This window comes from Halomonas sp. 25-S5 (assembly GCF_029889845.1).
Classification (GTDB): domain Bacteria; phylum Pseudomonadota; class Gammaproteobacteria; order Pseudomonadales; family Halomonadaceae; genus Halomonas.
Map to the genome: position 1 here is coordinate 1 of NZ_JARANV010000021.1, position 55,664 is coordinate 55,664.

The 55,664-nt window shown below is 67.9% G+C and carries 50 protein-coding genes (1 of these 50 running past the window's edge); 20 read left to right on the plus strand and 30 right to left on the minus strand.

Going from position 1 to position 55,664, the window contains the following annotated elements:
* Positions 1–1,486 precede the first annotated feature (1,486 nt).
* Positions 1,487–1,906, minus strand: coding sequence for an STAS/SEC14 domain-containing protein (locus OP498_RS14050; protein ID WP_280553968.1), 420 nt, complete (start codon positions 1,904–1,906; stop codon positions 1,487–1,489).
* Positions 1,907–2,129: 223 nt separating this feature from the next.
* A complete protein-coding gene (gene aceK, locus OP498_RS14055; RefSeq protein WP_280553969.1) occupies positions 2,130–3,875 on the minus strand; it encodes a bifunctional isocitrate dehydrogenase kinase/phosphatase in 1,746 nt (581 codons plus the stop codon).
* A 275-nt stretch (positions 3,876–4,150) separates the two neighbouring features.
* Between aceK and OP498_RS14060 the strand changes: the two genes are divergently transcribed.
* The 3 genes from OP498_RS14060 to OP498_RS14070 all read left to right on the plus strand — a co-directional run bounded on the left by OP498_RS14060 (position 4,151) and on the right by OP498_RS14070 (position 6,052).
* Entirely contained in the window at positions 4,151–4,912 is a 762-nt protein-coding gene (locus OP498_RS14060) for a pseudouridine synthase (protein WP_280548675.1), read from the plus strand.
* Positions 4,909–5,739 (plus strand): tRNA cyclic N6-threonylcarbamoyladenosine(37) synthase TcdA, encoded by an 831-nt coding sequence (gene tcdA / locus OP498_RS14065; RefSeq protein ID WP_280553971.1) that lies wholly within the window; start codon positions 4,909–4,911, stop codon positions 5,737–5,739. The genes OP498_RS14060 and tcdA overlap by 4 nt, the downstream gene beginning before the upstream one ends.
* Before the next feature lie 85 nt (positions 5,740–5,824).
* Entirely contained in the window at positions 5,825–6,052 is a 228-nt protein-coding gene (locus OP498_RS14070) for a DUF1653 domain-containing protein (protein ID WP_280548680.1), read from the plus strand.
* A gap of 71 nt (positions 6,053–6,123) precedes the next feature.
* Here OP498_RS14070 and bfr read toward each other — a convergent pair whose 3' ends face one another.
* The 5 genes from bfr to lptF all read right to left on the minus strand — a co-directional run bounded on the left by bfr (position 6,124) and on the right by lptF (position 9,712).
* Positions 6,124–6,606, minus strand: coding sequence for a bacterioferritin (gene bfr, locus OP498_RS14075; RefSeq protein ID WP_280548682.1), 483 nt, complete (start codon positions 6,604–6,606; stop codon positions 6,124–6,126).
* 158 nt (positions 6,607–6,764) lie between these two features.
* Positions 6,765–6,971 (minus strand): (2Fe-2S)-binding protein, encoded by a 207-nt coding sequence (locus tag OP498_RS14080; protein WP_280548684.1) that lies wholly within the window; start codon positions 6,969–6,971, stop codon positions 6,765–6,767.
* A gap of 111 nt (positions 6,972–7,082) precedes the next feature.
* Positions 7,083–7,556 carry an RDD family protein gene (locus tag OP498_RS14085; RefSeq protein WP_280548687.1) on the minus strand — a complete coding sequence of 158 codons (474 nt, stop codon included), beginning with the start codon at positions 7,554–7,556 and terminating at the stop codon, positions 7,083–7,085.
* A gap of 12 nt (positions 7,557–7,568) precedes the next feature.
* Entirely contained in the window at positions 7,569–8,633 is a 1,065-nt protein-coding gene (lptG, locus tag OP498_RS14090; protein WP_280548689.1) for an LPS export ABC transporter permease LptG, read from the minus strand.
* Positions 8,630–9,712, minus strand: a complete 1,083-nt coding sequence (gene lptF, locus OP498_RS14095) for an LPS export ABC transporter permease LptF (protein ID WP_280548691.1) — start codon at positions 9,710–9,712, stop codon at positions 8,630–8,632. The genes lptG and lptF overlap by 4 nt, the downstream gene beginning before the upstream one ends.
* Positions 9,713–9,864: 152 nt before the next feature.
* Here lptF and OP498_RS14100 point away from each other — a divergent pair, with 152 nt between their 5' ends.
* The 3 genes from OP498_RS14100 (at position 9,865) to OP498_RS14110 (ending at position 14,816) form a co-directional block, all read left to right on the plus strand.
* Positions 9,865–11,391, plus strand: coding sequence for a leucyl aminopeptidase (locus tag OP498_RS14100; RefSeq protein WP_280553973.1), 1,527 nt, complete (start codon positions 9,865–9,867; stop codon positions 11,389–11,391).
* Positions 11,392–11,838 (plus strand): DNA polymerase III subunit chi, encoded by a 447-nt coding sequence (locus OP498_RS14105; RefSeq protein ID WP_280548695.1) that lies wholly within the window; start codon positions 11,392–11,394, stop codon positions 11,836–11,838.
* Positions 11,839–11,954: 116 nt separating this feature from the next.
* On the plus strand, positions 11,955–14,816 hold the full coding sequence (locus OP498_RS14110) for a valine--tRNA ligase (protein ID WP_280553975.1): 2,862 nt from the start codon (positions 11,955–11,957) through the stop codon (positions 14,814–14,816).
* A gap of 70 nt (positions 14,817–14,886) precedes the next feature.
* Here OP498_RS14110 and OP498_RS14115 read toward each other — a convergent pair whose 3' ends face one another.
* Entirely contained in the window at positions 14,887–15,339 is a 453-nt protein-coding gene (locus OP498_RS14115; protein WP_280553976.1) for an META domain-containing protein, read from the minus strand.
* Positions 15,340–15,449: 110 nt separating this feature from the next.
* Here OP498_RS14115 and OP498_RS14120 point away from each other — a divergent pair, with 110 nt between their 5' ends.
* A complete protein-coding gene (locus tag OP498_RS14120; protein WP_280553978.1) occupies positions 15,450–15,854 on the plus strand; it encodes a DoxX family protein in 405 nt (134 codons plus the stop codon).
* Positions 15,855–15,880: 26 nt separating this feature from the next.
* On the opposite strand, the gene OP498_RS14125 is transcribed toward OP498_RS14120, so the two are convergent.
* Positions 15,881–16,321: a VOC family protein gene (locus OP498_RS14125; RefSeq protein WP_280548703.1), complete on the minus strand. Its 441-nt coding sequence runs from the start codon at positions 16,319–16,321 to the stop codon at positions 15,881–15,883.
* Between the two features lie 91 nt (positions 16,322–16,412).
* On the opposite strand from OP498_RS14125, the gene OP498_RS14130 reads away from it, so the two are divergent.
* Positions 16,413–16,958 carry a DNA-3-methyladenine glycosylase I gene (locus OP498_RS14130; protein WP_280553979.1) on the plus strand — a complete coding sequence of 182 codons (546 nt, stop codon included), beginning with the start codon at positions 16,413–16,415 and terminating at the stop codon, positions 16,956–16,958.
* 55 nt (positions 16,959–17,013) lie between these two features.
* On the opposite strand, the gene OP498_RS14135 is transcribed toward OP498_RS14130, so the two are convergent.
* Positions 17,014–17,778, minus strand: a complete 765-nt coding sequence (locus OP498_RS14135; protein ID WP_280553980.1) for an MliC family protein — start codon at positions 17,776–17,778, stop codon at positions 17,014–17,016.
* An 87-nt stretch (positions 17,779–17,865) separates the two neighbouring features.
* A complete protein-coding gene (gene metE / locus OP498_RS14140; RefSeq protein ID WP_280553981.1) occupies positions 17,866–20,172 on the minus strand; it encodes a 5-methyltetrahydropteroyltriglutamate--homocysteine S-methyltransferase in 2,307 nt (768 codons plus the stop codon).
* 103 nt (positions 20,173–20,275) lie between these two features.
* Between metE and OP498_RS14145 the strand changes: the two genes are divergently transcribed.
* The gene (locus tag OP498_RS14145; RefSeq protein WP_280553982.1) at positions 20,276–21,190 is read left to right on the plus strand and encodes a LysR family transcriptional regulator; all 915 of its coding nucleotides are present in this window, start codon (positions 20,276–20,278) and stop codon (positions 21,188–21,190) included.
* Here OP498_RS14145 and OP498_RS14150 read toward each other — a convergent pair.
* The gene (locus OP498_RS14150; RefSeq protein WP_280553983.1) at positions 21,177–22,793 is read right to left on the minus strand and encodes an ATP-binding protein; all 1,617 of its coding nucleotides are present in this window, start codon (positions 22,791–22,793) and stop codon (positions 21,177–21,179) included. The genes OP498_RS14145 and OP498_RS14150 overlap by 14 nt on opposite strands.
* A 3-nt stretch (positions 22,794–22,796) precedes the next feature.
* Positions 22,797–23,510: a winged helix-turn-helix domain-containing protein gene (locus tag OP498_RS14155; RefSeq protein WP_280553984.1), complete on the minus strand. Its 714-nt coding sequence runs from the start codon at positions 23,508–23,510 to the stop codon at positions 22,797–22,799.
* Positions 23,511–23,870: 360 nt separating this feature from the next.
* Between OP498_RS14155 and OP498_RS14160 the strand changes: the two genes are divergently transcribed.
* The 6 genes from OP498_RS14160 to OP498_RS14185 all read left to right on the plus strand — a co-directional run bounded on the left by OP498_RS14160 (position 23,871) and on the right by OP498_RS14185 (position 30,775).
* The gene (locus OP498_RS14160) at positions 23,871–27,905 is read left to right on the plus strand and encodes a ribonucleoside-diphosphate reductase subunit alpha (RefSeq protein ID WP_280553986.1); all 4,035 of its coding nucleotides are present in this window, start codon (positions 23,871–23,873) and stop codon (positions 27,903–27,905) included.
* A gap of 192 nt (positions 27,906–28,097) precedes the next feature.
* Positions 28,098–29,339, plus strand: coding sequence for a ribonucleotide-diphosphate reductase subunit beta (locus tag OP498_RS14165; protein WP_280553988.1), 1,242 nt, complete (start codon positions 28,098–28,100; stop codon positions 29,337–29,339).
* Between the two features lie 86 nt (positions 29,340–29,425).
* Positions 29,426–29,734, plus strand: a complete 309-nt coding sequence (locus tag OP498_RS14170; RefSeq protein ID WP_280548720.1) for a hypothetical protein — start codon at positions 29,426–29,428, stop codon at positions 29,732–29,734.
* 64 nt (positions 29,735–29,798) lie between these two features.
* Positions 29,799–29,924 (plus strand): hypothetical protein, encoded by a 126-nt coding sequence (locus OP498_RS14175; RefSeq protein WP_280548722.1) that lies wholly within the window; start codon positions 29,799–29,801, stop codon positions 29,922–29,924.
* Positions 29,925–29,937: 13 nt separating this feature from the next.
* Positions 29,938–30,153, plus strand: coding sequence for a DUF3565 domain-containing protein (locus OP498_RS14180; protein ID WP_280553989.1), 216 nt, complete (start codon positions 29,938–29,940; stop codon positions 30,151–30,153).
* Between the two features lie 31 nt (positions 30,154–30,184).
* Positions 30,185–30,775, plus strand: a complete 591-nt coding sequence (locus tag OP498_RS14185) for a DNA polymerase ligase N-terminal domain-containing protein (RefSeq protein WP_280553990.1) — start codon at positions 30,185–30,187, stop codon at positions 30,773–30,775.
* A gap of 7 nt (positions 30,776–30,782) precedes the next feature.
* On the opposite strand, the gene OP498_RS14190 is transcribed toward OP498_RS14185, so the two are convergent.
* Together OP498_RS14190 and OP498_RS14195 are read right to left on the minus strand one after the other, a co-directional pair.
* Entirely contained in the window at positions 30,783–33,104 is a 2,322-nt protein-coding gene (locus OP498_RS14190; protein WP_280553991.1) for an ATP-dependent DNA helicase, read from the minus strand.
* The gene (locus OP498_RS14195) at positions 33,101–34,813 is read right to left on the minus strand and encodes a VRR-NUC domain-containing protein (protein WP_280553992.1); all 1,713 of its coding nucleotides are present in this window, start codon (positions 34,811–34,813) and stop codon (positions 33,101–33,103) included. Before OP498_RS14195 ends, OP498_RS14190 begins: the two co-directional genes overlap by 4 nt.
* 130 nt (positions 34,814–34,943) lie before the next feature.
* Here OP498_RS14195 and OP498_RS14200 point away from each other — a divergent pair, with 130 nt between their 5' ends.
* Positions 34,944–36,578 (plus strand): FMN-binding glutamate synthase family protein, encoded by a 1,635-nt coding sequence (locus tag OP498_RS14200; RefSeq protein ID WP_280553994.1) that lies wholly within the window; start codon positions 34,944–34,946, stop codon positions 36,576–36,578.
* Between the two features lie 88 nt (positions 36,579–36,666).
* Here the strand turns inward: OP498_RS14200 and OP498_RS14205 are convergent, their stop codons facing one another.
* From OP498_RS14205 to OP498_RS14240, 8 genes are all read right to left on the minus strand, one after another.
* Positions 36,667–37,191, minus strand: coding sequence for a TIGR02281 family clan AA aspartic protease (locus OP498_RS14205; protein ID WP_280553996.1), 525 nt, complete (start codon positions 37,189–37,191; stop codon positions 36,667–36,669).
* 34 nt (positions 37,192–37,225) lie between these two features.
* Positions 37,226–38,620, minus strand: a complete 1,395-nt coding sequence (locus OP498_RS14210; RefSeq protein ID WP_280553998.1) for an MFS transporter — start codon at positions 38,618–38,620, stop codon at positions 37,226–37,228.
* Between the two features lie 8 nt (positions 38,621–38,628).
* A complete protein-coding gene (locus OP498_RS14215) occupies positions 38,629–40,659 on the minus strand; it encodes a CocE/NonD family hydrolase (protein WP_280548738.1) in 2,031 nt (676 codons plus the stop codon).
* Positions 40,660–40,717: 58 nt separating this feature from the next.
* On the minus strand, positions 40,718–42,022 hold the full coding sequence (locus OP498_RS14220) for an ATP-grasp domain-containing protein (RefSeq protein ID WP_280553999.1): 1,305 nt from the start codon (positions 42,020–42,022) through the stop codon (positions 40,718–40,720).
* 89 nt (positions 42,023–42,111) lie between these two features.
* A complete protein-coding gene (locus OP498_RS14225) occupies positions 42,112–43,296 on the minus strand; it encodes a toxic anion resistance protein (protein ID WP_280554000.1) in 1,185 nt (394 codons plus the stop codon).
* Positions 43,297–43,342: 46 nt separating this feature from the next.
* On the minus strand, positions 43,343–44,287 hold the full coding sequence (locus tag OP498_RS14230; RefSeq protein ID WP_280554002.1) for a cobyrinic acid a,c-diamide synthase: 945 nt from the start codon (positions 44,285–44,287) through the stop codon (positions 43,343–43,345).
* Between the two features lie 60 nt (positions 44,288–44,347).
* Complete coding sequence (locus tag OP498_RS14235) at positions 44,348–44,524, minus strand: hypothetical protein (protein ID WP_280554005.1); 177 nt, start codon at positions 44,522–44,524, stop codon at positions 44,348–44,350.
* Between the two features lie 94 nt (positions 44,525–44,618).
* Positions 44,619–46,244: a BCCT family transporter gene (locus OP498_RS14240; RefSeq protein WP_280548748.1), complete on the minus strand. Its 1,626-nt coding sequence runs from the start codon at positions 46,242–46,244 to the stop codon at positions 44,619–44,621.
* A 154-nt stretch (positions 46,245–46,398) separates the two neighbouring features.
* On the opposite strand from OP498_RS14240, the gene OP498_RS14245 reads away from it, so the two are divergent.
* The 4 genes from OP498_RS14245 (at position 46,399) to OP498_RS14260 (ending at position 48,941) form a co-directional block, all read left to right on the plus strand.
* Positions 46,399–47,394, plus strand: coding sequence for an LLM class flavin-dependent oxidoreductase (locus OP498_RS14245; protein WP_280554006.1), 996 nt, complete (start codon positions 46,399–46,401; stop codon positions 47,392–47,394).
* On the plus strand, positions 47,391–48,104 hold the full coding sequence (locus tag OP498_RS14250; RefSeq protein ID WP_280548752.1) for an AzlC family ABC transporter permease: 714 nt from the start codon (positions 47,391–47,393) through the stop codon (positions 48,102–48,104). Before OP498_RS14245 ends, OP498_RS14250 begins: the two co-directional genes overlap by 4 nt.
* Positions 48,101–48,415 carry an AzlD domain-containing protein gene (locus OP498_RS14255; RefSeq protein ID WP_280554009.1) on the plus strand — a complete coding sequence of 105 codons (315 nt, stop codon included), beginning with the start codon at positions 48,101–48,103 and terminating at the stop codon, positions 48,413–48,415. Before OP498_RS14250 ends, OP498_RS14255 begins: the two co-directional genes overlap by 4 nt.
* A 100-nt stretch (positions 48,416–48,515) precedes the next feature.
* Positions 48,516–48,941, plus strand: a complete 426-nt coding sequence (locus tag OP498_RS14260) for a hypothetical protein (protein ID WP_280554010.1) — start codon at positions 48,516–48,518, stop codon at positions 48,939–48,941.
* An 83-nt stretch (positions 48,942–49,024) separates the two neighbouring features.
* Here OP498_RS14260 and OP498_RS14265 read toward each other — a convergent pair whose 3' ends face one another.
* The 7 genes from OP498_RS14265 to OP498_RS14295 all read right to left on the minus strand — a co-directional run.
* The gene (locus OP498_RS14265) at positions 49,025–49,843 is read right to left on the minus strand and encodes a universal stress protein (protein ID WP_280554011.1); all 819 of its coding nucleotides are present in this window, start codon (positions 49,841–49,843) and stop codon (positions 49,025–49,027) included.
* Positions 49,844–49,892: 49 nt separating this feature from the next.
* Complete coding sequence (locus tag OP498_RS14270; RefSeq protein WP_280554013.1) at positions 49,893–51,104, minus strand: benzoate/H(+) symporter BenE family transporter; 1,212 nt, start codon at positions 51,102–51,104, stop codon at positions 49,893–49,895.
* A gap of 21 nt (positions 51,105–51,125) precedes the next feature.
* Complete coding sequence (locus tag OP498_RS14275; RefSeq protein ID WP_280548764.1) at positions 51,126–51,857, minus strand: ABC transporter ATP-binding protein; 732 nt, start codon at positions 51,855–51,857, stop codon at positions 51,126–51,128.
* Entirely contained in the window at positions 51,854–52,621 is a 768-nt protein-coding gene (locus tag OP498_RS14280) for an ABC transporter ATP-binding protein (protein WP_280554014.1), read from the minus strand. The genes OP498_RS14275 and OP498_RS14280 overlap by 4 nt, the downstream gene beginning before the upstream one ends.
* Entirely contained in the window at positions 52,614–53,642 is a 1,029-nt protein-coding gene (locus tag OP498_RS14285) for a branched-chain amino acid ABC transporter permease (protein ID WP_280554015.1), read from the minus strand. Before OP498_RS14285 ends, OP498_RS14280 begins: the two co-directional genes overlap by 8 nt.
* Before the next feature lie 12 nt (positions 53,643–53,654).
* Positions 53,655–54,515, minus strand: a complete 861-nt coding sequence (locus OP498_RS14290; RefSeq protein WP_280554017.1) for a branched-chain amino acid ABC transporter permease — start codon at positions 54,513–54,515, stop codon at positions 53,655–53,657.
* Between the two features lie 65 nt (positions 54,516–54,580).
* Positions 54,581–55,664: the 3' portion of an ABC transporter substrate-binding protein gene (locus OP498_RS14295; RefSeq protein ID WP_280554019.1), read on the minus strand. Its footprint extends 89 nt past the window's final position; the window shows 1,084 of its 1,173 coding nt (coding positions 90–1,173); its start codon lies beyond the right edge, outside the window — the gene reads right to left on this strand; its stop codon occupies positions 54,581–54,583.

Genomic DNA, 55,664 nt, shown 5'->3' on the forward strand with positions numbered 1-55,664 from the left:
GGATCAATTGCGCTCGCTCCTCTTTAGGGAGGTGGAGCGCCTCGTCTTCAATTTTCTGGAGATTCATGGAGAAAACCTCTCGTTCACGTATTGCTCAATTTTGACACGGATAGGTATCACGTGCCACAACTCGGATTTCCCGCTTTAACGCCAGCGCACAACGGCGCCCTTGTAGTGGAGGCGCAGCCGCAACGAAAAGGGCGTCCGGCGGCCGCAGGCCGCGAATTGATGCGCCTTGTTAGATGCCGGTTACCCCGGCAATTTATTACGGCACCCAATGCCGAATGCCCACTCCCGATGCTTTGCACCAGCGCGACCCATGGCGCTAGGAACCAGAGCACCGAATGAGCCAAACAGACCGATGTTTACGCCGAATTGCCCCGCGACCTGAACACCCGATTAGCCACTAAAACTGTTGCCGGACTGAGGGCTGTTTTCTGCCCGATGACAACTGCAAAACCTGACCCAAACACCGAACCAAAGAGCGCCGGAGCCAGGCATTTAACGCCAGCAATAAACGGCGGCCCGACAGGGACGTCCGGTGGAGGCCGCAGGCCGGAACGAATTTAATTGCCTTGTTAAGGGCCGGTTACCCGTTGTTTTGTATGGGCACCCGATTTCGAATGCCGACTCCCGATACCTTGTACCAACTTGACCCATGGCGCCAGGAACCAGAACACCGAATACGCGGAAAGTACCCCACGAATGCGCCGGATTGCCCCGCGACCCGTACACCAAATTTGCCTACAACACTGTTGCCAGACTACGGGGTGTTTTGCCTGCGGGCCATTGCTGAGGCTGATGCCAAACACCCAACCAATGAGCACCGAAGTAAGGCCTTTAACAGGTATTAGGCGGCACGTTCTATGATTGGATGAACATGCCGGCACGTTTTATTGAAAAATGCTGCTTGCAAAAACGCTTGCAAGCTCTTGATTCTCCACACCTTTAACTAAAATTAGGCTACATATCCAAAATTCGCGCTCCTGCTGCATTTTCCGGAATGGCCGCTTTGGGTCGAAAACGGCCATTCCTTCGCGCTGCAAGCAGCGCTCCCACAAGGGGCCCTTTCCGGTGCGGGGGTGTGTTTCGATGCTTCGGGTCGACATCCGCCGCTGGCACACTCTTCTCTATACACCGTCATACACCGTCACACCCCCATTCACCCTGCTCTTTCGTCCCTGTTTGCCGGCGGCAATCCTCCCCACCCTAGGAGCCTGTCGGACTTAACGCTGATCTACTGCGAGATCCGGTCTTCCGGCCAATTTTATTCGATCTGATTCGTTAAATAGCGAGCTATTCGCCTCATCAGATCGATAAACTTGTCTCGAAATCCAAATCTCTCGTTACGATCGGTCAAATCCGACAGGCTCCTAGCTCAATAGACGTTGGCTCTCCATCGGATGGGGTGTGGATAACGTTGGTGGAAAGCCGGTGTCACCTCAGCGGTAAGACGCAGCCGCGGTTGGCGAGCTGGCAGGCCCGGTCAGGCCCCGTGATAGCCATCCTCTTCGGGGCTCTCGTGGTCCCCCTTGGGTAATTGACTGGCCCAGGCCATGGCCGCGGCGTGATCGTGCTTGGGAAAGGTGCGGATCTCCAGGGCCTTGAACAGCCGCTCTTCCAGGTGGGCGAGATGCTTGACCCACGCCTGGTCGGTGACCACGGCGGCCCGGTGGTAGTGCTCGAGATCGCCGAGCTGGGTCAGACCATAGCCGATATCCTTCAGCAAGGCAGTCAGGGTCAGCCAGCGAAGGGCGTCGATCTCGACCACCAGGCTGACCCTGGGATGGGCTCGCTTGGCGACCTCGATGGCATCGATGGCGTGCTGCAGCTCCTGGGCCGTCACGACACCACCCGCCTTCATCGCCACGACATGCTCCACCGGATGGGAGATGAGGTCCAACATGGGCGTTCTCCTTGGGGTTGAGAGAGAAGCTAAGCGCCTCGGTCGCTTTCAGCATAGCGCGCTGTGCCGGCAGCGCCGGGCCGAGCGGGGTGCCAGGCGACACGGAGGCATGATGCACTGCCGCGAGGTGATGGCCCTGACGCCGCAGCTCGGCGCCCTGGTGGCGCCCTTCCGGGACAGGCGCCGAGGATTCAGCCGGTCATGGTCAGGGGGGCGCGCCTGGCTAGTGGACCAGGCCGTTGTCGTCGTCACCGGCGAAGCGCTGCTTGTTGCGATAGGGATAGACGTCGATCACCCGGCCGTCGAGGATCGCCTGCTGCAGCCCCTTCCAGTAGTCGGCATCGAACAGCTCCGGATGGAGTTGATAGAAGAGCTTGCGCAGTCTGACGTTGGCGAACAGGAAGGGGCCGAACTCCTCGGGGAAGATGTCGTTGGGCCCCACCGAGTACCAGGGCTCGTCGGCGAGCTCCTGCTCGGGATAGAGCGGCTCCGGGATATGCCGGAAGTTGCACTCGGTGAGGTAGCACACCTCGTCGTAGTCATAGAAGACCACCCGGCCGTGGCGGGTCACCCCGAAGTTCTTGAGCAGCATGTCGCCGGGGAAGATGTTGGCGGCGGCCATCTGCTTTATCGCATTGCCGTAGTCCTTGAGCACCGCCCTTGTCTCAGCCTCGTCGCACTGCTCCAGGTAGAGGTTGAGCGGGGTCATCATGCGCTCGGTGTAGCAGTGCTTGATGATCACCTTGTCGCCGCGCAGGTAGACGGTGGAGGGGGCCACCTCCAGCAGGTGCGCCAGGCACTCGGGGTCGAAATGGTCCTGACGGGCAATGAAGTTCGAGAACTCCTGGGTATCGGCCATGCGCCCCACGCGGTCATGGCGCTTGACCAGGCGATACTTCTCGCGCACGTTCTCGCGGCTCATCGCCTTGGTGGGATCGAAGCGGTCCTTGATGATCTTGAACACGGTGCGGGATGAGGGCAGCACGAACACCGCCATGACCATCCCGCGCACGCCGGGCGCGATGATGAACGTGTCCTCGCGCCGCGCCACCTGGTAGTTGAGGGCACGGAAGAATTCGGTCTTGCCGTGCTTGAAGAAGCCGATGGCGGCATACAGCTCGCCCTGGGGCTTGTCGGGCATCAGCTCCTGGAGGTAGTGCACGAACTCGCTGGGCACCACCACCTTCACCTGGAAGTAGGCCCGGGTGAAGGAGAAGATGATCGACACCTCATCGGGCTCGATCAGCACGGTGTCCAGGTGCAGCCCTTCGCCCTCCGCATACAGCACCGGCAGCACCAGCGGCACCTGCTGGCCACCGCCCAGCACCCGACCGACCAGGTAGGCGCCCTTGTTGCGGTAGAAGACGCTCTTGATCAGTTCGATCTCGGCCTCCGGGTCCTCGCGGATGGCCTCGGGCAGCAGCCGCTGGAGCGCCTCGCCCCCCAGGGCCGCATCCCGCTCCAGGTCGACGAAGGGCGCCTCGAAGCGTGCCTCGCCCAAGGCCCAGCGCAGTCCCGCCACCCAATCGCCTCTCACCCTGTGGCGCCGACACAGCGTCAGGCCGGAGTGGTGTGCCGCCCGCTCCCGGGAGCTGTAGACGAACATCCAATCGTTGTGGATGTGCCGGTGGTGGAAGAGCGAGCAGAACATCGAGTTGAAGAAGGTCTCGGCCAGCTCGTAGTCCAGCCGCTGGTCGATCAACTCGGCGTAGTGCCGCCGGGCCTCCCCCCAGCACTCGCAGTGAGTCAGCAGATCATCGTCGAAGGTGCGCCTCAGCCGAGCCAGCGTCTCCTGGACCTTCTCGTCATAGAGGTCGATGCGCTCCGCCGAGGCCTGCTGGGCCTCGCGCCAGGCGGCATCCCGGAAGCGGCGGCTGGCGTCCGCGGTGATCTGCTTGAAGCGCGAGCGGTACTCGTCGAAGCCATACAGCACGGTGGCGGCGAGGTGATAGGCGGGCGAATGCTTCATGTTCGGGCTCCGGGCAGCGGTCTCTCCCAGCATGACGAATTGTGCACTGCAAGGCGAGCCGGCCATGGTGGCGCCCGCCATTTCGGCCAGCGCCCTCATTTGCCCTCGCCCAGCATCAGCAGGGTCCCCAGACGTAGACGAGTTCTCATGTCGACCAGACTAGCGGCCATGCCGATCTCCCACCGGATTTTCCCGGTCGCGACGGGGCGAGGATAGGATGACAGCACGACGCCGGCCGGCGACAATGGCGCCCCCTTGACCCCGAAGGTGCCCCGATGACGCCAGCGCTGAGCCTTCTCCATCAGGATGACCACCTGGTCGCCGTGCACAAGCCGGCCGGCTTGCTGGTGCATCGCAGCGCGCTGGCCCGCGGCGAGCGCGAGTTCCTGCTGCAACGGCTGCGCGACCAGCTCGGCCGTCGGGTCTACCCGGTCCACCGCCTGGACCGCCCGACCTCCGGGGTGATCGTCTTCGCGCTCGACCCCGAGACTGCGGCGGGCCTCCAGGCGGCCTTCACCGCTCGCCGGGTGGAGAAGCGCTACCTGGCGGTGGTGCGTGGCATCGGCCCGCACCAGGAGCGGCTGGACTACCCGCTGCGCGAGGAGGACGGTCGCCGTCCCAAGGCCGAGATGCCGGCCATGGCGGCGGTGACCGAGGTCCGCCGGCTCGACAGCGTCGAGCTGCCGGTCAGGGTGGATCGCTACCCCCAGAGCCGCTACTCGCTGATCGAGGCGCGGCCGCAGACCGGCCGCCGCCACCAGATCCGCCGCCATCTCTCCCGGCGTGGCTACCCGATCATCGGCGATGCCAAGCACGGCAAGGGCAACCATAACCGCTTCTTCGCCGAGCGCCTGGAATGCCCGCGCCTGCTGCTAGCGGCGGTGGGCCTGGCCTTCGACCACCCGGTGAGCGGCCGGCGCCTCGACCTCTGCTGCCCCCTGGATGCCTGCATGACGACGCTCTTCGAGCGCTTCGGCTGGACGGGCCACCTGCCGGCGCCGCCCCGACACCACGACCGCCCGAGCATGATGCCATGACCGATTCCGCCACCTTCATCGCCCCTGCCGCTGCCCCGGACGACTACGAGGCCCGCTTCGGCGGCATCCGCCGGCTCTACGGCCGGCGTGCCGCCGAGCGCTTCCGCCGCGCCCACGTGGTGGTGGTGGGCGTGGGCGGCGTGGGCAGCTGGACGGTGGAAGCCCTGGCGCGCTCCGGCATCGGCAAGCTGACGCTGATCGATCTCGACGACGTCTGCGTCAGCAACGTCAACCGCCAGTTGCACGCCCTGGACGGCACCATCGGCCGCCCCAAGGTGGAGGTGCTGGCCGAACGCTGCCAGGCCATCCAGCCGGGCATCGAGGTGGTGGCCGACACCGCCTTCGTCACTCCCGCCAACCTGGCCAGGCGCATCCCCGCCGATGCCGACCAGCTGGTGGACGCCATCGACAGCGTGGTCGCCAAGGCGGCGCTGATCGCCTGGTGCAAGCGTCGCAAGCTGCCGATCGTGGTGACCGGCGCCGCGGGCGGCCAGACCGACCCGACCCGCATCCGGGTGGCCGACCTGACCCGCACCGAGCACGACCCACTGCTCGCCAAGGTGCGCGCCCGGCTGCGGCGCGACTTCGGCTTCTCGCGCAACCCGAAGCGGCGCTTCTCGGTGGAGTGTGTCTACTCCGACGAGCAGCTGGTCTATCCGGGCAGCGACGGCGAGGTATGCTTCCAGAAGCCCGCCGACGGGGAGGCCACCCGGCTCGACTGCGCCTCGGGCTTCGGGGCGGCGACCTTCGTCACCGGCAGCTTCGGCTTCACCGCCGCCGCCCGGGTGCTGGCCAGGCTGGCGAAACAGGCCCGCGCCACGCCCTGACACCGCGCTTGAGGCCATGCCCTTGAGACCATGCCCTTGAGACCATGCCCTTGAAACCATGCCCTTGAAACCAGAGAATCCGCCCATGGAACACAACGTCCCTCGCCCTGGCATCTACCGCCACTACAAGGGCCCGCTCTACGAGGTGCTGGGCGTCGCCCGGCACAGCGAGACCGAGGAGCCGCTGGTGGTCTATCGCGCCCTCTACGGCGACTATGGCCTCTGGACGCGCCCGCTGGACATCTTCCTGGAGAGCGTCGAGGTCCAGGGCGAGCCGGTGCCCCGCTTTGCCCTGGAGAAGGCCTTCCCCTGACGCAGGAGCGCCCCGCGGCCAAGGCCGCGGGGCGCTCTCGTCGAGACCCGGGGTCGGTGGAGGGTCAGGTGTTACTCCTCGCCGGCTTCCTGCATCTGCGTCTGCATGTAGTTCTCGATGCCGACCTTGTCGATCAGGCCGAGTTCGGTCTCGATGTGGTCGATATGGTCTTCCTCGTCGGTGAGGATGCCCCGGAAGAGGTCGCGGCTGACGTAGTCCTTGACCTGCTCGCAGTAGGCGATGGCCTCGATGTAGTCGTTGCGGCCCTCGTGCTCGATCTTCAGGTCGCACTCGAGCATCTCGCGCACGTTCTCGCCGATGTTCAGCTTGCCGAGGTCCTGGAGGTTGGGAATGCCCTCGAGGAAGAGGATGCGCTCGATCAGCTTGTCGGCGTGCTGCATCTCCTCGATGGACTCGTCGTACTCCCACTTGGCCAGCGCCTTCAGACCCCAGTCCTTGTACATCTTGGCATGCAGGAAGTACTGGTTGATGGCCACCAGCTCGTTGCCGAGCGCGGTGTTCAGGTGTTCGATGACCTTGCTGTCGCCTTTCATCTCATTACCTCGATCGCGGTTGTCGGGGGGCTGGCTGTCAGCTTGGCACGGCCACCGAAGCCTGGCCAGCCCGCACCTTCCACAGTCTAGGCAATGTCACACATAATTCAATAAAATCATGGACTTGTTAAGGCGAAGGAGAATGATAGCGATTGCCATCAGACGGCGTAGGCGAGCCCCTGTGCCGCGGCGCTCAGCTCGGCCTGGATCGCCTCGCGGGTGATGTCCTTGCCGGTGCAGGCACACTTGCCGCACTGGGTCCCGCACCCCGTCACCTGCTGGACCTCGCGCCAGCTACGCGCCCCGTCCTCGACGGCGTCCCGGATCCGGTGGTCGGTCACGTTCTTGCAAATACAGACGTACATCACATCACCTCACGCTGGCCATGAAGTGAATGTAAATAATTCGCATGGGTAATCGCAAGCGGCATCCCGCAAAAACCTGACCGAGGTCAGGACGGGCGCATCGCGCGCGCCTCAAGGGCGCTTGGGAAGGACCACCACCCGGGTGCCGGAGGCGATGTCCGGCCAGCTGCGCTTCTCGCCGTCGACGAGGATCCACAGGTAGCCCAGGCCGAAGGCGGCCAGCGAGATGCCGGCCACCAGGAAGCGCTGCAGCGCCTGGAGAGCGGTGATCGAGCAGCCGTCGAGGGTCTGCACCCGCAGCCGCCAGGCCTGCATGCCCAGCGTCATGCCGCCGCGGGTCCAGAAGAAGGCGAAGAAGGCGAAGGCACTGACCGCCAGCAGCAGGCGCAGCGAGAGCACCAAAGCGGGCCCCGTGCCCACCTGCTCCGCCGGCACCTCCAGCACCAGCCGCACCACGGCCAGGTGCGCCGAGGCCATGACGATCCAGATCGCCAGCACCAGCAGGCCGTCATAGAGCATGGCGCCCAGCCGCCGGCCGAGGCCGGCTGGCCAGACAGCGTCGAGTTGGTCGAAGCGTCGTTGCATGAATCCCTCTCCTCAGCCAGTGCGACGCAAGAGGTACAGCCCCAGCCCGGCACTCAGCAGGGTCGGCGTCAGTACCGCCCAGGCCGGCGAGAAGCCAAATACCATGGAAGCCGGCCCCAGCAGATCCTGCACGTACTTGAAGACCAGGCCGATGATGACGCCGTAGAAGACCCGAGTCCCGGCGGCCACGGTGCGCATGGGACCGAACACGAAGGACGCCGCCACCAATACCAGCGAGGCCATGGTCAAGGGCATCAGCATCTTCTGCCAGAAATACAACAGCGGCTGGGTCGCCTGCTGGCCCTGTTCGCGCAGGAAACGCGCATAGGCCCACAACTCGCTGGGCGCCTGGCTCTCCACGTCACGCAGCAGCCGCTCGAGCTGGGCCGGCGTCATGGCGGTCTCCCAGTCCAGGGTGTCATGGCGCTCGACCTCGGTGCGCGCCTCGCGGAAGCGGGTCACCGCCACGTCCTGCAGCTGCCAATGGTCATCGCGCCACACCGCCCGCCGAGCACTCATCGCCTCGCGCAGGGCCTTGTCCTCGAAGCGGTAGCGGGTCAGGTCGAGCACGGTATCATCGGCGCGGATGGCCCCGAAGCGATAGAAGCTGTCACCCTCGCGCTGCCAGCCGCCGCGCCCGGTGAGCACCGCGCCCTCGCCCTGCCGCTGCTCGAGGCGCCAGGCGCTGGCGAACTGCTCGGTGTGCGGGCTGACGAACTCGGCGATGGCGAGCACCACCACGATCACCAGGATGATTGGCTTCATCACGCCCCAGAGGATGCGGACCAGCGAGCGCCCGGCGGCACGCATCACCGTCAGCTCGTTGCTCGAGGCCATGCTGCCCAGGCCGATCAGTGCGCCGATCAGCACCCCCACCGGCGCGTACTGGTAGAAGCGCCAGGGCAGGCGCATCAGCAGGTAGAGCAGTACCTGGAAGGCGCCGTAGTCGCCCTCCACGTCGCCGAGGTCGTTGATGTAGGTGATCACCAGGTCAAGACCCAGCAGCACCACCTGCACCACGATGATGGCACCCAGCACGTTGCGGGCGATATAGCGATCGAGCCGGTCGAGAATCATCCGCTCATCCCCTTGTGCTGGGCCCGGGCCATCATCGCCAGGCCGAGGGCCAGGAAGCCGCCGTGGATCGGCCACATCCCCACCGCCACCGGCCAGCTGCCGCGGCCGATGGCGTCCAGCGCCGCCAGCAGCAGGCTGAGGTAGGCCACGTAGAGGAAGATGGCCGGCAGCAGCTTGGCGAAGCGCCCCTGGCGGGGATTGACCCGGGAGAGCGGCATGGCCAGCAGCGTCAGGATAAAGACCATCAATGGCAGGCCCAGCCGCCATTGCAGCTGGGCCCGCGCCGTCAGGGCGTCATCGGCGAATAGCACGGCGGTGGTAGCGTATTCGGGCGCATCGAGCTCGGCCTTCTCGGCGGCTCCCGAGAGGCGCACCGCATAGGTGCCGAATGCCAGCCGCTCGGCCTCGGCTCGCCCGGGGTCGACGCTGTAGCGCTCGCCGTCGGCGAGCACCAGAAAGCGGCTGCCGGTCTCCGGGTCGACGGTCTGGTAGCCGGTCTCGGCCCGGGTCACCACGCTCTCGGGGGTGCCGTCGCTGCGCGACTGTCGCTCGCTGATAAAGACCTCCTGCATCCGGGTGCCGTCGTCACTGAAGCCCTCGGTGTAGGCCGTGCGCCCGCCACCGAAATCCTGGAAGCGACCCGGCGCCAGGGCCGAGAAGTCGAGCTGGCTGCGCTGCTCCTCGAGGAGCACCTCCTTGTCCAGGGCCCCGGCCGGGGTCAGCCAGAGGCTGCACACCCCCACCAGGATCGCCACCAGGGTGGCCGGCACCAGACTGACCTCCAGCAGGCGATTGGGGCTCGTGCCGCAGGCCACCAGCACGGTGATCTCGCTATTGAGATAGAGCTGACCATAGGCCAGCAGGATGCCCAGGAAAAAGGCCAGCGGCAGGATCAGCTCGAGGAACCCCGGCAGGTTCAAGAGCATCAGGGTGCCGAGGATGCTCACCGGGATATCACCCTCGGCGGCATTGGAGAAGTAGCGGATGAAGCGGCTGCCCATGATCACCAGCAACAGCACGCCGGCCACGGCGGCCATGGTCAGCAGGATCTCGCGGGTCAGGTAACGGAATATGATCAACGCTGTCTCCCGGCCCGGCACCCCGTGGGGCCCGGCCATCTTCCATGCAATGACGCCTTGCCTTGGGTACACTGGGATGACTCGGCAACGTGCCGGCATTATCCAGAATCCCCCATCGCTTGTAACCCCAAAGCTTGTCTTGTGGAGACTCCATGGAATTCCCTGTTCAGACGGCCAATCCCGCCAAGGCCGAGACGGCCTGCTTCGTGGTACCGGTGTTCAAGGACGGTGAGCTGCTGCCCGCTGCCGCCAAGCTCGACGATGTCAGCGAGCGGCTGATCGGCCAGCTGATCGAGCGCGGCGATTTCGACGCCAAGCTGGGCAATGTGCTGATGGTCCCCTTCGCCCCGGGGCTCAATGCCGACCGTCTGATGCTGGTGGGCCTCGGCAAGCGCGACAAGTGCCGGGAAGGCGCCTTCCGCAAGGCGCTCGATGCCGCCTTCACCGCCCTGGCGACGCTGCCCATCGAGGACGTCGCCGTGGCCTTCACCGACGTGCCGGTGCCCGAGCGCGCCTGCGACTGGAAGGCCCGCATGGTGGCCGAGGCCGCCCATCGCGCCGTCTACCGCTTCGACGAGTTCAAGTCCGAGAAGGCGCCCGCGCCGCAGCTCGCCCGCGTCACCCTGCTGGTCAGCGAGCACGGCGATGCCGAGGCGGCCCGCCAGGGCAGACGCATCGGGGGCGCCATCGGCCAGGGCGTGGCCACCACCCGCACCCTGGGCAACCTGCCGGGCAACGTCTGCACCCCGAGCTACCTGGCCGAGCAGGCCGAGGCGCTGGGCCATGCCGCCCACGGGGCGCTGTCCGTGGAGATCCTCGACGAGGAGGCCCTGGAGCGCCTGGGCGCCCACAGCCTGCTCTCCGTGGGCCGCGGCAGCGCGCAGCCCACGCGGCTGATCGTCATGAAATACCAGGGCGCCGAGAGCCCCGACGACGCCCCCCACGTGCTGGTCGGCAAGGGCATCACCTTCGACTCCGGCGGCATCTCGCTCAAGCCCGGCGAGGCCATGGATGAAATGAAGTTCGACATGTGCGGGGCGGCCAGCGTGTTCGGCACCGTCACCTCGGTGCTCGCCATCCAGCCGAAGATCAACCTGGTGGCCATCGTCGCCGCCGCCGAGAACATGCCCGACGGCCGCGCCACCAAGCCCGGCGACATCATCCACACGCTGAAGGGCCTCTCGGTGGAGGTGCTCAATACCGACGCCGAGGGTCGCCTGGTGCTGTGCGACGCCCTGACCTACGCCGAGCGCTTCGAACCGGCCAGCGTGGTCGACATCGCCACCCTGACCGGTGCCGCCATCATCGCCCTGGGCCACCATGCCACCGGTCTGCTTTCCAACGACGACGACCTGGCGCTGGACCTGCTGGATGCCGGCGAGACCGCCTGGGACCGCGCCTGGCACCTGCCGCTGTGGGACGAGTACCAGGAGCAGCTCGACTCCAACTTCGCCGACCTGGCCAACATCGGCGGCAAGCCGGCGGGCACCATCACCGCCGCCTGTTTCCTGTCGCGCTTCGCCGACCAGTTCCCTTGGGCGCACCTGGACATCGCCGGCACGGCCTGGACCTCCGGCAAGGAGAAGGGCGCCAGCGGCCGCCCGGTCGGGCTGCTGACCCAGTACCTGCTGGATCGCGAGGAGGAAACGCGCAGCGTGGAGAACGGCAACGAGCTCTAGATGACCCAGGTCGACTTCTACATCCTCCCGGACACCACCCTGGAGGCGCGTCTCGGCTTTGCCTGCCGGCTGGCCGAGACCATCTATCGCAAGGGCTATCGGCTGCACCTGCATGCCGAGGACGAGGCCATGGCCCGGGAACTGGACGAGCGGCTCTGGACCTTCCGGGCCGACGCCTATGTGCCTCACGCCCTGTCGGGCAGCGAGGGGGCGGAGGGCGTGCCGGTGACCATCGGCTGGCAGGACCTGCCGATGGTCGGCGAGCCGCCCCAGGCGCTGCTCAACCTGCACCCCGGGATCCCCGAGTGGTTCTCGCGCTTCGAGCGGGTCGCCGAGATCATCAACCAGCACCAGGACGTGCTCACCGCCAAGCGCGAGTGCTGGCAGACCTATCGCAAGCGCGGCTACCCGGTCACCCCGCACCAGCTCAAGAGCCAGGCGGGCTGACGCCTCCCCCGGCGTCACGCTATAATCAGCCCCATTTTCAGCATCCCCGGCACCCTGGCAGCGCCCGCGAGGCGCGCTGCCATGGGTCGGTGCCACCTCCTCGACCCGGAATGCCCATGGACAAGACCTACCAACCCGAGCAGATCGAATCCCGCTGGTACGAGCGCTGGGAAGCCGACAACCGCTTCGCCCCCTCGGGCGAGGGCTCGCCTTACGCGATCATGATCCCGCCGCCCAACGTGACCGGCAGCCTGCACATGGGCCACGCCTTCCAGGACACCATCATGGACACCCTGATCCGCTGGCGGCGGATGCAGGGGCGCAACACCCTCTGGCAGGTGGGCACCGACCACGCCGGCATCGCCACCCAGATGCTGGTCGAGCGCAAGATCGCCGCCGAGGAGGGCAAGACCCGCTTCGACCTGGGCCGCGAGGCCTTCATCGACCGGGTATGGGAGTGGAAGCAGGAGTCCGGCGGGCATATCACCCGCCAGCTGCGCCGCATAGGGGCGAGCGTCGACTGGTCGCGCGAGCGCTTCACCATGGACGACGGCTTCTACCGGGCGGTGCAGGAGGTCTTCGTGCGCCTCTTCGAGGAGGACCTGATCTACCGCGGCAAGCGGCTGGTCAACTGGGACCCCACCCTGCACACCGCCATCTCGGACCTCGAGGTCGAGAACCGCGACCAGCAGGGCAGCTTCTGGCACTTCCGATATCCGCTGGCCGACGGCGTGACCACCGATGACGGCAAGCCCTATCTGGTCGTCGCCACCACCCGCCCCGAGACCCTGCTCGGCGACACCGGGGTGGCAGTCAACCCGGAAGATCCTCGCTATGCGTCGCTGGTGGGCAAGTTCGTGGAACTGCCGCTGGTCGGGCGTCGCATCCCGATCGTGGCGGATGAGCATGCCGATATGGACAAGGGCTCGGGCTGCGTGAAGATCACCCCGGCCCACGACTTCAACGACTACGAGGTGGGCCGCCGTCAGGAATTGCCGCTGATCAACGTCCTCACCCAGGATGCCGCCATCCTGGCGCTAGCCGAGGCCTTCGACATCCAGGGCCGGCCGTTGCCCGATGTCGACCCGACCCTGCCCGAGGCCTATGCCGGGCTGGACCGCTTCGACGCGCGGGCGCGCATCGTCGCCGACATGGACGCCGCCGGCCTGCTCGAGCAGATCGAGACGGTCAGCAACACCCTGCCCTATGGCGACCGCTCCGGCGACGTCATCGAGCCGCTGCTCACCGACCAATGGTTCGTCGCCGTGGAGAGCCTCGCCAAGCCGGCCATCGAGGCGGTGGAGAAGGGCGACATCCAGTTCGTGCCCAGGAACTACGAGAACATGTACTTCGCCTGGATGCGCGAGCTGCAGGACTGGTGCATCTCCCGCCAGCTGTGGTGGGGCCACCGCATCCCCGCCTGGTACGACGCCGAGGGCAACGTCTACGTGGCACGCAGCGAGGCGGAAGCCCGGCAGAAGCATGACCTGCCCGCCGACCTCGAACTGACCCAGGACGAGGACGTGCTGGACACCTGGTTCAGCTCCGGGCTGTGGACCTTCGGCACCCTGGGCTGGCCGGAAGAGACCCCGGAGCTGGCGACCTTCCACCCCTCCAGCGTGCTGGTCACCGGTTTCGACATCATCTTCTTCTGGGTCGCGCGGATGATCATGCTGACCGGCAAGTTCATGGGCGAGGTGCCCTTCCAGCAGGTCTACGTGCACGGCCTGGTGCGCGACGGCCAGGGTCAGAAGATGTCCAAGTCCAAGGGCAACGTGCTCGATCCCATCGACCTGATCGACGGCATCGACCTGGAAAGCCTGGTGCAGAAGCGCACCGGCAACATGATGCAGCCGCAGAAGGCGCGGGCGATCGAGAAGGCCACCCGCGCCGAGTTTCCCGAGGGCATCGAGCCCCACGGCACCGACGCCCTGCGCTTCACCTTCCTCTCCCAGGCCACCACCGGGCGCGACATCAAGTTCGACATGGGCCGCCTGGAGGGCTACCGCAACTTCTGCAATAAACTGTGGAATGCCTCCCGCTATGTGCTGATGAACGCCGAGGGCGAGGACACCGGGCTCTCTCTCGAAGGGCAGTGCGACGAGCCGGTCGAGCTGTCGCTGGCCGACCGCTGGATCGTGTCGCGCCTGCAGCAGACCGAGACTCAGGTGACCAGGGCCCTGGAGGAGTTCCGCTTCGACCACGCCTCCCAGGCGCTCTACGAGTTCGTCTGGAACGAGTACTGCGACTGGTACCTGGAGCTCTCCAAGCCGGTACTGTGGGATGAAGAGGCTTCGGCCGACGCCAAGCGCGGCACGCGCCGCACCCTGGTGCGCGTGCTGGAGGCGATCCTGCGCCTGGCCCACCCGATGATGCCCTTCATCTCCGAGGAGATCTGGCAGCGCGTCGCCCCGCTGGCCGGCACCCACCAGGGCGTGGGGGATTCCCTGATGGTCCAGCCCTGGCCCCAGGCCGATGACAGCAGGGTCGACGAGGCGGCGACCCGCGATATCGAGTGGCTCAAGGGGGTGATCGTCGCGGTGCGCAACATCCGCGCCGAGATGAACATCGCCCCGGGCAAGCCGCTGGAGGTGCTGCTCACCAAGGGCGGGCCGGACGACCCAGCGCGCCTGGAAGCCAACCGGCCCTTCCTCGCCAAGCTGGCCAAGCTAGCGAGCGTCGACTGGCTCGACGATCACGAACAGGCGCCCCTCTCGGCCACCCAGCTGGTGGGCGAGATGGAGGTGCTGGTGCCCATGGCCGACCTGATCGACAAGGAGGCCGAGCTCGCGCGCCTGGCCAAGGAGATCGACAAGCAGGATAAGCTGATCGGCGCCGTCGAGAAGAAGCTCGGTAACGAGAGCTTCGTTGCCAAAGCCCCCGAGGCGGTGGTCGAGAAGGAGCGCGGTAAGCTAGCCGACCAGCAGGCCTCTCGCCGCCTGCTGGTCGAGCAGCGCGACAAGATCGCCGCGCTGTGATCGTTCCACTCCAGCCACAAGGGCCCGCCATTGGCGGGCCCTTGTCGTTTACGGGTCGGTCGTTGTCAGGTCAGTCAACGCGGCGCCAGCCGCCCAATACCCGCTGGTCAGGGCCGAAGAACACCAGCCGGTCGTGGTCGATCAGGTAGCGGTAGGCACGCTCCAGCATGCCGGTCACCCGGGCGGCATCCTGTGCCTGTGGGCAGGCGCGGCGGGTGGTGGCCAGCTCCGAGAAGGCGATGCGGTTGTTGTCGCCGAGCACGGCCCGGCCGGTCAGCCGGTTGCAGCCATCGCTGCCGCTGACCCGGCCGTCACGGTCAATCACGAAGTAGGGACGCTCCGGCATCTCGAGGCGCTCGTTGGTGCCCACCAACAGCAGGTTCCAGCGCTGGTCGACCACCGGGCCCTCGAACCGGGCCGCGGGCTCGCCGGCGACCTGGGGGGCCGGGCCACCACCGCAGGCGGCCAGCAGCAGCGCGCCGGCCGCCATCAGCAGAGTGTTGCGTAACGGTTTGATCATCATGGTATCTTCCTTGAGGCGCGAGGCGATTGCCCAGGCGACAAGCTTGCCCCAGCCGGGGCCTCGAGACAATTCCCCCGCGCCCCATTCCTTGTTCCCCCATGAGGCCCCGCATGCTTCACGCGCTCCATAACGATGCCCTCGGCAAGCTGATCCTGCGACTCAATGTGGCGGGCCTGCTGCTGCCTCACGGGCTGACCAAGCTGCTCAACCCGGGCAGCCTGACCGGGATCGGCAACACCCTGGCCGGCCAGGGCCTGCCGACCGCGCTCGCCTACGGCGTGCTGATCGGCGAGGTGGTGGCGCCGCTGATGGCGCTGATCGGCTGGCGAAGCCGCGTGGCGGGGCTGCTGATGGCCGCCAACATGGTGGTGGCCATCTTCCTGGTGCACATGGACGAGCTCACGGCCTTCAACGGCAATGGCGGCTGGGCCCTGGAGCTGCAGGGCTTCTTCCTGTTCGGCGCCGTGGCGCTGGTCTTCCTGGGCAGCGGACGGATGGCCTGGCGGCCCGATTGATACAATATCCAGCTTTCACCTGGAGATCACCAGGTTCCGGTGTTCTCCATGGAAGCCCAGGGCTCCTTGGGCTCCTGGGGATCGCCCTTCTGGAGCAACTCGACGGAGATGCCGTCGGGGCTCCTGACGAAGGCCATGTGGCCGTCCCGGGGCGGACGGTTGATGGTCACGCCGTTCGCCTGCAGGTGCTCGCAGAGGGCGTAGATGTCGTCCACCCGATAGGCCAGGTGGCCGAAGTTGCGCCCCCCGGTGTATTCCTCCGGATCCCAGTTCCAGGTCAGCTCCAGCTCCGGCGCCTTGAGCTCGGCGGAGCGGGCCTCGTCTTCCGGGGCAGCCAGGAAGACCAGGGTGAAGCGGCCCTTCTCGCTCTCCTTGCGACGCACCTCGGTCAGGCCGAGCAGGTCGCAGTAGAAGTGCAGCGAAGCGTCGAGGTCGCTGACCCGAACCATGGTGTGAAGGTATTGCATGGACGTTCTCCCGGTTCACAGTTGATAAGGATGGCTTCATCCTGGCAAGTCACGACTCCCCTGCCAATCCCGACCACGAGGCAGCAGCCCCATGAGCCATTACTGCGACCTGGCCCCCGGGCATCCGTTCCACGGCCCCTATCACGACCACGAATACGGCTTCCCGGTGGACGACGACCGCACCCTCTTCGAGCGCCTGGTGCTGGAGATCAACCAGGCGGGGCTTTCCTGGCTCACCGTGCTGAAGAAGCGCGAGGCCTTCCGGGCCGCCTTCGAGGGCTTCGACATCGACCGCATCGCCGCCTATGGCGAAGCCGAGCGTGCGAGTCTGCTGGCGGATGCCGGCATCATCCGCAACCGTCTCAAGGTCGATGCCGTGATCCACAATGCCGGAGTGGTGCAGGCGCTGCAGGCCGAACACGGCAGCCTGCGCGCCTGGCTCGACCACCACCATCCACTGGACCACGCCGCCTGGGTGCGCCTCTTCCGGCGCACCTTCCGCTTCACCGGGCCGGAAATCGTCGGCGAGCTGCTGATGAGCACCGGCTACCTGCCCGGCGCCCACCGCGACGATTGCCCGGTGCAGGCGCGCATCCTGGTCGCGGGGCCGCCATGGGCGCACCCGGACGCCCAATGAGAATAACCACTACCGCCCACGCGCGAGCTGTGAAGCACAGTAACGCCCAGGAGTTTCAGGGCGCGATGCCCTGGCCGCAGCCCCGATACTGCTCGCCGTCGATGCTCAGGGTGACCCGCGCCGGGAAGGGTTGGCCGCTCATGCTGTCGAAGCAGGCCCGCGCCTCGAGGCGCAGCTCGAAGGGCGTGTCGGCCCGGCCACTGGCCAGGATCATCCGCCCCTCGCCGTTGTCCAGGGTGGTCACCCGGTAGGGCAGGGTCATCTTGCGCTCCCCGTAGTCCAGCACCAGGGTCGCCTCGGGCCGGTCGCTGGCCAGGTTGACCACCCAGCCCGGCTCGTTGCCGCGGGCATGGAACATGGTGCCCGGCCGCTGGCGACGGGTGAGCACCTCCTGGTTCAGGTCGCGGGTGCAGTCGAGCCGCCCGGTGGCGCTCTCCACCACCGCCTGGTCGCCCTTGTTCCAGAAGCTCAGCTCGCCCTGTTGGTAGCGGGCACCGCTGGCCACCACCGCCGGCGGCAGCCGGTAGGCCCCATGGGCGGACCAGAGTCGCAGCTCATCCTCGGTCACCGCGGTGACCAGGTCCTGAGCCGGCGTGCAGCGCCAGGCGGTGAACGCCCCGGCATCGCCGGGGAAGAAGAGCGAGGGCATCAGCGGCGCGGCGGGCGACGCCTCGGGCGCCGCATCCTCGCTGGCGGTCCCGCGATCGCTGACCTCGGGGCGTGTCGCCGCGCCGTCCGGGGTGGCGGCGCAGCCGGCAAGCCACAAGGCCGCCCCCAGCAGGGCGAGGGGGGCGGCGGCGGAAACGGTGTGACGGGACATGGCGGCTCCTTGCGTGTCGGCGATGTTCCCCGGGAGCATACCAGCCACCCTGCCCCGGCGCGCCGGCACCCGGCTCAACGCTGGGCGTCAGCCATGGCGGCGCCTCAGCTCCCGCGCCGCCTCGACCATGCTGGCCAGGGCCGGCTCCACCTCGGCCCAGCCGCGGGTCTTGAGGCCGCAGTCCGGGTTCACCCAGAGCCGCTCGACCGGGATGCGCTCGGCGGCCTTCTCCATCAGCGCCACCATCCAGGCCACCTCGGGGATATTGGGCGAGTGGATGTCGTAGACCCCCGGCCCGATGGCGTTGGGGTAGGCGAAGTCCTGGAAGGCGTCGAGCAGTTCCATCGCCGAGCGCGAGGTCTCGATGGTGATCACATCGGCGTCCAGGGCGGCAATCGACTCGATGATGTCGTTGAACTCCGCATAGCACATGTGGGTGTGGATCTGGGTCTCGTCGCGTACCCCCGAGGCGGCCAGCCGGAAGCAGGCCACCGCCCAGTCGAGGTAGCCCTGCCACTCGGCGCGGCGCAGCGGCAGCCCCTCGCGCAACGCCGGCTCGTCGATCTGGATGGCGCGGATGCCCGCCGCCTCGAGGTCGAGGACCTCGTCGCGCAGCGCCAGGGCGAGCTGCCGGCAGGTGGTCTCGCGGGGCTGGTCGTCGCGCACGAAGGACCACTGCAGCAGGGTGACCGGTCCCGTGAGCATCCCCTTCATCGGCCGCTCGGTGAGCGACTGGGCGTATTCGCTCCAGCGCACCGTCATCGCCGCCGGGCGCACCACGTCACCGAAGAGGATCGGCGGCTTGACGCAGCGCGTCCCGTAGCTCTGCACCCAGCCGAAGCGCGTGAAGGCGTAGCCGTCGAGCTGCTCGCCGAAGTATTCCACCATGTCGTTGCGCTCGGGCTCGCCGTGCACCGGCATGTCGAGGCCCAGCGCCTCCTGGCGGGCCACCACCCGGGCGATCTCCTCGCGCATCCGCGCCTCGTAGGCCTCGCGCGAGAGCTCGCCGGCCTTGAAGGCGCGCCGGTCGGCGCGAATCTCCGCGGTCTGGGGGAAGGAGCCGATCGTCGTGGTGGGGAACAGCGGCAGGGCGAGATGGCGCTGCTGGGCCACGGCACGCTCGGCGAAGGGCGACCGGCGCCGGGTATCGGCCGCCGTGACCCCGGCCAGCCGCTCGGCCACCGCGGGGCGATGCAGGCGAGGCGCCTCGCGACGCGACTGCAGTGCCCGGCTGGCGGCCTCGACGCGATCGCGGTCGGCGGCGCTGGCGCGGCCATCCAGCAGGCGCGCCAGGGTCGCCGTCTCGTCGAGCTTCTGCCGGGCGAAGGCCAGCCAGCGCCTGAGCTCGGCATCCAGCGTGGTCTCCGCGGCCAGGTCCACCGGCACGTGCAGCAGCGAACAGCTCGTGGCGATCCACAGCCGCTCGCCCAGGCGCATGCGCGCCGTGGCCAGGCGCTCGCGCCACAGCGCCAGGTCGGCCCGCCAGACGTTGCGCCCGTCGATGGCCCCCACCGAGAGCACCTTGTGGGGCAGCAGGCGATCCAGCACCGCCTCCAGCTGCGCCGGGGCACGTACCAGGTCGATGTGCAGGCCCGCGACCGGCAGGCCCACCGCCAGGGAGAGATTGTCGCCCAGGCCTCCGAAGGGGCTTGCCACCAGCAGCCTGACCGGGGCGGCCTGCAGCCGATGGTAGGCGCGCTCGAAGGCCTGCCGCCAGGCCAGGGGCAGGTCCTGCACCAGCGCCGGCTCGTCGAGCTGAACCCACTCGACGCCCTGCCCGGCCAGGCGCTCCAGCACCTCGGCATAGACATCGAGGACGCCGTCGAGCAGCGACAGTCGGTCGAAGCCCTCGCCGGCCTCGCCGCGCCCCTTGCCCAGCCACAGCCAGGTCAGCGGACCGGTCAGGGCCACCTTGACCGGGTGGCCGGCGGTCCGGGCCTCGTCGACCTGGTCGAAGAGGCGGCGGCTGGCCAGGCGAAAGGTCTGGCCGGCGTGCAGTTCCGGGACCAGGTAGTGATAGTTGGTATCGAAGTACTTGGTCATCTCGCAGGCCGCGGACGGCTCGCCGCCGGGGGCCCGGCCCCGGGCCATGCGAAAGGCAGTATCGAGATCCACCTCGCCGCGTGCCACCTCCTCCTCGGCCCCGAAGCGCCCCGGCACCGCCCCCAGCAGCACCGAGACATCGAGCACCTGGTCGTAGAAGGCGAAGTCCCCCACCGTCACCAGGTCGAGTCCGGCCTCGCGCTGGGCCGCCCAGTTCGCCAGGCGCAGGGCACGCCCGGTGGCCTCCAGGGCCTCGCGGTCGATGTCGCCCTGCCAGTAGGCCTCGGTGGCGCGCTTCAGTTCGCGATCCGCGCCGATGCGCGGATAGCCGATGACATGAGCCAGCGTCATGATGACGTCCTTTTTGCATGAATGATGTCGGGAAGGATCGCTGGCCAGCTGATGTGAATCAAACTAAACTTTCTAATCTTCAAGATGAATCAGGCTCACTCGAATGCTCGAACTTCGCCACCTGCGCACCCTGGTCGCCCTGCGCGATGCCGGCTCCCTGGTGGAGGCCGCCGAACGCGTGCACCTGACCCAGTCGGCCCTCTCCCACCAGATCAAGGACCTGGAGGAGCGCCTGGGCAGCCCGCTGTTCCTGCGCAAGACCCGGCCGGTGGAGTTCACCCGGGCCGGCACGCGCCTGCTGACCCTGGCCGAGCAGGTCCTGCCGCTGGTGCGCATGGCCGAGCGCGACCTGGCGCGGCTGGCCGGCAACGAGCAGGGGCGGCTGCACATGGCCATCGAGTGCCACAGCTGCTTCCAGTGGCTGATGCCCACCATCGACCACTTCCGCAACCACTGGCCGGAGGTGGAGATCGACATCCCCGGCGGCCACCACTTCGACCCCCTGCCGGCACTGGCCCGCGAACAGCTCGACCTGGTGATCACCGCCGACCCCCAGCCACTGCCCGGCATCCACTACGAGCCGCTGTTCCGCTACGAGGGCCTGCTGGCCGTGGCACGCCAGCATCGCCTGGCCGGCCAGCACTTCGTGACCCCGGACGAGCTGGCCGAGGAGACCCTGATCACCTATCCCGTGGAGTATTCCCGGCTGGACGTCTTCACCCAGTTCCTCGACCCCGCCGGGGTGCGGCCGAAGGAAGTGCGCACCGCCGAGCTGACGATCATGATGATGCAGCTGGTGGCCAGCGGACGCGGCGTCTGCGCCCTGCCCAACTGGGCGCTCACCGAGTACCTGGAACGCGACTACGTCAAGGCCGTGGCCCTGGGTGAGAAGGGGGTGTGGAGCACGTTGTTCGCGGCGATCCGCGAGGAGACCCGCGGCGCGCCCTGGATGGAGGACTTCCTGCGCACCGCCCGGGAGACCTCCTTCGCGGTGCTGGAGGGGATCAGGCCGGCGTAGCGTTGCGCCGCGGCAGCAGCAGGGTGAAGCGCGCCCCACCCAGCGTGGCGCTGGCATCCACCATCACGCTGCCGCCGTGCCAGGCCATGACCTTCTGCACGATGGAGAGCCCCAGCCCGTAGCCGCCGGAGCGGCGGGTGCGGCTGTCGTCCAGGCGCGCGAAGGGCTTGAAGACCTCGCTGCGCGCCGCCGCGGGAATGCCGGGGCCATCGTCCTCCACGTCCAGGCGCACCAGCCGGGGCTCGCTCTGCAGGCGCATCACGACCCGGCTGCGGGCGTGACGGCAGGCATTGGCCACCAGGTTCTGCAGCGCCCGCTGCAGGTAGCGGGGCTCCGCCTGGACCTCCACTTCCGGCCCCTCGTCCAGCTCGATGCGGATGTCACGATGCAGTGGCCGCAGCGCCTCGATGACCCGCTCGGCCATGGCGCGGCAGTCGACCAGCGAGGTCTCGAGCTCGGCGCCATTGGCCGTCTCGCTGCCCAGCCGGGCATAGGTGAGGATCTCGTCGATCAGCTCGTCGAGTTCGGTGATGTCGCCATCGACGCCCTCCAGCTGCCGACGGATCGCCGGATCGTCGGTCATGTCCTCGACCATCTGCACCGCGAAGCGGATGCGCGCCACCGGGGTACGCAGCTCGTGGGAGACGGCGCGGATCATGTCCTGCTGGGCGCGCAACAGCGACTGCACCTGGGCGGCCATGCCGTTGAAGGCCATCCCCAGGCGCCCCAGGAAGTCACCGCTCTCGACCTTGACGCGGGTATCCAGGCGCCCGCCGGCGATGCGGGTCGCCGCCAGCTCCAGCCGCGCCATGCGGGCCTCCACGCCGCGCACGATCAGGTAGATGATCGCCGCCAGCACGCCGAGCAGCAGCACCAGCAGCAGCAGCTGCAGCGAGACCGGCAGCGGCTCGAAGGCCTTCACCGGGCCGATGGCCAGCCAGCGGGTTTGGGGGTCGCTGCCGGGCAGCAGGCGGTACATCGCCATGGACCAGCGCCCGGGCAGCAGCCGGATCACCACCTCCCCCTCGGCCAGGCGGGCCAGCTGGCGGGTGTCCAGCCCCTCGGGCGGGGACTCGCTCAGCTGCAGGGGAATGCCGTCACCGGCGACCCGCGCCAGCTGGGCCCGGCGCGCATCGCCCGAGGCCTGGGCGAGCCACTCGGCGAGCAGATCGGTGAGCCCGCGCAGCTGCCGCTCGCTGAGGCTCGCCACGTCGACCTCCAGCAGCTGCTCACCACCGGGGAGCAGGCGCTGCAGGCGCCAGCCGTGCTCGCCCCGGGGCATGACCAGCACGCGGTCGCGCTCGAGGCGCGAGCGGGAGAAATAATTCAGGGACAGGTCGTCGACCGATACCAGCCGCAGGGTCATGTCGATCTGCTCGGCGCGACTCGCCAGCCAGGCCTGGCGCCCGGCCTCGGGCAAGGCATCAACCCAGGCGGTCCACACCCGCATGGGAGGCTCGACCAGCTGCTCGCGGTAGTGCTCGCGGCGTACCTGGTCGACCATGGCCAGACCCAGCAGAGCCAGCCCGAAGGTCAGCAGCAACGCCAGCGCCAGCAGCACATAGACGCGCAGGAAGGTGCTGTCGGCCAGGGTCCGAGGCATGGCTCAGCCATCCCTGACGAAGAGGTAGCCCTTGCTGCGCACCGTCTTGATGCGGTGCGGCTGGTTGGGATCGTCGCCGATCTTGGGGCGAATGCGCGAGACGCGCACGTCGATGGAGCGATCCTGACCGTCGTACTTGATGCCGCGCAGGCGGTCGAAGATCTCCTCGCGGGTCAGCACCCGGCCGGCATTGCTAGCGAGTAGCCAGAGCAGGTCGAACTCGGCACTGGTCAGGTCGATGCGCTCGCCGTCCAGCCAGGCCTCGCGGGTGGCGTTGTCGATGACCAGGTCGTGGAAGGTCAGGCGGGTCTCCTCGCCGACCTCGGCCGGTTCGGAACGCCGCAACAGGGCGCGCATGCGCGCCAGCAGCACCCGCGGCTGCACCGGCTTGGGCACGTAGTCGTCGGCGCCCATCTCCAGGCCCAGCACCTGGTCCATGTCGTCGGTGCGGGCAGTGAGCATCATGATCGGGCCAAGGTACTCGCTGCGTACCCGGCGGCAGATCGACAGGCCATCCTCGCCCGGCAGCATCAGGTCGAGGATCACCAGGTCCGGCTGCAGGGAGAGGATCCGCTCCACCCCACGGGCGCCGTCGGCCTCGACCGTGACCCGGAACCCGTTCGCCTCCAGGTAGTCGCGGGTCAGGCCGGCCAGCCGCTCGTCATCCTCGATGATCAACACGTGATCCTGTTCCTGGGCTTGCAAGCTGTCGTCCATCCTCTGTTCCATCCTGGCGGGCAGGTGAGCGGTCGCGGGGCTCCCGCGGTCGGGAGCCAACGCCAATGGCTAAAGGATACCCGAAATCCGGCATTGCGCCTTCCCGTCGCCATTTGGCGACAGGGAGTGTCTCCGTGGCCCAACGACGGGGCCTGGCGACGGGGTCCATTCTGCCCCCCGGATGGCCACAGCCAATCCACAGGTTATCCACTTGATGGGGCCCGAAAAGCACACTATCTTGTGTTTCTAATCGGTACGGATACTACATCATGTGCCTCAACAATCGACACCATGCCTGTCAACCGTCGCCCGAGAGGCGGCCATCGACCATTCGACTCACCCGTCAGGGACCCCGGCGCCATGGATACCATTGTCACACCGGACGAGCCGTCCGTTTCCGTCACCGCACCCAAGGCCCTGCGCATCATCAAGCGCAACGGCAACGTCGTGCCCTTCGATGCCGACAAGATCGCCGTCGCCATGAGCAAGGCCTTCATCGCCGTGGAGGGCGACAACGCCGCCACCTCCTCACGAGTACGCGACTTCGTCCGCCAGTCCACCGATAGCATCGAGCAGGCCTTCCAGCGCCGCATGCCCGACGGCGGCACCCTGCACATCGAGGACATCCAGGACCAGGTCGAGCTGGCGCTGATGCGGGCTGGCGAGCAGCGGGTCGCCCGTGCCTATGTGCTCTATCGGGAAGAGCACGCCCAGGCGCGCGCCGCGGCCGGCGGTGACATCGTCAAACCGCATCCCAGCCTCAACGTGACCCTCACCGATGGCACCACCCGCCCGCTGGACCTGGGCCGTATCGAGACCCTGGTGGCGGATGCCTGCGAGGAGCTGGCCAACGTCGAGGCCGGCAAGATCGTCGAGGATTCGCTGAAGAACCTCTACGACGGCGTCACCGTGGACGGCGTTTCCCAGGCGCTGATGATGACCGCCCGCACCCTGGTGGAAAAGGATCCCGACTACACCTACGTCACCGCCCGGCTGCTGCAGGACAACCTGCGCCGCGAGGCGCTCTCCTTCCTGGGCATCGCCGACGAGGCCACCTACGGGGAGATGGCCGAGCTCTACGTGCCGGCCTTCAAGGCCTATATCGCCAAGGGCATCGCCTTCGAGCAGCTCGACCCCCGGCTTGCCGAGTTCGACCTCGACCGCCTGGGCGAGGCGCTGGACCACCATCGCGACAACGCCTTCACCTACCTGGGCCTGCAGACCCTCTATGACCGCTACTTCATCCACCGCGACGAGGTACGCTACGAACTGCCTCAGGTGATGTTCATGCGGGTCGCCATGGGCCTGGCGCTGAACGAGGACGACCGCGAGGCGCGGGCCATCGAGTTCTACGAACTGCTCTCGAGCTTCGACTACATGGCCTCCACGCCGACCCTGTTCAACGCCGGCACCGTGCGAAGCCAGCTCTCCAGCTGCTACCTGACCACCGTGCCCGACGAGCTGGACGGCATCTACAGCGCCATCCGCGACAACGCCCTGCTCTCCAAGTGGGCCGGCGGCCTGGGCAACGACTGGACCCCCGTCCGCGCGCTCGGTTCCTGGATCAAGGGCACCAACGGCAAGTCCCAAGGCGTCGTCCCCTTCCTCAAGGTGGTCAACGATACCGCCGTGGCGGTCAACCAATGCTTTGCGCCCGACACCTTGGTCCATACCGCTGAAGGCCCTCGCCCCATCGAGCGGATCGAGTCCGGCGACCTGGTCCTGGGCATTTCCGGCACCTACCGCCAGGTCAAACAGCGGCATCTCTACAACCAGATGGAGACGATGGTAGCGCTCAACATCAAGCATGCCATCGAGTCAGTGCGCGTCACCGCCGGTCATCCCTTCTATGCACTGCGCGGCGTGCCCTTGGAGCAATCCGCAGAGCGCACGCTTGACTGGCTGCAGAAAGGCAAGGTATCCCCCGACTGGGTGGACGCGGGTCGCCTCCAGAAAGGGGACTATGTCGCGCAGGTCATTCCCACCGAAGTCGTCCCTGTCGACGGCTTAACGGTGGAAGATGCGCGCCTTTACGGTATCCTGCTGGGCGATGGTCATCTCTCGAAAGACGGCATGCAGTGGGGCGTGTCCGGCCACCCTGGTCGCGATTCTCATCTCGACTTCGTGCGTCACTACCTTGAAGACCGCGGCATCCACTTCTGGGAAACCTCGCGCAACGATCACTATGCCCAGATTCATTGGGCATCGGGTCATGGCGTTCGGCGAGATGCCACCACGGGAAGAATTGCCGGGGCCGGTGCTCCGACACTTCCGTTCCGCCAGGACGATATCTACGACGCCCAGCATGACAAGCACATCAGTCGTCGCTTTGCTCATTTGCCGAAAGCCCAGACACTGGCCCTGATTCAGGGCCTGCTGGAAACCGACGGTGGCGTCTCGCGGGGCACGGAAATCTATTTTACCAGCACATCGCGTGCCCTGGCCGAAAGCCTGCGTTATCAACTCCTGCGCCTCGGCATTCCCACGGCCGGACAGTACCGTGAGCGCGAACAGGCACATACGGGGCGTCGCGTCGATGGCAGCGAGATCCGCTTCGACGGCGCCTGCAAGGCCTATGACATTCGCGTACCCGCCGTTGCCGAGATTGCCGAATGGGTCGGCTGTCGACCCCTTGTCAAGCGCAACTGGCTCACCTACAACGGCCATCTTTTCTCTCGCGTGCGCAGCGTGGACACCATCACGACGCTTCCGTTTGTTTATGATCTGGAAGTCGAAGGTGACGAGTCCTACATGACCACGGCAGGACTGGCGCACAACGGCGGCAAGCGCAAGGGCGCGGTGTGCGCCTATCTCGAGACCTGGCACCTCGATATCGAGGAGTTCCTGGAGCTGCGCAAGAACACCGGCGACGACCGCCGCCGCACCCACGACATGAACACCGCCAACTGGGTGCCCGACCTGTTCATGAAGCGGGTCTTCGATGACGGCGAGTGGACGCTCTTCTCTCCTTCCACCTGCCCTGACCTCCACGACCTCTACGGCGCGGCCTTCGAACAGCGCTACGCGGAGTACGAGGCGATGACCCGCACGGGGGAGCTCAAGCTCTACAAGCGCGTCCGCGCCAAGGACATGTGGCGCAGGATGCTCTCGATGCTGTTCGAGACCGGCCACCCCTGGATCACCTTCAAGGACCCATGCAACCTGCGCAGCCCGCAGCAGCACGCCGGCGTGGTGCACAGCTCCAACCTGTGCACCGAGATCACCCTCAACACCTCGGCCGACGAGATCGCGGTGTGCAACCTGGGCTCCGTCAACCTGGCCCAGCACGTGGTGGACGGAAAACTCGACGGCGAGAAGCTGAGGAAGACCGTGCGCACCGCCGTGCGCATGCTCGACAACGTCATCGACATCAACTACTACGCGGTGCCCCAGGCGAGTCACTCGAACGCCAAGCACCGCCCGGTGGGGCTCGGCATCATGGGCTTCCAGGACGCCCTCTACGCCCAGGACATCGCCTACGCCTCCGAGGACGCCGTCGAGTTCGCCGACCGCTCCATGGAGCTGGTCAGCTACCACGCCATCGAGGCCTCTTCTGATCTGGCCGCCGAGCGAAGCCAGTACCAGAGCTTCGAGGGCTCGCTGTGGAGCCAGGGCATCCTGCCCATCGACTCCATCCAGAAGCTCAAGACCGAGCGCGGCGAGAAGTACATCGAGCTCGACGAGAGCGTCACCCAGGACTGGGACCGCCTGCGCGACAAGATCGCCGGCCAGGGCATGCGCAACTCCAACGTGATGGCCATCGCCCCGACCGCCACCATCTCCAACATCTGTGGCGTGACCCAGTCCATCGAGCCGACCTACCAGAACCTCTACGTGAAATCGAACCTCTCCGGCGAGTTCACGGTGGTCAACGCGCCCATGGTCAATGACCTCAAGGCGCGCGGGCTGTGGGACGAGGTGATGATCAACGACCTCAAGTACTACGACGGCTCGGCCCAGCCCATCGACCGCATTCCGGACGACCTCAAGGCCAAGTACGCCACCGCCTTCGAGGTGGAGCCCAAGTGGCTGGTGGAGGCCGCCGCGCGGCGCCAGAAGTGGATCGACCAGGCCCAGTCGCTGAACCTCTACATCAAGGGGGTCTCCGGCAAGAAGCTCGACGTGACCTACCGCATGGCCTGGTTCCGCGGCCTCAAGACCACCTACTACCTGCGCGCCCTGGGTGCCACCTCGGTGGAGAAGTCCACCGTCGACCGCGGCACCCTCAATGCCGTGAGCAATGGCGCTCCTGGGCCCTCGGCCAGCCCTGAACCGGCCGCCGAGCCCCCCCGCCGGGAGCCACGCGGCGTGGAGGACTTCCTGCAGGGCAAGGGCGGCCAGCGCGCACCGAGTGCCGGCGAGATCGACGAGCTGGGCTGCGAGGCCTGCCAGTAAGCCCAACCAGACACGCATTGCCGCCGGTGAAGCGAGAGGCGCCGTGGACAAGCCGAAGAGGAGGTCCTACGCCAAGGATGGCGTCGGTAGCGCCCAGGGATGGGTTCACAGCGCCTCCTCGCAGGCTTGCCGCCGGATGAGCCTCGAGCGATGAATCCATCTACGGCCCCCAATTAACTCGAGGTAAGTGACATGCTGAACTGGGACGAGTTCCACGAGGACGAGACAACCGTCGCCGAGCAACCCAAGCCGGCTCCCGCTCCGCAGCCCGCTGCCGAGCCCCAGGCCGACAACGCGGCCGTTGCCGAGAGCCGCGGCAGCTACCAGGCCGCCGAGGGCGACCGCCTGGCCCGTGCCCGCCGGTCGCTGGAGGAGCTCGACGTGGCCGCAGGCCTCGAGGAGCTGGAGATGGGTGCGGCACGCATCGAGGTCGACGACAAGCAGATGATCAATGCCCGCGCCGACCTCAACCAGCTGGTGCCCTTCAAGTACGAGTGGGCCTGGCAGAAGTACCTGGACGGCAGCGCCAACCACTGGATGCCCCAGGAAGTGAACATGAACGCCGACATCGCGCTGTGGAAGAGCGCCGAGGGCCTCACCGCCGACGAGCGGCGCATCGTCGAGCGCAGCCTGGGCTACTTCTCCACCGCGGACTCGCTGGTGGCCAACAACCTGGTGCTGGCGCTCTACCGCCTGATCACCAATCCCGAGTGCCGCCAGTACCTGCTGCGCCAGGCCTTCGAGGAGGCGATCCACACCCACGCCTACCAGTACTGTGTGGAGTCGCTGGGCATGGACGAGGGCGAGGTCTTCAACATGTACCGCGAGGTGCCCTCGGTGGCCGCCAAGTCCGCCTGGAGCCTCAAGCATACCCAGTCGCTGGCCCGCCCGGACTTCAACACCGGCACCACCAAGACCGACCAGGAGCTGTTGCGCAACCTGATCGCCTTCTACTGCGTCACCGAAGGCATCTTCTTCTACTGCGGCTTCAGCCAGATCCTCTCCATGGGCCGGCGCAACAAGATGACCGGGGTGGCCGAGCAGTTCCAGTACATCCTGCGCGACGAGTCGATGCACCTGAACTTCGGCGTGGACATGATCAACCAGATCAAGATCGAGAACCCGCGCCTCTGGACGGCCGAGTTCCAGGACGAGGTCACCCAGATGCTCCTCGAGGGCACCGAGCTCGAGATCGCCTATGCGCGTGACACCATGCCCCGCGGCGTGCTGGGCATGAACGCGGCGATCATGGAGGAGTACCTGCACTTCATCTGCAATCGCCGCCTGGCGCAGATCGGCTTGAAGGAGCAGTTCCCGGGCGCCCAGAATCCCTTCCCGTGGATGAGCGAGATCATCGACCTGCGCAAGGAGAAGAACTTCTTCGAGACTCGCGTCACCGAATACCAGGTGGGCGGCGCACTGAGCTGGGATTGAACACGTATCCTGACGCCCTGTCCGGCCACACCGGGCGGTGCGTCTTTCATGGCCCGTCAACAGGCACAACAACCGAGGGCAATCCGATGCATGCAACCCAAGCCGTAGCACGTCGCGACTCCCGGGCGTGGCAGTCTGCCCTGGACCAGGCGCTCAGCGCCCATGACAGTGAAGACGCCCTGGCCCGCTATCCCCATGTGGCCTTCGCCTTCCCCTCGGTCTCCCCCAACCCCTACTCGCGGGATTACCCGCTGCTCGATTACCGGGAACTCAAGGAGTGGGCGACCTCACGGGGCTGGCGAGTCCGGCCCGCCCCCGAGCGCGCCCCCGACGGCGAGAAGTACAGCCCGCCGGTCCGCTTCACCCGGCTGAATCAGGGGGCGAGCCGGCATTGATTCACGATGGCCGCGAGCGCTAACGTGGGGTAGGACGTCCAGGGATGACACGGAGGGCTCACCCATGACCGAGCGCAAAGCCAGAAGCGTGATCACGCGGGTCTTCGTGCCCGCCCATGTCCGCGACCTGCCCAACGGCGAGCGGGTGACGGTACCCGGCCATTACAAGGCCCCGCCGCCCCGGCGGTAGCCTGCCTACCGCCATGCAGCAGCCCATCATCGGCTATCACCTCGACGAGGAAGGCCACTGGGTCGCGGAACTCGCCTGCGGCCACAACCAGCACGTGCGTCATCAGCCGCCCTGGACCGAGCGCCCCTGGGTGACCACTGAGGCCGGGCGGCGCTCGCGACTCGACCTCGCGCTGGAATGCGTCAAGTGTGATCGTGGCGAGCCTCGGGACAACCCGCGCAGCGACTAGACTGGGGATAGCCACCGGCCGGAGGCGACCCATGGCCGCATCCCGCGACACCCCGACACGCTACCGCGAAAAGCGCGATCCGCGCCGTACCCCCGAGCCCATGGAGGACGGCCGGAAGGGCGACCGGCCGCGCTTCGTGATCCAGCAGCACGCCGCCTCCACCCTGCACTACGATGTCCGCCTCGAGGTCGATGGCGTGCTGAAGTCCTGGGCCGTGCCCAAGGGCCCCTCCACCGATCCGCGGGTCAAGCGCCTGGCGATCCCTACCGAGGATCATCCCCTGGCCTATGCCGACTTCGAGGGTGTGATCCCCGAGGGCGAATATGGCGCCGGCACCGTACTGATCTGGGATTGCGGCTACTACCGCAACCTCAAGGAGGGCGACGACCGGTCCTCGGTCGCCGAACAGCTCAAAGAGGGCCATGCCACCGTCTGGCTGGAGGGCGAAAAGCTGCACGGAGGCTATGCGCTGATCCGCACGCACCTGGCCCAGGAAGAGGGTTGGCTGCTGGTGAAGATGGACGACGAGGCCGCCGATGCGCGACGCAACCCCACGTCCACGGAGCCCGAGTCCGTGGTGTCGGGGCGCACCCTGGAGGAGATCCCCGACGGACAGCGCTGAGGCGCCATCACTCCACCGCCCACCACCCCGGCAACCGGGCCCGCACCTCGCGCCGCGCGAAGCGGTCGTCCATCAGCACCAGCGTGCCTTCGTCGTCGGGGCCGCGGATCACCCGGCCCGCCGCCTGCACCACCTTGATCAGCCCGGGGATACGGTAGGCGTAGTCGTCGCCACGACCAAAGCGCGCCGCCAGCCGCGCCTTGAGAGCCTCGTTGAAGGGGTCGAAGGGCGGCAGGCCCAGGGTGGCGATGAAGGCCCCGATCAGCCGCTCGCCGGGCAGGTCGATGCCCTCGGCGAAGGCCCCGCCGAGTACCGCAAAGCCGATTCCCTGCCCGCCCGGCGTGAAACCGGCCAGGAAGGCGTCGCGTGCGGCCTCGCGCATGCCGCGGGTCTGGGCGCGCACGGGAATCTCCGGATGGGCCTCCTGCAACCGTGCCAGGGCCGCCTCCAGGTAGACGAAGCTGCTGAAGAAGGCCAGGTAGTGGCCCGGCCGGCGGCGGTACTGCTCGGCCAATTCGGCGACGATGGGCGAAAGCGATGCCTCACGGTCGCGCAGCCGGGTGGAGATATCGGCGCGGATGCGCACCTCGAGCTGCTCGGCGGCGAACGGCGAGGCGACCTCCCACCACACCGTGGCGACCGGCAGGCCCAGCAGGTCCCGATGGTAGTGGGCGGGACTCAGGGTCGCCGAGAAGAGCACGGCAGACTGCGCCGCCGCGAAGCGCGGCGCCAGGAAGTCCGCCGGCACCAGGTTGCGCAGCCCCAGCACGGCCCGACCGCGGCCATGACGGGCCAGGTCGCACAGCGAGTGGTCGCCGAAGGAGGCCGCCAGGCGGGTGAAGGCCAGCGCCTCGAAGAGCAGCTCCTGAAGCGCGAGGGAGGCCTGGTCGGGGTGCTCGCCCAGGTGCTCGGTGATGGCGCTGGCGACCCCCTGCAGGGCCGCGACCATCCCGTCGGGCAGGCCGTCGAGCACCCGGTAGCCAGGTCTGCCCGGCGCGCCGGCCTCACTCATCCCCGCCTCCCGGACCAGCGCCTGCCACTGCCGGGCCAGGCGCCCCAGGGGACGCGCCAGGGCCCCGGGGGCCTCACGGCGCAGCCGGGCGAGGCGGCGCTGGTCCAGCTCGGCGCTGTACATGCCCCGGGCCCGCTCCACCAGGTTGTGGGCCTCGTCCACCAGCAGGCCCAGGCGCCAGTCGTTGGCCCGGGCGAGGCCATGCAGCAGGGCATTGGCATCGAACCAGTGGTTGACGTCGCCGACGACCACGTCGCACCAGCGGGCCAGCTCCTGCCCCAGGTAGTAGGGGCAGACGCCATGGTCGAGGGCCACCGCGCGCAGCGCCTCGCGGTCCAGCCAGCCACCCGCCACGGCGGCCTGGCGCGCCGCCGGCAACCGGTCGTAGAAGCCCGCCGCCAGCGGGCAGGCCTCGCCGTGGCAGGCCCGGTCGGGATACTCGCAGGCCTTATCCCGGGCGGTGAGCTCCAGCACCCGCAGCGGCCGGGGCGTGGCGTCCGGGCTTCCGGCGTCCGGGCTTCCGGCAGCCCCCTCCCCGCCACCGAGGGCGGCCAGGGCATCCAGCGCCAGCCGGCGTCCCGGCGTCTTCATGGTCAGGAAGGCGACGCGGTCGAGCCCCTGGCGGGGCATGGCCTTGAGCAGCGGAAAGAGGGTGCCGAGGGTCTTGCCGATGCCGGTGGGGGCCTGGACCAGCAGGCAGCGGCCGGTGCTGGCGGCCTTGTAGACGCTCTCCGCCAGGTCGCGCTGGCCGAGACGGAAACGGTCGTGGGGAAAGGCGAGCTCGCCGAGCGCGGCATCACGCCGCTCGCGATGCCGGGCCTCCTGGGCCGCCCAGGCCAGGAAGCGCCGGCACTGGGTCGCGAAGAAGGCCTCGAGCTCTTCGACGCTCGCCTCGCGGGTCAGCACGGTCTCGCGGCCGGTGGTGATGTCCAGGTAGACCAGCGCCAGGGTCAGCGAGGCGAGACCACGGTCGGCACACAGCAGCGCGCCGTAGACGCTGACCTGCGCCCAGTGCAGGGCCCGCTGGTTGTCGGCCATACGCTCCAGGCGCCCGCGGTGGGTCTTGACCTCCTCCAGGCGGTTGGCCGCCGGGTCGTAGCCGTCGGCGCGGCCGCCCACCTTCAGCCCCTCGAAGGCGCCGGAGAGCGGCAGCTCGGCCTCGTATCCTTCGCCCCTCCGCCTTGATACCAGGGCATGGCCCGCGATGCCCTCCCGGGCGCTGGGGGCCGGGGTGAAGCGGTAGTCCAGGTCCCCCTCCCGGGCGGTGAAATCGCACAGCGTGCGCACCGCCACGCGATAGCCCGTCTCCCCGCTCATTCGCCGTCCATCCCCCAACGCACATGGCAGACCGCGGCGGGGATCGCCCGGGCATGGAAGAAGGCCAGCCAGCGCCGCTGGTTGTCCTGCAGCCGGTCGCCGGGGCCCTTCACCTCGATCAACCGGTAGCGTGGCTCGCCCTGCGGGGTTTCGGGAAGGAACTGGATCAGGTCCGGCAGGCCGGCCCGGTTGGCCTTGAGGTCATCGAGCAGGCGCTCGAAGCAGGCACGCAGGTGGGCGGCCGGCAGGCAGGCCAGCGCCCGCTCGAGCAGTGCCTCATCGAGCGCCCCCCAGTGCACGAAGGGCGAGGCCAGCCCCTGCTTCGCCCGCCAGGTGGCGCGGATCGCCTGGCGATAGCTGCCAACGTCGAGCCGGGCCAGGCAGGCATCGAAGCGCTCGCGGCGGCGGGCCACGAAGTCCTCGCGGTACAGATCCGCCGGGCCGTGGTGAAAGGGGTGGAAGAAGGCACCGGGCAGCGGCGCGAAGAGCGCCTCCCAGCAGAGCAGGCCGAAGAGCCCGGTGAGCAGGCTGTTCTCCACGTAATACACCGGTGCCGCATCGCGGTGCAGGTAGTCGCGCACCGCGGCCTCCACCGGGCCGGGCGGCAGGGTCAGGGTCCACTGTCGAGGGGCCGGCTCGCGGCGTGACGCCGGCGGGGAAAGCCCCAGCCGGCGACGCAGCCGCAGCACCAGCCGTCCCAGCGCCTGGGCCTCCTCCTCGCTGGCCGGAGCCTCGGCCAGGGGCTCGGCCAGGGCCAGGGCCGCGGCGTGCTCCCCGCGGCGCTCCTGCAGGCGCAGGTGGCGGATGCGCGCCTCGACGCTGCCGGTATGGCCCGCGTCCGGCCAGCCGGCCTGGGCATAGAGGGCGAGGGCCGGCTCGCCCTGCCCCTCCCGCTCCGCCTGGCGCCCCAGCGCCACGCAGAGCCGCCGATGCCGCGTCGCCAGCCAGGCGTTGTCGGCCAGCGGCGCAGGCAGCTCGGCCTGTAATACCGATACCGCCTCCCCGGCCTCGAGCCGCTCGCGAAGACGGTGCAGGGCCAGGTAGACATCCACCTCCGTACGAGAGCTGAAGGCCCGAGAGTCGGCGGTGATCGCCACCCGCTCGAAGCGCTGCAGGCCGAGTTCGGTCAGCACGAACTCGGCCCAGTCCTGGTGCAGGTTGCCGAAGAACATCAGCCGCAGCCGGTCGCAGCTCGCCATCACGGCGAGTCGCACGACGCGGTCCGGCGCCGCGGGCCACCAGCCGGAGAGCGGGCGAGCCTCGGTGAGCCGCGGCGCCAGCGCCTCGAACAGCGCGGCCTTGCCGGTGGCGGCGGGCAGCCCCGCGGCGGCGATCTCGCCGGCCAGAGCACGACGCAGCTCGGGTAGGCGCAGTTGGCGGAAGAGCTCCGCCAGGCCGAGCGCGGGGGCGGCCTCGACCAGGCCCGCCTCGACCAGGGGCGCGAGCGCCGCCGCGGTGTCGCCGATCTCGGGATAGCCCAGGCGCGAGGTGCGAAAGTGCTCGCCCTTGCGCATCACCATGCGCACCAGCAGCGCCTGCGAAGCCTCGGGCAGGGCGGCAAAGTCCGCCAGGAAGCCGTGCTCGGCCGCGTCCAGCAGGTCACCGTGGCGCTCGGCCACCCACGCCAGCACGAAGCGGAAGTTCGCCAGGTAGTAGCGCGGATCGTCCAGGGGGGCGGTGACCGACGCGGAGGCAGGCATACTGTTCATGCATCCATGGTATCAGCTGCCCCGAACGAGGGAAGTGGGCGGGGTGTAAGATCCTCTCCCTCCGACCGACTTCATGACTGTATGACCTAAGCCCGGCGTCCGCCGACGGCCGCCCCATCCGGAGCTCCCCATGGCGAACCGTATTCCCTGGCCCATCCCACTGCGCTACACCGCCTTCATCATCAGCCTGCTGGGGCTTGCCGTTACCCTGCCCGCCTGGGCCATGGGGGCGCCCTTCTGGCCCGTACCACTGTTTGCCGCCCTGGTGGCCCTGGGCACCTGGGACCTGCGGCAGCGCTCCCGGACCCTGCGTCGCAACTATCCGATCCTCGCCCATTTCCGCTACTGCATGGAGGGCATCGGCCCCGAGATCCGCCAGTACTTCGTGCAGTCGGATACCGAGGAACGTCCCTTTTCCCGTGAGCAGCGCAGTGCCGTCTACCAGCGTGCTAAGAATATCCTCGACAAGAAGCCCTTCGGATCCGTGATGGACATGTATGCAGAGGGCTACGAATGGATCAATCCTTCGCTGGCGCCATCAAAACCGAATCATGACGCCATGACGGTAAAGGTCGGCAGCGAGCGCCGCCACCCTTATCGGGTCAGCCTGCTGAACATCTCGGCCATGAGCTTCGGCGCGCTATCCGGCAACGCCATCGAGGCCCTGAATCTTGGGGCCCGGCGCGGCGGCTTCTACCACGATACCGGCGAGGGCGGCATCTCTCGCCACCATCTACAGGGCGGCGATCTGGTGTGGGAGATCGGCTCTGGCTACTTCGGCTGTCGCGACCAAGAGGGTAACTTCGACCCGAACACGTTCGTTGAGAACGCCGCTCGCCCCGAGGTCAAGATGATCGAGGTCAAGCTCTCTCAGGGCGCCAAACCAGGCCACGGCGGCATCCTGCCCGGTGCCAAGGTGACCGCGGAGATCGCCGCCGCGCGGGGCGTTCCCATCGGCGAGGACGTGGTCTCGCCGGCCAGCCATCCGGCATTCTCCACACCGCTGGAGATGATGCACTTCATCGCACGCCTGCGGGTGCTCGCCGACGACAAGCCGGTAGGCATCAAGCTTGCCATCGGCCACCCTTGGGAGTGGTTCGGCATGGTCAAGGCGATGCTGGAAAGCGACATCCTGCCCGACTTCATCGTGGTAGACGGCGGTGAAGGTGGAACCGGCGCATCACCACTGGAGTTCATCAACCGCTTGGGCATGCCGTTGGTGGAAGCCCTATCACTGGTTCACAGCACTCTGGTAGGCGCCAATCTGCGCCATCGTATTCGCCTGGCGGGGGCCGGCAAGCTGACCTCGGCGTTTCATATCGCTCGCACCCTGGCGCTGGGAGCTGACTGGTGCAACGCCGGGCGCGGCTTCATGTTCTCACTGGGTTGTATCCAGGCCATGAACTGCCATTCGGGTCGCTGCCCCAGCGGCGTGGCGACCCAGGATCCGCGCCGCAGCCGACACCTGGACGTGGCCGACAAGAGCGAGCGGGTCTATCACTATCATCGCAACACCCTGGAGGCCCTGGCGGAGATGCTGTCGGCCGCGGGTCTGGAACGCCCCGCCGATCTTGGACCCGGCCACGTCATGCGCCGTGTGTCGCGCCATCAGGTCTGCTCCTATGCCGAACTCTACCCGGTTCTGGCCCCAGGCGAGCTACTGCGCCACCTCCCCGATCAGCCGCTCTACCAGCGCTACTGGGAGGAGAGTCGCGCCAACAGCTTCCAGCCCGCTCAGGTCGTCGAGCTTCTCCAGCGGGCCTGACACACCCATGCCTCGCGTTCCTCTATCACGGGAAGCTACGGGGCCTCGGGGTCGGCGGAGGGGGATCGCACGGACCGGCATGGCCACTTCAGCGCCGCTGCGCCGGGCGCAGCACCATGCGCGCATCACGGATCTCGATGTCGAAGCGGTCGAGGAAGCTCATGCCCAGCAGCGCCGCCTCGCCGGTGAGGCCTGGGCTGATCGAGCCGCGCACGTCGCGGGCCTGGTAGCCGCCCAGGCTCACCGTCTCGAGGGTAGCCAGCTCGCCGCGCACGCGACCGTTGGCGGTGTTGAACCAGGCGCTGCCGGTACTCTCGAGCCCCAGCCGCTCGGCCATCTCGGCCGGGACCGCGACATAGGTGGCGCCGGTATCGAGCAGGAACTCCACCGGCTGCCCGTTGATGCGCCCGGTGGCCACGAAGTGGCCGGCGCGGTTGCGCTCCAGCACCACCGGCTCACCCTCCCCCACCGCGACATTGGCGAGGTGGGCATTGGGGTTGCGCTGCGCCTCCAGGTAGCCGTGGAACCACCAGGCCCCGCCCCCCAGGAAGAGCACCCAGAACAGCAGCATCATGCCCAGCCCCGCACGACGTGTGGCACGCTCCTCGCTCATGACCTTCCCTCCCGGCGTCTGCCCTTTGCGAGCATCATGCCACAGGGGGATTCCGCCTCGGAGCCAGGGCGTCCTGGCGAGGGTTGCGGATATCCCAGTCACGGGCCGCCTGCTGGCCCCGGGCCTGGTCGACGAAGAGACAGACCAGGATGGCGATGGCGAAGAGCACCGCGCAGAGCAGGATCGACGCCTTGAGCCCCACCAGCGACTGCAGCAGTCCCAGGCCGATGATGCCGATCACGCCGGCGAGCTTGTTGGCCAGGCCCCAGAAGCCGAAGAACTCGGCGGCCTTGCGGCTCGGCGAGAAGAGCCCCACCAGGGCGCGGCTGGCGGACTGGCTGGAGCCCAGCGAGAGCCCCGCGAGGCAGCCCACCACCAGGAAGAGGTGCTGGGCCTCCCAATCGAGCCCGGCACGGGCATGCAGGAAGGCGGTGACCTCCGGCGTGGCCCAGATGGCGAGTATCGCCGCCACCCAGAGCCCCAGGGTAAAGAGGTAGGTGACCCGGGTGCCGATGCGATCCTGGATGAACCCGAAGCCCAGCGCCCCGAGCGCCGCGGTGACCTGCACGATGATGAACATGATGTTGCGCACCGACGTGTCCCAGCCGATCACCTGGGCGCCGTAGATGAAGGCGAAGGCGATGATGATGTAGACGCCGGCCATGGAGAAGATCAGCGAGACCAGGAAAATGCCCAGGTCGCGGAAGCGTCGCAGCTCGTGCAGGGTCGTCGAGACGCGCTCCAGGGCGATTTCGCGGTAGGGCTTGCCGGGCGGCTGGGGCGTGCCGCGCTCCTTCACCCACAGGAAGGTGGGGATGGCGGTGACCAGGAAAAAGCCCGCCGCGAAGGGCCCCACCCAGCGGATGCGCTCGAAGTTCTCGGCCGTGGCCTCGCCCAGCGCCACCAGCGTGAAGCCCGCCGCGAAGAGCCCGCCCACGTAGCCCAGCGCCCAGCCGAAGCCGGAGATCTTGCCCAGGTCTTCGGGCGGGCCGAGGTCCGGCAGGAAGGCGGCGATGAAGGACTCGCCCATGGAGTAGGCGTAGTTGGAGACCACGATCAGCGTCAGGCCCAGCACCACGTAGCCCGGCGCCACGAAGTAGAGCATGGCGGTGGTGGCCACGGTGGCCAGGTAGCTGACGAACAGGAAGCCCTTCTTGGCGGCCCGGTAGTCCATCACCGCCCCGCACAGCGGGCCGGTCACCACCACCAGCAGGTAGCTGACCGCCAGCGCCAGGCTCCACAGGAAGTTGGCCAGGCGGTAGCCGTCGCCGCGGTCGCCGACGATCACCGTGGTGAACAGCTCGCCGAACACCACGGTGATGATCAGCAGGGTATAGGCCTGGTTGGCGAAGTCGAACATCGCCCAGCCGAGGATCTCCTTGCGCGAGGCGCGCGGTGTCATCGGCACGGCGGCGGGGATCGGGCTCATACGGGACCTTAGACGAGATCGCGGGGGATCGTCTCGTCCCAGGTGCGCGCAAAGATCCGGGTATCCCCCTCCCAGGCGTCCAGGGTGGCCCGGATGCGGAAGTTATCGGCGTCGCTGGTCAGCAGGGTGCGGGTCAGGGTGCTGACCTCCCAGTCGCCGCGCTTGAAGCTGCGCTGCCACTCCGTCCAGCCGCTGACGCTGTCGTAGCTGCCGTAGGCGTAGGCATAACGCTCGGTGACCCGAGCGGCGATCTCCAGGTCGATATCGTCGATCCGGTAGCGCCCCTCGTCGTTGATCACCTCCAGGGTGGTGCGATCCTGGGCCAGGTCGCGGATCACCTGCCAGGTCTCCTGGGTCGGCTGCAGCAGCGTCTTGGCCAGCGCCGGTGCGCCCTCGGGCTCGGCGAAGGCGGGCAGTAGGGCCTCCTCGGCGGGGCGTGGCTCGCGCCGCGGCAGCACCAGCCGGCTGGCGCCGGGCCAGAGGGTGATCCGAGCCGGCTGCGGCGCCGGCCAGGCCAGCGGCCAGTAGCTGGTGGAGAGGGCCAGGCGGATGGCGTGTCCTGCGGCGAACTGCTGGGCGATGTGCTTGAGCGGGATCCTGACCCGATAGCGTCGCCCCGGCTCCAGCGGCTCGGGATGCTCGTCGCTGTCGCGGTGGGTCAGGTTGAGCAGCCCGTAGGAGACCCGGGTGGCCTTGTCGTCCTCGGCGATATCGGAGAGGCGCAGGGCCACCATGGCCACCGGCTGGTCGGCGGAGAGCTCGAGCTCCACCAGCGGCGACCCGCAGATCTCCAGCGGCGCCTCGAGGCGTGCCGTCTGGAAGATCAGCGAGCCACCATCCTCGTCGCGCTGGTCGTGGGGGAGGTCCGGCGGCGCATTGTAGGAGCACCACTTGCCGGCATAGAGCCCCACCGAGAGGGGCGAGCGGATATCCAGAACCGCCTCGTCGTCCTCGCCCCCCTCGCCTTCCGGCACCAGGTCGTGCCCCTCGGTGAGCCGGAAGGCGTCGGCCAGGATGTTCGGTGATGGCCAGTCGGGCTCGGCGACCCAGCGCCCGGGACGCTCCTCGTAGCGCGCCGAGGGCGGCACCGACTCCTGCATCCAGACGCGCAGCATGGGCTCGTCCATGATCCCGGTATCGATGCCCTTGAGCCACTGGTCCCACCAGCGCAGCGACTCCTGCAGGAAGCCGATGGCCGGCCCCGGCACGCCCAGGTGCGGATACTTGTGGGCCCAGGGGCCGACCAGCCCCTTGCGCGGCACCGAAAGCCCCTCCAGCACCCGGAAGACGGCGTTGCAGTAGCCGTCGGCCCAGCCGCTGACGGCATAGACCGGGCACTGGATCCGCGAGTAGTCCTCGCATACCGAGCCGTGCTTCCAGTAGTCATCGCGGCGCTGGTGCTCGAGCCACTGGGCGAGCCACAGGCCGCTGCCGTCCAGGCGCTCGAGCCACATCTCGCGCCAGCGCTCGCCCACCAGGTCCGGGTCGGGCGGGCAGGCATTGCCGTCGAACATGGTCGAGGCCCAGGAGAGGTTGTCGCCCAGCAGGCAGCCGCCCATGTGGTGGATGTCGTCGGCGTAGCGGTCGTCGGTGAAGCAGATCGTGATCACGGCCTTGAGCTGGGGGGGACGCAGGGCCGCGATCTGCAGGCCGTTGAAGCCGCCCCAGGAGATGCCGATCATGCCGACGTCACCGGTGCACCAGGGCTGGGCCTCGAGCCATTCGAGGATCACCAGGCCGTCCTCGAGCTCGCTGGGCAGGTACTCGTCGGTGAGCACGCCGTCGGACTCGCCGGTGCCGCGGATGTCGACCCGCACCCCGGCATAGCCGTGCCCCGCCCAGTAGGGATGGCTCTGCATGTCGCGCTCGGCGGTGAGGTCGCGCTTGCGGTAGGGCAGGTACTCCAGTATCGCCGGCACGGGATGGATCTCGGCGTCCACCGGCCGCCAGATCCTCGCCGCCAGGCGGCTGCCATCGGGCAACGGGATCCAGGTCTCCTCCTCCATGATCCGGCGGGGAAAATCGTTGACGATACGCATGGTCCTGCTCTCCTTGTCTCTTCAAAGTCCCTTGAAGCCTGCTCCAGGCCGGCCGTGCTCAGCCCTGGATGTCGTCGAACTCGAAGGCCAGTCGCGCCACCAGACGGTCGAAATCCGCGAGCAACTGCTCGGCGGATGACGCACCAAGATAGACATGCGCCAGCGCAAAACTGTAGGCGTCCTGCTCGGGCAAGGAGGAGAGCCGCTGCCCTTCCTCCACCTGTACGGCAATCTGGCAACCGGGGAAGTCGACCTCGAGTGTGGCGACCTCCTCCGGCGTGGGGGCTCGTGTCACCACCGCATCGGTAAAGAATACCCTGTGGAAGAACTTGGCCGCCATGGGGAAGGCCCCTTCGCGATGGGGCATGTCGGGGCGTTGGCCCAGCCCAAGGTCGATGGTCACCTGCTGGTTGCTGACCCCATCGACCTTCTCGAAGAGGTCACAATGCGACTGGGAGATGCGGGTATTGATCTCCAGCAACCAGATGCGCCCCTGCACCTCATCCCAAAAGTACTCGATGTTGAAGGCGGCATTGTCATAGCCGATATGGGTCATGATTCTGTCAGTGAGCTCGACCATGGAGCTCTGGATATCCTCGGGCAGCCCCGACGGGTAGCGGTAATGGAAGAAACTCAGCACCTGGGGATAGCGCAGCGAATCGACGATACCGTAGCTGACCACTTCGCCGTTGTAGACGTAGCCTTCCACGGTGCACTGCCAGCCGCCGATGATCTCCTCGGCCATGCAGAAATGACCGTCCACGGCGGCGATTTCCGGCGGCAGCTGCGCCTGCTCTAGCACCATATTGAAGGGATCGGCAATGGTGCCGATCGACTCGCGTAACTCCGTGATAGCTTGATAGAAGTCCTCTGGGGTGTCGATGCGAAAGCCCAACCGTGAGCCGGAGGACTTGATCGGCTTGACGAAGAAGGGGAAGTAGAGCCCTGCCTCGCCGATGTGCGTCATCGCCTCGTCATCGAAAGGGTCGAAAGCGGTAAAGCCCGGAATGTGGTCGGGAATCACCTCGCGCTGAACGCGACGACTCCAGTACTTGTGCTCGCACTTGAGCAGGCTCGTCAGCGACGTGCTACGAGTGCCAAAGCGTTCACAGAGCAGCGGCAACATGGTCGAGACGGGGAAATCCATGTAGCCGACGATGGCGTCGACCGAGCCCTCGAAGGCCTCGAGCTGCGCCGTGGCCTCTGCCAGCATGGCGTCGATGTCGAATTCCTCGGTATCGTAGACCGCTTCCGGGGCGATCACCCCGTGGAATCGCCACTGTCCGGCACCGTGCAGCGTCTCGAGACGCTGGCGGTTGAAGTCGTTGAGCCCCACCACGAAGATATTCTTGACCTCGGTCATCGTTCTACCCCTTATATCGCGCACCGGACCCGGCACCTTCGAGCAGCATAGTCCAGTGCGCGCGTTGAGTGCGCGCGTTGGTTGAAGGGTCAGCCGTGTCGGTCGCGCCCGATGGCGTCTTCTCCCTCGCGGCCGCGGAGCTGGTGGTCGATGGCCTCGCCGCCCCGGCCGGCCAGGGCCGCCAACCGCTCGATCTGGTCGTCCAGCCGCGGCAGGGCCTCGCGGCGATAGCGGGACAGGTCGTCAATGGCCCCCATCACCTCGCCGAAGGCCTGCTCCAGGGCCTGCATGTCGAGCATCGCCGACGAGGCCCGCTGCTGGATGTCCACGCCCTGCTGGCGCAGCGCCCGCGCGGTCCCCCCGATCATCTCCGAGGTCGTGGCATTGAGCGCCTCGACGCGATCCAGCACCAGCCGCTGGTTGGCGATGGCCAAGGCGACCGTGACCGCCACGGTCAGCGCCGAGGCGGTGACATTGATGGCGCGGTCGACGCCACGCATCAGCTCGCGGTTGTTGCGGATGACCACCTCCAGCGCCAGCACGCCCTGCTGGCTCACCGCCAGCTGCTGCTGCAGGTCGACGATGCGCTGGCGCAGCGGGAACAGCAGCTCCTCCTCGAGGAAGCGCCGCTGGGGGTCGTTTTCGTCGCGGCGGACGATGGCGGCCTGCAACCGCTCGTCGATCCGCCGCCCCAGGGCGACCTGGCGCTCCAGCTGGGCGAGGCTCTCGCGCAGGGACTGCTGGTCATCGCCCAGGGTGAGGTTGTCGCGATGCAACATGTCGCGCCCCCCTTCCAGGTCGGCGATGATCGCATCCAGCGCCTGCTGAGCGGTCTCGAACTTGCGGAAGTAGCGCTGCAGGCGGCTGCCGGCCCCCGGGAGCCGGGCCAGCAGGCGATCCAGCGGGCCCGGTGACAGGCGGTGTCGGGCGGGGTCCAGCTCCTGCATCCGGCCGCGCAGGTCGCCCAGCGCCCTGGCCACCGGACCGCCCTCATCCCCGTGGTGGGCCAGCTGGCGCAGCGGAGTCTGCAGCATGGCGCTCTGGTGGGCGGCCTGCTGCTGCAGCTCCAACCCCAGCTCATCGATGGCGCGTCGCTGGCGCGCCAGGGCCTCGGCATCGCCGCCGGCGACCAGCTCGTCGACGAAGGCATCGGCCTGGGCCGCCAACGACGGGTCGTCATCGCCACCGTCCGACGCGCTGCCGTCCAGCTGGCGGGCGATCTCCTCCACCGGTGGCAGCGACAGGCGGGAGTCGCGTTCGGGTTGCTGGGTCATGGATACCTCTCGAAGGATCGGGTCTGGGCGTGTAGAAGGGCCGACCTCAGGGCTTGCCACGCCCGTAGCGGTCGGCACGGGAGACAAAGCGGCGCAGCTCCTCCAGCGCCTGCTCGGTAGTGACCGAGGCCTGCGGGCGCCCGGTCTCGATGCGCGCCATGGACACGGCCGTGTCGTCGAGGACGGTCAGCGCCGACTCGTTGCGCGCGGCCAGCTCGCGCAGCCCCCGTTCGGTCTCCTCGAGCAGCTCCAGCCGCCGCACCAGGGCGGCACGCTCCTGCGCCCCCAGCTGCCGGCCCTCGCGACTCAGGCGGCGCCGCACGAAGTCACCGTCCACGTTCGCCACCCCGCGAGCCTGGGAGGCCATGGCGTCGAGGGTATCCACCACGGTGCGGCAGACCTCGACCACCAGCCCCCGGGCGCGGGCGAAAGCCAGCTCGCCGCTGTCGAAGCGGCTCCCCAGCACGCCCAGCACATGGCGGTAGCGACTGTAGACGCGGTCGGCCTGGACCGCCAGGTCGGGGCGGCGGGCGTCGACCAGCCCCTGCTTGGCCCGGCACAGGGCCAGCACCAGATCGTCGGCATCCGCCGGCGGCCGTGCCGGGTCGAGCACCGCCAGGTCGGCCTCGTGGGCGTCACGCTGCTGCTGTGCTCGGCGCCGCGCGGCCTCGGCCGCCAGCGCCGCCTGCCGGCGCTTCTCACGCCGCCGCGCGAGCCAGCCGCGCAGCCGACGCTCCAGCGGCAGCGCCACCGGCACCGCCACCAGCCCCGCCAGCCAGCCCGTCAGGGTCGGCCCGAAGCCGCCCCACAGCGAGGTCAGCCACAGCAGCATGCTGATGAAGGGCACCACCAGGGCGTAGCGCAGGATGACCTGCAGGCGGCCGGGGGGCTCGACCGGCACGGCCAGGCGCGGGTTGACCAGACCCACCAGCAGCCACGGCAGGCAGGTCAGGAAGAGGCCATAGGAAAATCCCTGCAGGAATCCCAGCATGGGGCTGACCATCCTTTATCCGTCAGAGGAGAAACACGGCACTAGAGGCACGGCAAGTGACTAGAGCAGCAGGGTGAGGACCAGGGCCACGACGCCCACCAGCAGGGCGATGCTCACCGCCACGACCACCACCCGGTCGAGCCAGCGATCGAAGCCGGCCCAGTCGAGCCGGCGCCGCTGGCGCCGACGGGTGGCACCGCGACGGGGAGCGCCGCGGCCGGTGCGGATGAGGGTCATGGTCGAAGTCCGATTTCACCATTGTTCCCTGAGCTTACGGCCTGCCGCGGCGGCTGGCCACTGCCACGGCCTCGATAGCCGCCGATGGCCCGCTTCAGCGCTTGATGCGCCGCTTGACCACGCCGGGCGGCGCCCGGCGCAAGCGCTCCTCCTCACCCAGGGACTCGGCCTCGAAGGCATCCGCCCCCACCGGCGTCTCGCCATGGCGGCGATAGAGCTGGGTGAGCAGGGAGCGATGATCGCGCTGAAGCGTTCGGATCAGCGCGGCCGCCATCCCGTAAAGCACCAGGGAGAAGGGCAGCGCCGAGAGGACCGAGGCCGACTGCAGCCCGGTCAGGCCACCGGCAACGATCAGCGTCAGACAGATGGCGGCGATCAGCACGCCCCATATCACCCGCTTGAAGAGCGGGGGATTGATGGAGCCGGCGTCGGTCATCTGCGCCACGATATAGGAAGCGGAGTCCGCGGAGGTGACCAGGAAGATGAAGATCAGCAGCATCGCCACCACCGACAGCGCCCCGGAAAAGGGCATCAGCTCGAACATCTCGAACAGCGCCACGGTGATGTTGTCCTGGGTGGCCGCGGCCAGGCCCACGTCGGCGCCAAGCTCCATGTTGATGGCGGCACCGCCGAACACGCCGATCCACAGGCAGGCCAGCAGCGGCGGCACCAGCAGTACGCCCACCACGTACTCCTTGATGGTTCGCCCGCGCGAGACCCGCGCCACGAAGGTGCCGACGAAGGGCGACCAGGCAATGGCCCAGGCCCAGTAAAACAGGGTCCACTCCTGGGCCCAGGCGTCGTTGCTGTAGGGGGTGGTGCGCAGGCTCATGCCGATGAAGTTCTGCAGGTAGTCGCCAAACCCGAGAAGGATGGTTTCCAGGATCGCCACCGTGGGGCCGGTGACCAGCACGTAGAGCATCAGGCCGATACACAGGATCATGTTGAGATTGGAGAGACGCCGAATCCCCCGGTCCAGACCGGCCCAGGTCGAGGCCATGTAGGCCAGGAACATCACGAACAGGATGATGAACTGCCACAGGGTGTTCTCGGGCAGGCCGAAGACGGCGTTGAGCCCACCGTTCATCTGCAGCACGCCCAGCCCCAGGGAGGTGGCCACGCCCATCACCGTGGCCACCACCGCGAAGACGTCCAGCCAGCCGATAAAGGGGCGAAACCGGGAGTCCTGTGGGGTAACCGAGGAGAGCACCGAGGAGACCAGGCCGGCCTGCCCCTTGCGGAACTGGAAGTAGGCGATGATCAGCCCCACCACCGAGAAGGCCGCCCACTGGTGGACTCCCCAGTTGAAGTAGCTGAACTGGATCGCATGGCGCGCCGACGCGATGCTCTCGGCGGGCACGTCGCCGTAGGGCGGGTCGATGTAGTGGGTCATGGGCTCGGCCATGCCGTAGAACACCAGCCCCACGCCGAAGCCCGCGGCCAGCAGCATGCTGATCCAGGAAAAGAAGCCATAATCCGGCCGGCTGTCCTGAGGCCCCAGGCGAATCTTGCCGTAGCGCCCCAGGGCCAGCCATCCCAGCAGGACCACACCGCTGAACAGCGTGAACAGGTAGAACCAGCCAAAGAGGCGCGTCGTGCCATCAAGGGCGAACGCCGCGAACCCCCCAACCGCCTCCGGGAAAGCCGCCGCCGCGATAACAATGGCAAGGGTGATCCCCAGCGAGGCGATAAAGACGCGTTGTCCGCCATGACTGGCCATCGATGACTCCTTGTTCCGTGTTCTCGATCGGGCACCATGCTGTCAGAGCCTGCTTTCAGAGCCGGGAAAGCGGCCGCGAAGCCAGGACATTGACGGCCCCACCCAGCAGGCGTAGAAACTCAGCAGGCTAATTGTTTCTGGAGTGACTCACAACATGTCCCGACTCGCCGACACGCCCCTTTCCGTGCTCGACCTGGCCCCGATCCGCGAGGACGGCAGCATCGCCGACACCTTTCGCGAGAGCGTGGCGCTGGCCCGGCTCACCGAGCGGCTCGGCTTCACGCGCTACTGGCTGGCCGAGCACCACAGTATCGAGGGCATCGCCAGTGCCGCCACCGCGGTGCTGATCGGGCATATCGCCGGCGCCACCGAGCGGATCCGCGTGGGCAGCGGCGGCATCATGCTGCCCAACCACCCACCGCTGGTGGTGGCCGAGCAGTTCGGCACACTGGAGACCCTCTATCCCGGACGCATCGACCTGGGCCTGGGCCGCGCGCCGGGGTCAGACGGCCCCACCATGGCCGCCATGCGCCGCGACCCCTATGCCGGCGTCGATGACTTCCCCCAGCGACTGGCCGAGCTCCAGGGCTATCTCGACGACGAGCGGCCAGGCCAGCGGGTGCGGGCGGTGCCCGGCCAGGGCACCCGGGTGCCGCTGTGGCTGCTCGGCTCCAGCGACTTCAGCGCCCGCCTGGCGGCTCGGGAGGGGCTGCCCTTCGCCTTCGCCGCCCAGTTCGCCCCGGCCCAGCTGTTCGAGGCGCTCAAGCTCTATCGCGACAACTTCCGGCCCTCGGCGGTGCTGGACCGGCCCCACGCCATGGTTGGCCTGCCGGTGATTGCCGCCGAGAACGACCTCCAGGCGGACTACCTGGCCTCCACGGCCCGCCGCAAGTTCCTGGGCATGATCCGCGGCCAGCGCACCAAGGCCCTGCCGCCGGTGGCAGCGCTGGACTGGTCGCCCCGGGAGCAGGCCCAGGTGGAGCAGTTCCTGGGCGCCGCGGTGATCGGCGGCCCCGAGACCGTGCGCGAGGGCCTGGAGCGCTTCCTGGCGCTGACCGGCGCCGACGAGCTGATGCTCAATACCGATGTCTACGATTCCGAGGACCGGCTGAGAAGCTACGAGATCGTCGCCGAGATGTGGCGCTCATGACCACCGACCACGACGCGCGACCCACCCTTGGCCATCTCGTCGAGGGCTTTCGGCGCATGGCGCCGTTGTCGCTGTTCGTGATCGTCTTCGGGCTGGCCTTCGGGGTGGCGGCCCTGCAGCAGGGACTCTCCGCCGTCGAGACCCTGCTGATGAGCGGCCTGGTGTTCGCGGGGGCGGCCCAGTTCGCGACCCTGGAACTGTGGGGCGATACCATCCCGCTGCTGCCGCTGGTGGCCATCACCCTGGCGATCAATGCCCGCCACCTGCTGATGGGCGCCGCCTTCTACCCGCACCTGCGCGACCTGTCCAGCGGGCGTCGCTACGCCAGCTTGCTGCTGCTCAGCGACGCCAACTGGGCCATGGCCATGACCGCGGGGTCCACGCCGGCCCGGCTGGGCATCCTGGTCGGCGGGGGCCTGGCCCTGTGGTCCACCTGGATGATCGGCACCGGCCTCGGCGTGGCCTTCGGCAGCGGCATCAGCGAGCCCGACCGCTTCGGGCTGGATGCCATCATGGGCTGCTTCCTGCTGGCCATGCTGGTGGGCGACAAGCGCGACCTCGGCGTGCTGCTGCCCTGGGGCGCCGCGGCCCTGGCGGCCCTGGCCGCGATGGCCTGGCTGCCGCCCCATGCCCACGTGATCGTGGGGGCGCTGGCGGGCGGCGTGGTGGGCCTGCTGCTGCCACCGGCGGGCAAGGAGACGGCGCCATGACCCTGTCGGCCGCCAACGGCGGCGTGCTGCTGGCCATCGTGGTCATGGCGCTGGTCACCTACCTGACCCGCGCCGGCGGGGTCTTCGTGATGGCCCGGGTGCCCATCGGCCCAAGAGTAGAGCGCTTCATCAACGCCATGGCCGGCTCGGTGCTGGTGGCGGTGATCACCCCCATGGCGGTGAACGGCGACGGCGGGGCCCGGATGGCCCTGGTCGCCACGGCGGCGGTGATGCTGGTGCTGCGCAAGCCGCTGCCGGCGATCGCCGCCGGGATCCTGACCGCCGCGCTGTGGCGTCTGGTCGCATCCTGACCCATCCTCGGAACGAAGCGCTCCGCGCGCTTTCCAACGGGCAGTCATTCACGGGGCGCCGGCCGGGCCGGCGCCCCCTTCAGAGACACCGGAGTCCCGCATGCCCGACCCCCATGACCCGCGCCGCGGCTCACAGCAGAATGCCGCCTGGCGCGCCGCCCAGCAGTGGCAGGCGCGCGCCCGCCAGACCCGTGCCAGCGGCCCCCTGAGCGGTATAAAGCTGCTGCTCACCTGGTTGTTGTTCGGCGCCATGATGATCGTCGCCATGGTGCTGGGGCTGTTCTTCCTGCTCATCGGCTGGGCGATGATGCCCTTCCTGCGCCATCGCATGAAGAAGCAGATGGAGGCGATGCGCGCCGACCAGGCCGAGGACGTGGACGGCAGCGTCCACTATCGCGAGACCCGCTATCGCGAGGGACGCGACGCCGGTGGCCGCTACCGCGAGCAGCAGGTGCTGGAAGGCGACTATGATGTCAAGGATGGGGACGTCAGGGACGAAGCGCGCCAGGACCGAGACCGTTCCTGACGGCTGACGTCACGCACAGGGCCCGCCGGGAGGGCGGGCCTTGCGTGGCGCCACCGGCATGCGGCCGGACAAGCCACGTGGGCTCAGCCGATGTCGGCCGGGCGCAGCACCGCCACCGGGCAGCGCGCCTCGTGGAGCACCTCGTGGCTGACGCTGCCGGCTACCACCTGGGAGAGCCCGCTGCGGCCGTGGGTAGTCATGGCCAGCATGGTGTCCTGGCAGTCCGCCAGGTAGCTGACAATGGAATCGGCCGGGTCACCGTGCAGCACCTCCCAGTCCACCTCCATGCCCTGCTCGCTGCGCAGGCGCCGCGCCAGGCCATGCACATAGCCGGACTCCATCACGTCGGCATGGCCGCCATCCAAGGGCACCGCCGCGGCGGCACTGGTGTCGATCACCTGAAGCAGCTGCAGGCGGGCGTCCAGCCGCCCGGCGAGGGCCACCGCATGGGGCAGGATCGCCTCGGAGAGCTTCGAGCCGTCCACGCAGACCATCAGCACCTCCACCTTGCGATGGGCCCCGGCATCGAAGCGCGGCCCGCACAGGAAGACCGGCCGGTTCGCGCGTCGTACGACGCCGGCGGTAACGCTGCCGATCAGCATCTCCGGTACCGGGCGCCGCCCGTGGGCCATCATGCACAACCCCACCTCCTCGCGGCCGGCCAGCTGACCCAGGTAGGCCTTGGCGCTCTCGTGGACCGCCACCTCGATGCTGGCGTCCCCCGCCTGCTGGTCCGCCAGGCGCGACTGCAGTGCCGCGCGTCGGGACTCGGCCTGCGCCTCGCTGGCCACCACGGAGGTCACGCTCAATGGCACCGCCAGCTGCCCGGCCAGGTGCTGGCCGAGTGCCAGGGCGCGCAGCGAGGCGTCGCTCTCGTCCATCGCCACATGTATCTTGTCCATCGTCAGGCTCCTCTGGAAAGCGTTGTTCTTGAAATGTCGGTAGTGGAGTTCAGGATGACTGGCGGGCCTGCGCCCGCTCGGCCCGGCGCCCTGAGCCGGGCAGTGGTCGATGCAGCAGGGCGTAGGCCAGCGCGCCGACCACCACCCCCCAGAAGGCCGAGCCCAGCCCCAGGAAGCTCATGCCCGAGGCCGTGGCGATGAAGGTGATCACCGAGGCCTCCAGGTGGTCCTTGTGGGCGGCGAAGGCGCTGACGTTGCTGGTGATGGCGCCGATCAGCGCCAGGCCCGCCAGCACCGCCACGAACTCGCCGGGCAGCGAGGTGAAGAGCAGCACGATGGTGCCGGCGAAGGTGCCCCCGATCAGGTAGAAGACCCCGTTGGCGACCCCGGCCACGTAGCGCTTGGCGGGATCCTCATGGGCCTCCTTGCTGGTGCAGATCGCCGCCGTGATCGCCGCAATCACCGTGGTGATGCCGCCGAAGAAAGCGGTGACCAAGGAGGTCAGGCTGGTCACGGTGACGATCGGCCTGGCCGGGGTGTTGTAGCCGGCGCTGCGCATGATCGCCATGCCCGGCAGGAACTGGCCGGTCAGGCTGACCAGCACCAGCGGGATGGCTAGGCTCAGAGTGGCGTTCCAGCTCCACTCGGGACGGATGAACTGCGGGTTTGCCAGGCTCAGCGTTACGCCATCGAGACTGGCACCCTCGAACACCACGGCCAGGATAACGCCGACCACCAGCAGCGCCACCAGGCTGTAACGTGGGGTCAGTCGCTTGAACACCAGGTAGGTCAGGATCATGCCCAGGGTCAGCGCCGGCACCGCCTCCAGGGAGACGAAGACCCCGACCCCGAACTGGAAGAGGATGCCCGCCATCATGGCGCTGGCGATGCCCGGCGGGATCGCCTGGATGATGCGGTCGAAGGAGCCGGTGATGCCGATCACGAAGATCACCGCCGCCGCCGTGAGATAGGCCCCCACCGCCTCGTTCAGTGACAGCCCGGGGAACAGCGTGACCAGCAGCGCCGTGCCCGGTGCCGACCAGGCGGTGACCACGGGCACCTTCAGCCACAGGCTGAGGGCGATCCCCGAGACGGCGGCGCCGATGGAGATCGCCCACACCCAGGAGGTCATCATGGCCGTGGAGATCTCGGCACTCTGGGCCGCCTGGAAGAAGATCGCCAGGGGGCCGGAGTAGGAGACCAGCACCGCCACGAAGCCGGCGGTGATCGCGGGTATCGACCAATCCTTGTGAAGTCGCATGCAACGGCTCTCCGTCACACCTCAGGCGACGCCGAGGTGGGTGTCGAGGATGGTGGGATCGGCCTTCAGGCTCCGGGAGTCGCCGCTGTAGACCACCGCTCCCTTGACCAGCAGGAGGTGCTTCTCGGCCACCTCCAGCAGGTTGTCGATGTTCTTGTCGACGATGATGGTGGCGATGCCTGAAGCCTTGATCTCGTGGATGATCTTCCAGATCTCGTCGCGGATCAGCGGCGCCAGCCCTTCGGTGGCCTCGTCGAGGATCATCAGGTCCGGGTTGAGGGTCAGGGCCCGCCCGATGGAGAGCATCTGCTGCTCGCCCCCGGAGAGGAAGGAGCCGTCGTGGTTGATGCGCTGGCCGAGCCTCGGGAAGGTGTCCAGCACGCGCTCCAGCGTCCAGGGCGACTCGCCCCGGTCGTTGGGCCGGGCGGCCATGATCAGATGCTCGCGCACGCTGATGCCAGGGAAGATGCCGCGCCCCTCCGGCACATAGCCGATGCCCTGGCGAATCAGCTGCCAGGGGCGTCGCTTCGCCGCCGGGATGCCCTTGATGCGCACCTCACCGCGGCGCGGTGGCACGAAGCCCAGGATCGACTTCAGCGTGGTGGTCTTGCCCATGCCGTTGCGGCCCAGCAGGCTGAGGGTCTCGCCGGGCATCAGGGTGAGGTCGACGCCGTGCAGGATATGGCTCTCGCCATAGTAGGTATGCAGCCCGCGGGCATCGACCAGCGGGGTGATCTGTTGCTGTGCCGTCATGCCGAAGCCTCCTCGTGGTGGCGCCCGAGATAGACGTCACGCACCTTCTCGCTGGCGCGGATCTGCTCGGTGGGTCCGCTCTCCAGCACGCAGCCGTCCACCATCACGGTGATGCGGTCGGCCAGGCGGAAGACGCTGTCCATGTCGTGCTCGATCAGCACCAGGGTATAGCGGTCGGTGAGGCTCTCGAGCAGTTCCGTGACCTGCACGGTCTCATCGCGGCCCATGCCGGCCATGGGTTCGTCGAGCAGCATCAGGCTGGGCGCCGTGGCCAGCACCATGGCGATCTGCAGCTGACGCTGCTCGCCGTAGCTCATGTCAGCGGCCGGGGTATGGGCGCGGTGGATCAGGTGGCAGGTCTCGAGCACCTCGAGGGCGCGCTCGCTGACCGCCCTGGCCCGCTGGCGGGAGCGCCAGCTGCCGAACACGCCGCCCATGTGGATGCGGGCGGCCAGCTCGCAGTTCTGCAGGCAGTTAAGGCGCGGGAAGATATTGGTCTTCTGGTGGCTGCGGCCGATGCCCATGTGAGCGATCTGGCGCACGCTCTTGCCCTGGATGGGCTTGCCGTGAAAGAGCACCTCGCCCTCCGAGGGCGGGATCTCCCCCGACAGCAGGTTGATCAGGGTGCTCTTGCCGGCGCCGTTGGGCCCCAGGATGGCGTGGATCTCGCCCGGCCTGACGTCGAAGTCGACGCCGTTGACCGCCACCAGGCCGCCGAAGCGACGGGTCAGCCCGTGGGTGACCAGAATCGGTTCATCACTCATGGCTTATCCCTCCTCGTGTCGCTTCCTCGACGACCGGGGGCTTCTTGCGGGCCCAGGGTGGCGCGATGATCAGCCCGGCGATGCCCCGCGGCAGCACCAGCACGGCGGCGATGATGGTCAGGCCCATCAGGATCGGCCAGTGCATAGTCAGGTGCTCGTAGACGTAGAGCAGGATCTCGTAGGCGAAGGCGCCGAGGATCGGGCCGAAGATGGTGCCCATGCCGCCGAGGATCAGCATCATCAGCACCTCGCCGGAGGTGTGCCAGCCGAGCTGGGCCGGGTTGGCGAAGCCGTACTGCATGGCGGCCAGCATGCCGGCGATGGCGGCGAGGACCCCACTGATGACGAAGGCAATCAGCTTGTAGCCGTGGGTGGCATAGCCGAGCGCCTGCATGCGGTGCTCGTTGTCATGGATGCCGTCGAGCACCTGGCCGAAGTAGGAGCGGGTCAGCCAGCGCAGGAACAGGAAGCCAACGACCAGCATCCCCAGGCAGAAGTAGAAGAAGGTGTGGGGATCGCTCATGTCCAGCAGGGCCATCTCGCCGACGCTCACACTCGGCCTGAACATGATGAAGACCCCGTCCGTGCCGCCGGCGAACGGCGCGGTACTGATCAGATAGAAGAGCATCTGGCCGAAGGCCAGGGTGGTCATGATGAAGTAGATGCCCTTGGTGCGGATTACCAGCAGGCCCACCACCAGGGCGGCGACGGCGGACACCAGCATGACCAGCGGCAGCATCCACCACATGGAGGCCGCATCGAAATCGGGGCTGGCGAGAGCCAGGGTATAGGCGCCGAGGCCGAAGAACAGCGCGTGACCCAGGCTGACCAGGCCGACGATGCCCACCAGCAGATCCAGGCTCATGGCAAACAGCGCCAGGATCACCATGAGGGTCAGCTTCTCCAGGATGAAGTCGGTCTGGCTGCCGAACAGCGTCGGCCCCCAGAGCGGGAAGAGCGCGACGATGGCCAGCAGGGCCAGCATGATGACGGCGACGCGCTTGGGATATCTATGCAACATGTCTCATCCTCCTCAAGCGAACAGGCCGCGGGGCTTGACCAGCAGCACGGCGGCCATGATCAGGTAGATCACCATGCTGGCAATGCTCGGAATCAGCACCGAGCCGAAGGTCTCGGCCATGCCGATCAGGATGGCGCCCCAGAAGGCCCCCTTGATCGAGCCGATCCCGCCGATGACCACCACCACGAAACAGGTGATCAGGATGCTGTCGCCCATGCCCGGGGTGATGGAGGTCAGCGGGGCGGCGATCATGCCGGCGAAGGCGGTCAGCGCCACGCCGACGCTGAAGATCAAGGTGAAGAGGGTGCGCACGTTGATGCCCAGGCCTTCCACCATGTCACGGTTCACGGCACCCGCGCGGATGATGATGCCCAGCCGGGTATGGCGGATCACCCAGTAGATGACGCCCGCCAGTGCCAGGCAGACGCCCATCACGAACAGCCGGTAGACCGAGTACTGCAGGTTGTCGGTCAGCTGCAGGCTGGCGTCGAAGGGTGCCGGGATCGCCACGCTGTGGACGTCGCCACCCCAGATGATGCGTTGCGCCTCGTTGATCACCAGGATCAGGCCGAAGGTCAGCAGCACCTGGTAGAGGTGATCGCGCTTGTAGAGCGTATCCAGGAACAGCCGCTCGATGATCAGCCCCAGGGCGATGGCGATGGGAATGGCCACGGCAATCGCCAGCCAGAAGTTGCCCAGCCGCACGGTCAGGTCGTAGACCAGGTAGGCCCCGATCATGTACATGGCCCCGTGGGCCAGGTTGATGATGCCCATGATGCCGAAGATCAGGGTCAGGCCGCTGGCGATCAGGAACAGCAGCAGTCCGTACTGCAGCCCGTTGAGGAGCTGCACACCAAAGAATGCGAGATCCATGACGATCTCCTCCGCGATGGAAGGGGCGAGCCTGGCTCGCCCCGGGAAGTCAGACGTTCACCGGTTCAGATCTGGCAGGCGTCGTCCGGTACTTCGAGTTGCTCGGCGGCGATGCCGACCACCTCGTGCTTGCCATCGCGGATCTCGCGCAGGTAGACGTTCTGGATCGGGTGGTGGGAATCGGAGAAGCTCATCAGGCCCCGCGGGCTCTCGAGCTCCACCTCGGCCAGGGCCTCGACCAGCGCGTCCCGGTCCTCGGTGTTGCCGCCGACCGCGTCGAGCGCCTGGACCAGCATGGCGCCGGTGTCATAGCCCTGCACCGAGTAGGTGTCCGGGGTCACCTCAAAGGCGTCCTCGTAGGCCGACACGAAGGCGCGGTTCGCCTCGCTGTCCAGGGTCTCGGCATAGTGCATGGTGGTCAGCACACCCTCGCCGGCACCGTCCATGGCCGCGATGTTGCCCTCGGTAAGGAAGCCCGAGCCCATCAGCGGGATGCTCTCCTTGAGGCCGGCGGCGGCATAATCGCGCACGAAGCTGACCCCGCCGCCGCCGGCGAAGAAGGTGTAGACGGCGTCCGGGGCGATGCTGGCGATCTGGGTGAGGTAGCTCTGGAACTCGGTGCTCGGGAAGGGCACCAGGATCTCCTCGACGATCTCGCCGCCCTCCGCCTCGAAGGCCTCCTTGAAGCCGGCCACGTCCTCCTTGCCCCCGGCGTAGTCCCAGGTGATGGTCACGACCTCGCGGTGTCCCCGGTCATAGGCGACCTTGCCCATCGGGAAGCTGTTCTGCCACATGCTGAACGAGGTGCGGAAGACGTTGGGCATGCACAACTGGTTGGTGGCGGCCTCCAGACCGGCATTGGGGATGATGGTGATGGCGCCGGACTGCTTGGCCACCCGCAGCATGCCCATGGCCACGCCGGAGTGGACCGGGCCGATGACGAAGTCGACGCCATCGCCCTTGACCAGGCGGCTCATGTTCTGGGGCGCCTTGGAGGGATTGGCCTCGGAATCGAGCTGCACGTACTCGACGTCGCGGCCGCCGAGCTGGCCGCCGTTCTGCTCGATGGCGAGCTTGAGGCCGTTGGTGATGGCCTCGCCCAGCGCCGTGTAGGTGCCGGAGTAGGGCAGCATCAGGCCCAGTTTCACC

What these genes read in the sequence shown, in the direction of transcription:
- OP498_RS14050 (WP_280553968.1), bottom strand. Translation starts at nt 1,906, where the DNA reads ATGTTGGACCTCATCTCCCATCCGGTGGAGCATGTCGTGGCGATGAAG.
- aceK (WP_280553969.1), bottom strand. Translation starts at nt 3,875, where the DNA reads ATGAAGCATTCGCCCGCCTATCACCTCGCCGCCACCGTGCTGTATGGC.
- OP498_RS14060 (WP_280548675.1), top strand. Translation starts at nt 4,151, where the DNA reads ATGACGCCAGCGCTGAGCCTTCTCCATCAGGATGACCACCTGGTCGCC.
- tcdA (WP_280553971.1), top strand. Translation starts at nt 4,909, where the DNA reads ATGACCGATTCCGCCACCTTCATCGCCCCTGCCGCTGCCCCGGACGAC.
- OP498_RS14070 (WP_280548680.1), top strand. Translation starts at nt 5,825, where the DNA reads ATGGAACACAACGTCCCTCGCCCTGGCATCTACCGCCACTACAAGGGC.
- bfr (WP_280548682.1), bottom strand. Translation starts at nt 6,606, where the DNA reads ATGAAAGGCGACAGCAAGGTCATCGAACACCTGAACACCGCGCTCGGC.
- OP498_RS14080 (WP_280548684.1), bottom strand. Translation starts at nt 6,971, where the DNA reads ATGTACGTCTGTATTTGCAAGAACGTGACCGACCACCGGATCCGGGAC.
- OP498_RS14085 (WP_280548687.1), bottom strand. Translation starts at nt 7,556, where the DNA reads ATGCAACGACGCTTCGACCAACTCGACGCTGTCTGGCCAGCCGGCCTC.
- lptG (WP_280548689.1), bottom strand. Translation starts at nt 8,633, where the DNA reads ATGATTCTCGACCGGCTCGATCGCTATATCGCCCGCAACGTGCTGGGT.
- OP498_RS14100 (WP_280553973.1), top strand. Translation starts at nt 9,865, where the DNA reads ATGGAATTCCCTGTTCAGACGGCCAATCCCGCCAAGGCCGAGACGGCC.
- OP498_RS14105 (WP_280548695.1), top strand. Translation starts at nt 11,392, where the DNA reads ATGACCCAGGTCGACTTCTACATCCTCCCGGACACCACCCTGGAGGCG.
- OP498_RS14110 (WP_280553975.1), top strand. Translation starts at nt 11,955, where the DNA reads ATGGACAAGACCTACCAACCCGAGCAGATCGAATCCCGCTGGTACGAG.
- OP498_RS14115 (WP_280553976.1), bottom strand. Translation starts at nt 15,339, where the DNA reads ATGATGATCAAACCGTTACGCAACACTCTGCTGATGGCGGCCGGCGCG.
- OP498_RS14120 (WP_280553978.1), top strand. Translation starts at nt 15,450, where the DNA reads ATGCTTCACGCGCTCCATAACGATGCCCTCGGCAAGCTGATCCTGCGA.
- OP498_RS14125 (WP_280548703.1), bottom strand. Translation starts at nt 16,321, where the DNA reads ATGCAATACCTTCACACCATGGTTCGGGTCAGCGACCTCGACGCTTCG.
- OP498_RS14130 (WP_280553979.1), top strand. Translation starts at nt 16,413, where the DNA reads ATGAGCCATTACTGCGACCTGGCCCCCGGGCATCCGTTCCACGGCCCC.
- OP498_RS14135 (WP_280553980.1), bottom strand. Translation starts at nt 17,778, where the DNA reads ATGTCCCGTCACACCGTTTCCGCCGCCGCCCCCCTCGCCCTGCTGGGG.
- metE (WP_280553981.1), bottom strand. Translation starts at nt 20,172, where the DNA reads ATGACGCTGGCTCATGTCATCGGCTATCCGCGCATCGGCGCGGATCGC.
- OP498_RS14145 (WP_280553982.1), top strand. Translation starts at nt 20,276, where the DNA reads ATGCTCGAACTTCGCCACCTGCGCACCCTGGTCGCCCTGCGCGATGCC.
- OP498_RS14150 (WP_280553983.1), bottom strand. Translation starts at nt 22,793, where the DNA reads ATGCCTCGGACCCTGGCCGACAGCACCTTCCTGCGCGTCTATGTGCTG.
- OP498_RS14155 (WP_280553984.1), bottom strand. Translation starts at nt 23,510, where the DNA reads ATGGACGACAGCTTGCAAGCCCAGGAACAGGATCACGTGTTGATCATC.
- OP498_RS14160 (WP_280553986.1), top strand. Translation starts at nt 23,871, where the DNA reads ATGGATACCATTGTCACACCGGACGAGCCGTCCGTTTCCGTCACCGCA.
- OP498_RS14165 (WP_280553988.1), top strand. Translation starts at nt 28,098, where the DNA reads ATGCTGAACTGGGACGAGTTCCACGAGGACGAGACAACCGTCGCCGAG.
- OP498_RS14170 (WP_280548720.1), top strand. Translation starts at nt 29,426, where the DNA reads ATGCATGCAACCCAAGCCGTAGCACGTCGCGACTCCCGGGCGTGGCAG.
- OP498_RS14175 (WP_280548722.1), top strand. Translation starts at nt 29,799, where the DNA reads ATGACCGAGCGCAAAGCCAGAAGCGTGATCACGCGGGTCTTCGTGCCC.
- OP498_RS14180 (WP_280553989.1), top strand. Translation starts at nt 29,938, where the DNA reads ATGCAGCAGCCCATCATCGGCTATCACCTCGACGAGGAAGGCCACTGG.
- OP498_RS14185 (WP_280553990.1), top strand. Translation starts at nt 30,185, where the DNA reads ATGGCCGCATCCCGCGACACCCCGACACGCTACCGCGAAAAGCGCGAT.
- OP498_RS14190 (WP_280553991.1), bottom strand. Translation starts at nt 33,104, where the DNA reads ATGAGCGGGGAGACGGGCTATCGCGTGGCGGTGCGCACGCTGTGCGAT.
- OP498_RS14195 (WP_280553992.1), bottom strand. Translation starts at nt 34,813, where the DNA reads ATGAACAGTATGCCTGCCTCCGCGTCGGTCACCGCCCCCCTGGACGAT.
- OP498_RS14200 (WP_280553994.1), top strand. Translation starts at nt 34,944, where the DNA reads ATGGCGAACCGTATTCCCTGGCCCATCCCACTGCGCTACACCGCCTTC.
- OP498_RS14205 (WP_280553996.1), bottom strand. Translation starts at nt 37,191, where the DNA reads ATGAGCGAGGAGCGTGCCACACGTCGTGCGGGGCTGGGCATGATGCTG.
- OP498_RS14210 (WP_280553998.1), bottom strand. Translation starts at nt 38,620, where the DNA reads ATGAGCCCGATCCCCGCCGCCGTGCCGATGACACCGCGCGCCTCGCGC.
- OP498_RS14215 (WP_280548738.1), bottom strand. Translation starts at nt 40,659, where the DNA reads ATGCGTATCGTCAACGATTTTCCCCGCCGGATCATGGAGGAGGAGACC.
- OP498_RS14220 (WP_280553999.1), bottom strand. Translation starts at nt 42,022, where the DNA reads ATGACCGAGGTCAAGAATATCTTCGTGGTGGGGCTCAACGACTTCAAC.
- OP498_RS14225 (WP_280554000.1), bottom strand. Translation starts at nt 43,296, where the DNA reads ATGACCCAGCAACCCGAACGCGACTCCCGCCTGTCGCTGCCACCGGTG.
- OP498_RS14230 (WP_280554002.1), bottom strand. Translation starts at nt 44,287, where the DNA reads ATGCTGGGATTCCTGCAGGGATTTTCCTATGGCCTCTTCCTGACCTGC.
- OP498_RS14235 (WP_280554005.1), bottom strand. Translation starts at nt 44,524, where the DNA reads ATGACCCTCATCCGCACCGGCCGCGGCGCTCCCCGTCGCGGTGCCACC.
- OP498_RS14240 (WP_280548748.1), bottom strand. Translation starts at nt 46,244, where the DNA reads ATGGCCAGTCATGGCGGACAACGCGTCTTTATCGCCTCGCTGGGGATC.
- OP498_RS14245 (WP_280554006.1), top strand. Translation starts at nt 46,399, where the DNA reads ATGTCCCGACTCGCCGACACGCCCCTTTCCGTGCTCGACCTGGCCCCG.
- OP498_RS14250 (WP_280548752.1), top strand. Translation starts at nt 47,391, where the DNA reads ATGACCACCGACCACGACGCGCGACCCACCCTTGGCCATCTCGTCGAG.
- OP498_RS14255 (WP_280554009.1), top strand. Translation starts at nt 48,101, where the DNA reads ATGACCCTGTCGGCCGCCAACGGCGGCGTGCTGCTGGCCATCGTGGTC.
- OP498_RS14260 (WP_280554010.1), top strand. Translation starts at nt 48,516, where the DNA reads ATGCCCGACCCCCATGACCCGCGCCGCGGCTCACAGCAGAATGCCGCC.
- OP498_RS14265 (WP_280554011.1), bottom strand. Translation starts at nt 49,843, where the DNA reads ATGGACAAGATACATGTGGCGATGGACGAGAGCGACGCCTCGCTGCGC.
- OP498_RS14270 (WP_280554013.1), bottom strand. Translation starts at nt 51,104, where the DNA reads ATGCGACTTCACAAGGATTGGTCGATACCCGCGATCACCGCCGGCTTC.
- OP498_RS14275 (WP_280548764.1), bottom strand. Translation starts at nt 51,857, where the DNA reads ATGACGGCACAGCAACAGATCACCCCGCTGGTCGATGCCCGCGGGCTG.
- OP498_RS14280 (WP_280554014.1), bottom strand. Translation starts at nt 52,621, where the DNA reads ATGAGTGATGAACCGATTCTGGTCACCCACGGGCTGACCCGTCGCTTC.
- OP498_RS14285 (WP_280554015.1), bottom strand. Translation starts at nt 53,642, where the DNA reads ATGTTGCATAGATATCCCAAGCGCGTCGCCGTCATCATGCTGGCCCTG.
- OP498_RS14290 (WP_280554017.1), bottom strand. Translation starts at nt 54,515, where the DNA reads ATGGATCTCGCATTCTTTGGTGTGCAGCTCCTCAACGGGCTGCAGTAC.